We start from the raw sequence: 57671 nt of genomic DNA on the forward strand, positions 1-57671 counted from the left end.
TGATGTCGCTGTAGCGATGGAAAATATTCATGTCACCAAAACGCAAACCGGCTTTCAGCAATGCATCCAGCAATTCACCGCCGGGGAAATTGCCGCCGCGTTGCGCCATGATATTGATGATCAGCACTTCTTCCGGCTCGGTCACCGCTTTGGCCGGCGCAGCCCGCGTTAGCGGATCATTGGGATCTTCAGCCAGAACAGGTTCTTCGCGTTCGTCTTCTTCGTCTTCATAATCGTACTCACGATCATCTTCGTCCTGTTCGTCATCATAACGATCGTCTTCGGCGTCGTAAGGCTCGTCATCTTCATAACGGTCATCGTCTTCTTCGTCGTCGTAACGATCATCATAATCGTCCCGCTCGTCATAGGCTTCTTCTGCGCGAACCGGGGCACGGTTATCGGCGTAAGGTGCCGGTGCAGTTTCCGGCTCGTTAAAAAAGCCTGGTTCAATACGTTCCTGCGGAGCATAACGTTCTTCTTCGCGCTCGTACTCATCGCGGCGGTGACGTACCGGCGCTTGACGGGCAGCCGGTATTTCTTCTTCGTAGGCCGGTTCGCTGTGACGGCCTTTCATTAGTACATCTTCAACTACCGGCTCCATCAAGGTAGGCGGTACATTGTTTTCAGCAAAGCCTCTGGAATTTTTACGTGACTCGCGCGTCGGCACACTCGGGCGAGCAGAGATCACGGGATCGTGAGTGGACACAACGCGCGCACCGCCGTTAGGCAGTTCACTGGTAAAAACTTCGGTACTGGTCGGGGTTTCTTCCCGGCCAGTTTGTTGTTTGTACACTTTACGCGAGACACGAATTTTATCCCGGCGGGATAAATGCATGCGTCTGACGCCATCGGCAAGAATTGCAATAATCAATATTGCCGTGATGACTATTAACCAATCATTCATAAGGGTAATCCGTTTGTGTTATATCGCAGCAAGCTCGGCTGCTTCATCGACGTCTACTGTTACCAAGCGGGAAACACCCGGTTCGTGCATGGTAACCCCCATTAATTGATGTGCCATTTCCATCGCAATTTTGTTGTGCGTAATATAAATAAACTGCACGTGTTCAGACATTTCTTCCACCATTCTTGCATAGCGCCCGACGTTGGCATCATCGAGCGGTGCGTCAACTTCATCCAGCATACAGAAAGGTGCCGGATTAAGACGGAAGATGGAAAATACCAGCGCAATCGCTGTTAATGCTTTTTCACCACCAGACAGCAAATGAATGGTGCTGTTACGCTTGCCGGGCGGCCTGGCCATAATGGTGATGCCGGTATCCAGCATATCCTCGCCAGTCAATTCAAGGTAAGCATGTCCGCCACCAAACACTTTGGGGAACAGCTCCTGCAAACTGCTGTTCACCTGATCAAAGGTTTCCTTAAAGCGTGTACGGGTTTCGCGATCAATACGTTTGATCGCATTTTCCAATGTTTCCAGGGCTTCCATCAAGTCGGCATTTTGCGCGTCGAGATAGTTTTTGCGCTCGGATTCAATCTTGTATTCATCGATAGCCGCAAGGTTGATCAGCCCGAGGCGGGAAATGCGCCCGGCCAACACTTCCAGCTCGCTTTCAATAGCACTGACACTGGCTTCGTCGGAAATATCCGCCAGCAGGATTTCGAGGTTAAACGCTTCGTCTTCCAGCTGTTTTACCACCGTTGCCCGCTTCACTTCAAACATTTGGGCGGCGAGGCGCTCCTGCTCCAGATGCGCGCGCACCGCCTGCACTTCCTGCTCAGCCTTGTTTCGTGCCTGTTCGGATTGACGCAGTTCGTGCTCAACGGTTTCCAGCGCTCTGCGCGCTTCGCCCAGCGACGCCTCAACCGACAAACGTTTGGACAAGGCAGCTTCAAGTTCAAGCTTGTATTCTTCAATCGGATCACGGTTTTCGCCGAGCGACATCAACAGCTGTTCGCGACGCTCCTGCAATCTTGATGCCTGCTCACGCAAACGGCTGATACCAAGACGGATACTATCCAGCTGGGTTTTGACCGATTGGAAACGCATCGCCAACTCATGAGCGCGGTCTTTGTCCTGGCGGGCTTTTTGCCGCGCCTGATCCAGTTTCGAGCGAATATCATCGCGCTGTTGCAGCAAGGCTTCACGACGATCAGTATCCTGCTCCATGGCTTCGATCGCTTCGCTGAGAATCATCCGCGCTTCGGACAGGTGCTCCGCTTCCTGCTCCATTTGCTCGCGCGCTTCGCGAATTTCCGATTCCACACGCTCACGGCGCATGGTCACTTGCTCTACCCTCACCTGCATGGCACTTAATTGCGAATGCGCTTCAGCGTGACGGCGGGATTGTTCTTCCACCTCGCGGCGAGCGGTTTCACGCTGCTGGTTCAGTTGCTTGAGCGTATCACGCCCCTCTTCCAGCTGCTGCCCCAACAGCCCCACCTGTTCTTCTGCTTCGGTAATGGCCGCAGTCAGTTCTTCAAGTTCCTGACGGCGGGCAATAACACCCGAGCTGGCATCGGTATCGCGGGTGACGCGCAACCAGTGCGGGCCGAGCCAGATACCGTCTTTGGTGATAACCGATTCATTGCCTTGCAGCTGCGGGCGTAAAGCCAACGCCGCTTCGAGTGTGTCTACAGCATAGACGCCACTGAGATAACCTGCTGCATCCCAGTCGCCGCTGACAAATTCACTTAACAGCGATGCTTTACCGGTTGCGGCACCACCATGGCGCACCGAGGTATCAAATAAAACCAGTTCGCCCTGGGTCAGACCACCAATCACACTGGCAACGGCATCCAGGCCATCAACGCAAACCGCCTGCAAGGTATTGCCGAGCACCGTTTCTACCGCCTGATCCCAACCGCCTTCAACACGAATGGCTTCTGCCAGACGCTGGTTGTCGGTCAGTTGTTGCTCGGATAACCAACGGGTAACCGCCTTGTTTTTTTCACCCAGTGCGGCCTGTTGCAAGGCTTCGAGAGAGGCATGGCGACCGCGCATGCTTTGCAAACGGCTGCGCTGTTGATCCAGCTCGTTAACCAGACGATTGTTGTCGTCCTGACGGGCTTCAATGTTTTCCGCAAGAATATCCACCTGTTGGCGCTTTTCATCGGCCACCAGATCCAGCTCGGCGAGTTTTTCACTCAGCTGCGCGATTTCTTCATCGGCACCACCGTCGGTGAGGCCTTGTTTTTCATCGCGCAATTTTTCAATACGCTGCAGCAAGCGCTGCTGCACTTGTTCAAGATGCTGAATACGGGATTGCTGAACTTCTGCTTTCTGACGTGGTTCGGCGGCGCGCTGGTTGAAGTTGTCCCACTCATTTTGCCAGCGCTGCATATCTTCTTCAGATGTCAGCAGGATTTCACTGGAATCTTCTTCGGCGGCTTGCACCAGCTCCAGTTCGGGTTCAATTTCCAGCAGCTCGGCTTCCCAGTTTTCTACCTTGAGCACATCCGCTTGCAGATTCTCTTCGGCTTCTTTGGTATCCCGCGAGGTTTGATCCAGATCGGTTTGCAGCTGGCGCGAGCGCTCCTGGGCGTGCTGAATGTTTTGTTCAAGCCGCGCGATGTCCGAGCCGATGGCGTAGTAACGGCCTTGCACTTCGTTAAACTTGTCGCTCAGCTCGGTGTATTCGGTGCGGTATTTTTCAATGCGGGTATCTTTGTTTACCTGCTCGGTAACAAATGATTCCATGCGCAATTCCAGATCGCGAATGGATTCATTTTTGGCTTTGGCTTGCACATCCAGCTCACGAAATTCCAGCGCTTGCAGTTGCGCTTTGAGTTGACGCTCTTCTTTTTTGTATTCGCCGTATTTTTCAGCAGCTTGTGCCTGGCGCTGCAAGCGCGACAATTGACGCTCCAGTTCATCGCGAATATCCGTCAGGCGCTCAAGGTTTTCCATGGTGCGGCGCATACGGCTTTCGGTATCGCGGCGGCGCTCTTTGTATTTGGAGATACCAGCAGCTTCTTCGATATAAATACGCAAATCTTCCGGCTTGGCTTCAATCAGACGGGAGATCATGCCCTGCTCGATAATCGCATAGCTGCGCGGCCCGAGACCGGTTCCCAAAAAGATATCAGTAATATCCCGGCGGCGGCACTTGGTGCCATTGAGGTAGTAATGGTTTTGCGCGTCGCGGGTTACTTTACGTTTGATGGAGATTTCGGTAAAGGCGGCATATTCGCCCAGCAGCGTACCGTCGCTGTTGTCAAACACCAGCTCAATGGAGGCTTGCCCAACCGGTTTGCGGCCGCTGGAGCCGTTAAAAATAACGTCGGTCATGTTTTCGCCGCGAAGATTTTTCGCCGACGACTCCCCCATTACCCAACGCACAGCATCGATAATGTTGGATTTGCCACAACCATTGGGGCCAACCACAGCGCACAAATTGCTGGGGAAGTTGACCGTGGTTGGGTCAACGAATGATTTGAATCCGGCCAGCTTAATGCACTTTAGTCGCATAAGTCCTTACACTCATCTGAGTCTGATCGCCAACGGCTGATCAGCACTGACGCCCCACCTTGGCCAGTTAGCCGGCAGGGCATCGCAATAGCAGAAAATACGGATAGTTATATAGCTGATTCAACCCCTGCTGTCACGATCCTGACACGGAATCAAAGCAAGGTTGTTAGCGGATCACCGATAACAGGCCAGCTATTTGATTTTTCCGGCTTTTTTGGTTTTCGGGCAGAGCCGCTTCAGCGGACTTACAGCGCCTGAAACCAACGAGATAAAGTGGGGAATTCTACACATTTAGCGGCAGGTTTACACCCGCTCCACGCCGATGGCGGCAATGAAACGGGAGTTTTTTTCGAAGGCGGGCGCCAGCTCGGGGTAAAAGTCAAACCGGCGTCACGAAAGGCAGGTTATTCGTCCAGTTTTTGATCAATAACGATACGCAAATCACCCGGAATGTCCGCCAGGTCTATTGGCCCGATACTGCCCTGCCAATCACCCGCGCGCGAAATAGCAGAACCATCCTGGGATATACGCGCAACCAGCTCAATTGGTGTGGACTGTGAGAATGCCTGTGAGAGCGTCGCGGTGGGCGCCATGGACATGGATTCATTCAGAGTGATTTTCGCTGGCAATGACGCCAGGCTGACCCGCTGTATCGCCAGCGGGATTTTTGCGCCCTGCCAGGCACGAGCATAAACAAATACCGTCAGGTCTTTGGCCGCATCCACCTTGTCCGCCACTTCAACACTAACCTCCAGTGTCGGGCCTGTTACTACTGGCGCGTCGGTGGTTGCCGGCGCGCCATCTCGTGCCGCCACCGCCTGACCACTTTTAGCCGCTTCCTGACGGGCACGCTCGATGCCGCCTTCAAGCGCCTTTCGCCCGGGGCTTTGCGGGCCGAGCCCATCGACAGCTCGCTGCCAGAAACCGACCGCTTCACTGTAAGCAGCACGTTCGTAGGCATCAATACCGGCAAGCCCCAGCGCGGTAGTGTTCTCCGGCTCAATGGTGAGCGCAGAACCGGCCAGTGCGGCAATCTCGGGGTTGATACGATTATTGTTTTGCAGAAACAAGGCTTGCGCCAGCTCTGCCATCACCATCCCTGAGGATGCATCCAGCTCGAGAATGGAACGGTAAGCAGTCACTGCTCGCGAAAAGTCATTGGTTTCCATCGCGCTGCGCGCCAGCATAAACCAATATTGCGTGTTATCAGGGCGCTGAGCCAAACGTTGCTCAAGCGCGGTGATCAGCTCACGGGAACGCTCGCGATCCGGCTCGCGTCCCTGCATCAAATCATTCATATCCTGCTGATTTTTTGCCTGCTGCATTTTCTGAATGTCTACATCAATTGCGCTGCCGGTGTGCGTGTAAAAATAAAACGCGCCACCCACCAGCAAAATCGCCGTGGTAAATAAAACCAGCACTGCCGGCGTGGTTTTATTATTGCTGCTGGATTTTTCAAGCCCGGCATCGTCATCCAGCAGTCGGCGCTCGTGCTCCAGCTTGAGTAACGCGTATTCATCTTGCGTTACCCGCCCTTCTGCCAGAGAGGCGCCCAGCTCACGCATGTGCTCTTTGAAAACCTCAACGTTGGTTTGCAAGCGCTCATCTTCTGCAACATGGGCTCTGAACGCAGGCAACGAGCGGCGGCGCAAAACCGGCCAGATGACAAACAACACGACCATGATGGCCAGAAGAATAAAAATCCAGGATTGTGCAGCCATTAACGTGGCTCCTTGGTTTCGGTATCAGTGTCGGAAGTGGCTTCAGGTTGTTGCAGCAAGACAGCAAGGCGCTCCTGCTCTTTGGCAGAAAGCGGTTTGGCAGGCCCTTCTACCAAGGCAACCTGACGACGCTGCCGGACGATAACAATCAAAATGATGATGGCGGCAACCACCAGAAACAACGGGCCAAACCATAAGAGAAATGTTGATGCGGTCAGGCGCGGCTTATACAAAATATATTCGCCGTAACGCTCAACCATAAAATCAACAATTTCCTTGTCCGATCGGCCATCGGTAATCAGCTCGTGCAGCTCGCGGCGCAAATCGGTAGCAATAGGAGAATCGGAACCGGAGAGGTTTTGATTTTGACATTTGGGACAACGCAACTCGTCAATAAAGTTTTGGTAGCGTGCGCGCTGCACGTCGTTGTCGAATTCGTAGACATCAATGGCCGCCTGAGCGGTCAATGCCAGCAATCCTGAGAACAGCAAAATAGCTGCTCGAAAAAAAACGCCAGACATAAGTATCACCCCGAAAAAATGTGCCAGCAGTATATCAAAGCAGATCCTGATGCGGTCGAATCTGTATGATCCGCCTCATTCCAAAAAAATTGCACACTATTTCGCCAAAAGCATTTTTTTATATAAAAACCGAAAATAAATATTGACGTGTCGTTTTGTTTCATTAGAATACGCACCACTTACCGGGCGGTTAGCTCAGTTGGTAGAGCAATGCCCTTACAAGGCATGGGTCACAAGTTCGAGTCTTGTACCGCCCACCACTTTCACTCAAAAAGTAAAAGTGTATCTCTGCGGACCGGTAGTTCAGTTGGTTAGAATGCCGGCCTGTCACGCCGGAGGTCGCGGGTTCGAGCCCCGTCCGGTCCGCCACTTAAGTAGGGCTTACGCCCATAAGAAAGCCCCTGATCGGGGCTTTTTTTATGCCTGTAATTTCTTACCTTCCTATTTTTTACCTTTCTATGGCGGCCACCACAAGGTCACCGCTATAAAACACCTCTCTGCCGCTTGTCACGCATGCTCGCTGCGCTCTTCCTCTTCCTGCGGTGGCTCGCTGTTAATTTTCTTCCACGCGTAGTAGCCCAAATAAGCCACTACCGCGCAACACACCAGTAAAACCACCAGGCTTGAAATAACAGCAATATCGATATACATGACGCTTCTCCTGAAAATTTGTCAGGCTTCAGTCTATCGATGGCATGAAAAGTGTTTTTGACAGGAATCAAGAAATGCTTTTTTGAAAGACCGCTAAACAGGAGATATCAAAAAAATAAGAAACTACCAAGGCTGCATGTCTGCGCGGGACTGCAGCAGGCATAAAACCCTGGTAATTAATATTAGCAGGACGGTGTAATACCGGGGTTCAACACATTGGGCAGCAATGCACCGGTGCCGCGAAGACCGCAATAACCACCCGGATTTTTATGCAAATACTGCTGATGTTCCACCTCGGCATAATAAAACGCGGGCGCAGGTAGAATTTCTGTGGTGATTTCACCAAGACCGGCAGCACTCAGCGCTTGCTGATACTGATCACGGCTGGCGACCGCCTCTGCCTGCTGGGAATCCGAAAAGGTGTAAATGCCCGAGCGGTATTGTGTACCGCGATCATTCCCCTGGCGCATTCCCTGTGTCGGGTCATGGGCTTCCCAGAAAACTTTCAACAGTTGCGTAAAGCTGGTGATGCCCGGATCAAACACCACCAGCACCACTTCGTTATGACCGGTACGGCCTGTGCAAACTTCTTCATACCAGGGGTTCGGCGTAAAGCCGGCAGCATAACCCACGGCGGTGGTGTAAACGCCGGGTTGCTGCCAAAAGCGGCGTTCTGCCCCCCAGAAGCAGCCCAGCCCAAAAAGTACCTGCTGCAGCCCTGCAGGAAACGGCGGCTGCAAGGGAGCATGGTTAACCGCGTGCTGATTATGAATTTTCATCGCTTCGTTACGACCGCGTAGCGCGTTACTCGCGTCCGGCATTACAGATTTGTCGTTGAAAAACATCGTTATCCGCCTCGGTTATCTCTGCTGTGGTACATGGATCAGAACCAGCGTTGAAGGTTCAACCTTTCCCACCAGGTCATTAACAAACGGTCTGCGGCGGACTGCGCCGCGAGGCCAAATTTTTCCTGAATGGATTTTTTGACGGTGAATTCAACTTCATAGATATTTGCCGTTTCGCTAAGCGTCAGCAGATATTCATCACTGGTTTTAATTTCATCAACCAATGCCACTTCCAGCGCGCGCTTGCCGAACCACACTTCGCCGGTGGCCACTTTTTCAATGTCTACCGCCGGACGGTGGCTGCTGACAAACTCCTTGAACAGCTCATGTGTATCTTCAATATCTTCCTTGAATTTCTCTTTGGCCTTGGGCGTATTTTCGCCCAGCATGGTTACCGTGCGCTTGTATTCGCCCGCGGTAAACATCTCATAATCAATGTCATTTTTTTTCAGCAGCTTGTGGAAATTGGGCAGCTGCGCGACCACACCGATTGAACCCAGCACCGCAAAAGGAGCGGCGAGAATTTTGTCGGCTACGCAAGCCATCATATAACCGCCGCTGGCGGCCACTTTATCTACGCAAACGGTCAGAGGAATTTTGCGATCGGTAAAGCGGGCCAATTGGCTGGACGCCAGACCATAGCTGTGCACCATGCCGCCGCCACTTTCTACCTTCACAACCACTTCATCAGCCGGTGTTGCCAGAGTTAATACAGCATTGATTTCCTCGCGCAAGTTATCGCACTCGGAGGCTTTGATATCGCCAACAAAATCCAGCACGAAAACGCGTTTTTTCTGCGCTGCGCCAGCAATATCTTCTGCTTTATCGGCATCGGTTGAAGCAGCCACTTGTTCCTGATTTTGTTTTGCTTTTTTCTTCTGTTCGGCGCGCTCGGCCTTGAGACGTTTTTTCTCTGCTTTGTCATGCAACTTCAGCGCCTCGGGGTCAAGCAAGGCCGCCTGCAATGAATCGCGCATCTCTTCAAATTTTTCGTTGAGATGATTAACTTCAATATGACCTTTATCGGCTTTGCGCCCTCGCCCGCTGGCGGAGACAATCATGATAACAATGGCACCAAAGGCAATGACTACCGTCACTGCTTTGGCAAAAAACAAACCGTAATTCGCTAAAAATTCCAACGGAAACCTCTATCAGTTATTTAAAAAATTATTGCCAACGATTAACCGCCGCTTCTGCGGCAGCATTCAAGGGACGTGCCAGCAAACCGGTGTGCGACAGCGAGACTTCATAAGCGGCTTTATCAGCCAGCGGCAAATAGGTCGCACTACCATAAACAGCATCTACCACCGGCAGCCAATCGGGGTGCTCATTGACCCAGCGCCAGGCATCAACACCGTAAAGGCTGTCGCCCAGTTGATACACGGTTCTCTCTGCAGACAGCTCCTGATCGAGACGGTAATAACGTCCGCTCAAGCGTTCGAGGCGATAGCCAGGATGTGCGCCAAAGCGTGCCAGATAACCCTTGAACTTCACCAGCCGGGCGTCCAGCTGCCATTGATCGCCGCGCAGTTTATAATGCTGCTCGTTGCCTTTGGCATCCACCAGCTTTACCTCGAAGTGCTGCGGTTCAATTTGGGTAAACGTGAGCGTCGCGACATTCTGTTCTTTTAGCGCCTGACTGTACCCGAGCAAATCCCAGGCGATAAGCCCGATAAAAACCGATACCGCCAGTAACGCAATACCAACCGTACCTTTTAGCCAGGCGGCAAACCAGGTATCACGAAACAATAACCGCAGCGCCTTGTAGGCGATGAACAAGGCGGGAACCAATACAATCAGCGCAATAAACGTGTAAAGCATAGGTAAGTCCGTGGGTTATTGGGGTTATTTAAAAGTCAGACAAGGTACCGGCAATAACCCGCACATCAGGTGCGCGCCAGACCTTGTCGCTGCTGAATAAAGTTGGCAATCAGTTGGCCCGATAGCGTAGCGGCGGACGGAATAGCTGGCAAGCCATCATAACGAAACCAATGCGCCTCCATAATTTCCACACCGTCTACCAGAATATCTCCTGACAAGTACTCACCGGTAAAACCCAGCATCAATTGACCGGGGAACGGCCATGGTTGGCTGGCAAAATACTGCACCGCCTGAATTTCGATACCGACTTCTTCACGCACTTCGCGGTGCACGGTATCTTCCGGGCGCTCACCCACCTCCACAAAACCGGCCAGCGCGCTGAACACCGGCCTGCTGGCACGGGCATGACGCGCCAGCAAACATTCATCGCCACGGGTAATGAGAGTGATGATGCAAGGTGACAGCCGGGGGTAAAAAGAAAGGTTGCAGGCATGGCAAACTTTCGCCCGCTCCTGCGGATCGGTTGTGGTGGGGCGACCACAGCGGCCACAAAATTGATGATCGCCGTACCAGCGTGAGATTTGCAAGGCGCGACCGGCCAACAGAAACATCTCTTCCGACACCAGCCCCAACTGGCTGCGCAGGGAATGCCACTCAAAACCCTCCGCCTGCCCTGCTCTGGCAACATCGACCACCCAGCAGGCTTTTTGGTCGAGATAACCGAGAAAATGTTGCTCCAGAACTACCGGCTCACTGGCCGCCAGTTCATGCTGTTCCAGCGGCCGCCAGCCAGCACCGGCCAGGCACAACAGCAGATTATCCAGTACCGGAATAAACAGCGCTTCGCCACTGATAATTAAAGGCTCTACGCCCGCAACAAAGGTCATCAATGCACCGCATAGCCTAATGCTTGCAAACTTTCCTCGGCAATTTGCAACACCGAGGTATCGGCCTGTTTATCGAGTTTGATGCTATCCAGGTAATATTCAAGGCTGATAATGGCATCGGCAAAAGTTTCCAGCAGATGCTGCACCGATGCCGGTTGATCATTCTGCAACAAACATTCGTCAATAAATTGCAAGCAGGCTGCTGCCACCGCGGTAGCGCGTGGCAAGCCGAGCACGAACATACCACCGCGCACTGTATCCAGTGTGCCGACAATGTTACGAATATGGCCTTTGTCAAAATTGGATTCAACAAATGCGGCCAGCGCACGCTTGACCATGGCAAGGCCGGACTCGGCCTCTTCGATAACCAGCATTTCAGCTTCAGCCAGATGGCTGCTGGCGATTACCTCATCGCGGGATGCATTATTGATGGCATGAAGTTTTTCGTCAGACAAGGTGGTTTTGCCCAATCCGGAGATCGCGCACTCTACATATAACAAGGTGTCGGCAAACACCGACAGGTCATCATTGGTAATCACCCGGGTATCTTGCCGCCAGTCGTTCAGGCGGGACATTTCAAGACGCAGCGCGTCTGCTGGCGAGGTTAATCCGATCATGCCGAGAATATCGGCCACTTTTTTCAGAATTTCATCGAGCTCCGGGGTTTCCCGGATCAACTCCGGACCGCCCTGCGCGGCGCGTTCCAGAATATTTTTTACGTTGCGCAGCTCATCGGTTAGCACACCAGCCATGGAGGTCATGGTATTGGCGCTGGGGCCTTGCAGCGATTCCATCTCCCGCACCAGTTCTTTTTCCGAATAACGGGTTACCGGTGCGCCAAAGGTTTTCAGCTCATTGATAACCTCGGGCAGCTCGCTGCGCGACAAAGACAGGATGTACAACATCTCGCGCAGCAGTTCAGACTCTACCGGACGTCCGGCAACCGCCTTGCCTTCAAACTGGAAGCGTTTGATCTCACGATCGATGGTGCTGAATAACAGTTTCCGGCTGCGGCTGATGCGCATGTCCTGATCGCGCACTACCGTGAGGGTAAGCCCCGCCATTTGCCACAGCGTTTGCAAACGAGCGCCTTCGGTGATGCGGGACAATCGCTCCAGTGCCCGGATCATCATCGTCAAAGTGGGTGCAACCCGCGCGCCCTGCAAGAGTTTAAGCAGACCGGTCTGGTACATATGACGCAAGCGTCGCACCAACTCGGGTAATTCGGCGGATTGCAAAACGGCCGAAGGCGAGCCGGAGGGTTCTGGCGATAGCGGCTCGAAACCGTAAAAATGACTTTCCGGCAAGTGCGTTGCACGGCGCGCAATGCGCAGGTCGTTGATCGCAGGAATCAGCAGCATTGCCATGCTGCGAGAGGTTTGTGAGCAGTATTCGAGATAGCGCGGCAGCACAAAAAAGGCAGAGCCCAACAAATCCAGATTGCGCTCATTGGCCTTGTCGGGGTCGGCAGCCATGGCCGATATGTGCTCCAGCAGTTCATCCGCCAGCAGGTCAATACCTTTTAGCTGAATCAGGTTGAGCGTACCGCGAATCTGGCGAATACCGTCCATACAATCCTGCAGCAATTGCTCATTACTGCGGTCATGGGTGTATTGCTCCAGCCGCTGGGCTGATTGTTCAATGGTGGCGACCAGTTCGTCCTGAACCATTTTCAGTGATGCAAGGTTAAGTGTTTCGTTACTACTCACAGAAGCTTCCTGATTTCAGTTGTCATTGACAGGATAGTCTTGTGGCCACAGCAATTGCCATCGCGACGCGCCCTGATCCTTCAGCCCGACTGGCGGGAGATTCGTTGAATTCTAATCGTTCCGGGGGCTCGGTGCTTGTGAAGAATGGCAAAGCCCTGGTTATTATTGTCTACCGCGACGCAATGTCGCGGTAAAACCTGCCGACTAAAGTAGCGCTTTGTAGCCCCCAAAGGCGCTATTGCGGCGTATCCGCCAGCCAAACGCATTGTCCGCCACTGCTTTTTTGAATTTGCGCCAGCTTTTCCTGGTGCGCTTCCAACTCGGCGGCGGTGGCCTGAATAACCGGCAAGCGGGCGCGATTGACATTCAAACGGCGAATACCGGCGCCGGAGTTGTTATCGCCCCCGTCTTTATCCTGATTGCCACCCAGCAATAAACTGGTTTGGCCGCCGGTCATCAGCAGATAAACGTCCGCAAGAATCTCGGCATCGAGTAATGCGCCGTGCAATTCACGCTGCGAGTTGTCCACGCCGTAGCGTTTACACAAAGCATCGAGGTTGTTTTTCTGGCCCGGGTGTTTACCGCGCGCCAGCGCCAGCGTGTCCACCACAGGGCAACGGGTTCTGAGCGAAGCCGCCTGCGGGTTGAGGCGCTTCAATTCGGCATCAATAAAGCCAATGTCGAAGGGCGCGTTGTGAATCACCAGCTCGGCATCGCCGATGAAATTCAAAAAATCATCAACAATACGGGAAAACACCGGCTTGTCTGCCAGCATATTATTGGTGATACCGTGCACTTCTATGGCGCCGGCGTCGATTTCCCGTTCGGGGTTGATGTACTGGTGGTAATGGCGGCCGGTAAGACGGCGGTTAAACAACTCGACGCCGCCGATTTCAATAATCCGGTGGCCCAGAGCCGGTTCAAGACCGGTGGTTTCCGTATCGAGTACGATTTGACGCATGGTTATCGGCCTTTCAATTCATCAATGCCACGGTTGGCAAGATCATCAGCAATCTGGTTTTCGCGGTGGCCACTATGACCCTTTACCCAATGCCATTCAACCTTGTGCCGCTGGTTTTGCTCATCCAGCCGCTGCCATAAATCGGCATTTTTTACCGGCGCCCGCGCTGCCGTACGCCAGCCGTTGCGTTTCCAACCCGCCAGCCATTCGGTAATACCTTTACGCACATATTGGGAGTCGGTCGTCAGCACCACCTCGCAAGACTCTTTGATCGCCGCCAGCCCTTCAATAGCGGCCATCAGTTCCATGCGGTTATTGGTGGTTTCGCGCTCGCCGCCGTAGAGGGATTTTTCGATCTCACCAAAGCGCAGCAAAGCGCCCCAGCCACCCGGCCCAGGGTTTCCGCGACAAGCGCCGTCGGTAAATAACTCAACTTTTTTCAATAGGGAATTCCTGACAATTTCAATAACGCTTGCTGGACGACAAGCCAAACGGATACAGAACGGCTATTGCATAATCAGTCGCGCGGACAGCCGGGTTTAAACATTTGTCGATAAACCGCAGGCAGCATCGATGACTTTTCACAACGGGAAATAATACGAATAACACCCGGGCTTACACCCACCGCGTTGTATTTTTTCCAGGCAGGTTTTAACAGCGGTGTTACCCCGGCGATGTCCTTGCGGGCAACAATTAAATAGTAGCTACCGGTCAACAGGCGCAGCTTTTTACCCCAGCGCTCCAGCCAGTGCAAATGTTTTAGCATACCCGGCGAGTGAACCGGCGGCCGGAAGAAGCCGCTTTCAATAGCTACCGGTTCAAAATCCAGCAGCTTTAACCAGTCGAGTACACGGTCAAGATGTAAGGATTGCCGCTGCCAGATCGACCGTTTGCTGAAGAATTGCATTACCCAGCGCGTCAACCCCATAAAACTGCGCGGGTTAAAGCCAATAATCACCAAATGCCCACGGGGAATAATCAGCCGCGCTGATTCTCGCAGCAGTTGGTGCGGGTTGGGGCTGAAGTCGAGCACATGGTGCAACACCGCAACATCAATGGTGCTATCAGGGAGCGGTAAATGATGGAAATCGGCCTGCGCCGAGGGCTTCTGTGCAACGGCATCGACCAACGGATGAAGGGAAAAACAGTGGGAAATACGGCTGGAAGCGCTGGCACCAAACGCCGGGTCAAGGCCCAGCTCCAGCAAAAAATAGCCGAACAGACATTGCAAGGCTTCGTTCAATTGCTGCTGTTCATCGGCCAGCAACTCTTTACCCAGGGTACCGGAAAACCACTCAATCATCTCCGGGATGGTATCCTCTGCGGGCTTAACAGGGGAATTTTCCGGTAAAAAGCCTTTCCAATGAAACTTGTCTTTATCTGGCATTAATCCAATCCCCGGCGCCGGCTCAGGCTATAAACAAATGGTTTTCCTAATTTCGGTACTTCAGACATGAGTAAAATCTACCGGGTTCCCGCCCTCGATACTAACTATATCTGGATCATTCAACCGGATACGGCACATGATCACGTCTGGATTATTGACCCGGGTGAGTCAGAGCCGGTGTTAAGGCTGCTGGCACAATTGAACCTCAAGCCGGTTGCCCTGCTGATTACCCACCACCATAAGGATCACACCGGCGGCATTGCCGGTATTCTCGATACCTACAATGTACCGGTTTACGGGCCTGAGTCCGAGCGTATCCCGCAAATCACCCATTATTTGCACGATGGAGATAGCTTCCATATTGAGCATCTGGCCGTTGATGTGATGGCCACACCAGGTCATACCCTCGATAGCCACTCTTATCTGGTGCATGCCGATGCAGGCCCCAACTGGCTGTTTTGCGGTGATGCCCTTTTCAGCGGCGGTTGCGGTCGTGTTTTTGAAGGCACGGCGGCGCAAGGGCTGGCAAGCTTGCGACGCCTTACCGTGCTGGATGATAGTACCTTGCTGTATTGCGGGCATGAATATACCCGACAAAATCTTATTTTTGCCCGTCATGTGGAACCGGACAACGAAATGGCAGGTCAACGTCTGGATAATATTGACCGCCAAATCGCCACCGAAGGTGCCAGTCTGCCGTCGAGCATCGGTTTGGAGAAACAGATCAATCCTTATTTAAGGCTGCATTCTGCCACGCTCCAGCGATCAATCGAGCACCATTTTGGTGAGAAAATCAGCGACGAGGTGGCGCTATTTGCACACTTGCGACGTTGGAAAGATCATTTTTAAACCACATTTTGCCGGATTTTTGGTTGACCCGATCCCCGCCAGTCCCTAGAATCCCCTCACCGGGCGTGAGCGTATTCGCCGAAAGGAATCTTATAATCCGAACTAAATCAACGTGATATATGAAAAAATTAATCCTGATTCCAGTTTCTTTATTAAGTGTTGTCCTTGCCAGCGGCTGCGCCATTCAATCTTCCCACCCCGACCCTGTTGACGGTTTTGTTTCTCTTGATGAAGCCATAGCGCCCAAAAAGAAGAAGAAAGCTCCGCTACAGAAAAAAATTGACGAACAGATTGCCCAGGCAACCGATACCACACCGGATATCTGGCAGCGCATCTCAAGCGGTTACGGGTTTCCCAAGGTTGATGATTCACGTTTGCAAAACCATCTGCGATGGTTCAGTAATAATCAGCAGTATATTGACCGATTTACCGAACGCAGCGAACTCTATATTCATTATGTTGTTTCCGAGCTTGAAGCGAACAACATGCCGCTGGAGCTGGCGTTACTGCCCATCATCGAAAGCTCCTACAACCCCTTCGCCTACTCCACCCATCACGCTGCCGGCATCTGGCAATTTGTACCAGGTACCGCAAAAAGTTTTGGCCTGGAAAAGAACAACTGGTATGACGGGCGACGCGATATTGTTGCCTCAACCGATGCCGCTATTCGCTACCTGCAATACCTGAACAACCTGTTCGATGGTGACTGGTTGCTGGCCATTGCGGCCTACAACGCCGGTGAAGGTACTATTCGACGCGCCATTGAAAAAAATGCCTCTGAAGGCAAAGCAACCGACTTCTGGTCTTTGCCATTGCCACCGCAAACCCAGGCTTATGTGCCGCAGCTGGTTGCACTTTCACGAATTATCGCCAAGCCGGAACGCTATGACCTGAAACTGGGCAGCATCCCGGATGACCCCTACTTTGTACCGGTTGATATCAACCGCCAGGTGAATCTGGCACAGCTGGCACGTCTCTCGGAAACCGATGCACAGGAACTGCAACAGCTAAATGCCGGCTACAGCCGCTGGTTAACCAACCCGTCTGGCCCGCATCAAATTCTGGTACCGGTTTCCACCGCCGATTCATTTATCCAGCATATTGAAACCTTGCCCGCCACCAAAAGCGGTTTTTACAAGGAATATAAAGTCGTCAGTGGCGATACGCTGGGCGCTATCGCCAAGCGTTTTGATACCACCGTGGCAGAGCTGACCAAAAACAACCAGCTCGCCTCAAGCCAGTTGCGCATTGGTCAGGTATTGCGTATTGGCCAGGCCGGTGATGTGTCGCAGTCCGAACACCCGGATTCTGAAGAGTTGATGATGGCCTTTGCGCAAGCGCGTCAATCCAACGCCCAGCCAACGCACATCGTAAAAAGTGGTGACAGCCTCTGGAAAATTGCCAGAAGCCACAACATTACCGTTAAACAATTGGAACAGCACAACAAACTGAAGCCTGGTTCTTCGCTGAAACCCGGCCAGCGTTTGCTGGTACCAACCACGTCACTGGCGGCAAGACACCAGCTTCGCCCTACCGATGACCCGGAAAAAATGTCTTATCGGATTCAGTCCGGCGATACCCTTTCCAATATCGCGGCCCGTTTCAAAGTAAGCACTCAGGATATTTTGCAGTGGAATAGCGTGAAAGACGCCAGCTATATCCATCCCGGACAAACCCTGACGCTGATCATGAAAGGCGGCCTTTAAGCCTTACAAAAAAACGGCTACCCCTGAACAAGCGGTAGCCGTTTTTTTTGTTATCCCTTCGCAACAGAAACCGCACAACCACATCCCACCAACCATAGCCAGCCGACTGAACAGCTTTAATCTATCAATTCGATATCCAGACAGGTTAACAACCCCAGGGCTTCCATGCGGGTGAAGCGCGCGGATTTTATGGTGTTGTTAAAAATATCTATGTCGTAGTTTTTAGCCTCGGAAAAATCCGCCTCTTGCAGGTTGGTTTTCATAAACAGGCTATTGGTAAAGTCCGTAAAGCAAAACTGCCCTTTTTCGAAGTTACCGTTTCTGAAATCCACATCGTGGGCTTTGCAGTACTCCAGCGTGAGCTCAATCAAATCCAGCCCGAAAAAACTGCTGTCATTGATAATGCATTCGTTGAACTTCAGTGGCGATATAAAGTTAAAGCGCGGCCAGTCAGCTTTGGTCCAATCCACGCCCACCAGCTTGCTGGCATTAAAAGAAACGTCAGAAAACTTGCTGTAGGGGATTTGCACATTACTGAGGTTGCATGCGGAGAAGCTGCAATCAATAAACTTGCACTTATAAAACCGGGCATCGGTAAAGTTACAGTTTCCAAAAGTACACTCTTCAAAGGTGACCTCGGTAAATGCCTCGCCGGCCACGTCCAAACCGCTAAAGGTTCTGGAAAAATATTCTGCCTGATTTTCAAACGTCATCGCTATGATCGCCGTTATTGAGATGTTTGAGCCTGTTTGCCAGCGCGCTTGATGATCAGGCCATTTGCGGGATCGCGGCCAGCAGGCTGCGGGTATATTCCTGTTGCGGATGGGTGAATACGGCTTCGGTTGACCCCTGCTCTACAATTTCTCCTTTCTGCATTACCACAATGCGGTCGCAGAGGTAGCGCACCACCGACATGTCGTGCGAAATAAACAGCAAGGTCAGCGAATGCTTTTGCGTTAGCTGGAGCAACAGCTCAAGAATCTGGGCGCGAATGGTTACATCCAATGCAGATACCGGCTCATCAGCAACGATCAATTCAGGTTGCAAGGCCAATGCGCGGGCGATGGCAATACGCTGACGCTGACCACCGGAAAACTCATGCGGGTATTTACGAATAAACCGGCGATCCAGCCCTACATCATCCATTAATTGATTCACCCGCGTTGAAATTTCTTTGGCGGGGATTTTCTTTTGCTCGCGCAAAGGTTCAGCCAGCGTATCAAACACTGTCATGCGCGGATTCAAGGATGCATAAGGGTCCTGAAAAATCATTTGAAAACGGTGCCGGGTCCTGTTCAGTTCGCGGCCTTGCAGCTGGCATAAATCCTTGCCTTCGAGTAATACCTCACCGCTATCCGCCTGCAATAATTGCATAATGGTGCGGCCCAATGTGGATTTTCCCGAGCCTGATTCACCCACTATGCCAACGATCTCACCGCGGCCTATTTGCAGTGAGATATTTTCAATACCTTTCAAACGTGGCGCGCGCCGAAACCAGGATGAATGACCGGCTTCATACGTCGTGGTTAAGGCTCTTACATCCAGCAGCGGCACATCGCCCGCGGCAACAGAAAGAGGGTTGGCCTTGCCGGTGGTTAAAATGGAATGGAGCAGTTTTTGTGTGTACGGGTGTTGCGGGCGATGAAATACGTCATCAATGGTTCCACTTTCCACCACATCACCCGCTTGCATCACCAGCACACGGTTGGCAAGGCTCGCTGCCACACCCAAATCATGGGTAATAAAAATAACGGAAAGATTGCGGGAGGCCTGCAAGTTGCGGATCAAAGTGAGAATTTGCGCCTGTACAGTAACGTCCAAGGCGGTAGTGGGTTCGTCGGCAATCAGCAATTCCGGCTCGGTGATCAGCGCCATGGCAATCATCACGCGCTGGCGCATACCGCCGGAGAATTGATGAGGGTAGTCATCAATGCGTTTTTCTGCATCGCGAATACCGACTTCTTCCAGCGCCGCAATCGCACGCTGGCGCGCCTCATTTTTTGATAAGCCCACATGTAACTGCAGCGGTTCCATCAGCTGACGGGAAACACGCAAATAGGGGTTGAGCGAGGTCATCGGGTCTTGAAAAATCATACTGATTTTTCGTCCACGAACTTTTCGCAACTGATGTTCTGACATGGCCAGTAAATCGGCGCCTTGAAAATGCGCACTGCCCTGCTCTATTTTCCCGGGCGGTGTGGGGATCAAACCCAGCAAGCTGTAACAGGAAACGGATTTTCCGGAGCCTGACTCGCCAACAATGGCCAAAATTTCGCCGGCAGCCAGATCAAAGCTGAGATCACGCACCGCCGTTTGATGCCCGTTACGGGTATGAAACGCGACGGTTAGATTCCTGACAGAAAGAATAGTATCAGCAGCCATGAATTAATCCTTCGAGGTGCGGGGGTCAAGCGCATCACGCAAACCGTCACCCAAAAAATTCAGGGAAAAAAGTGTTAAAGACAACACTAACGCAGGAAACAGCAACAACCAGGGATACTCTTCCATGGTTTCGACACCGCTGGAAATGAGAGAACCCCACGAGCTTTGCGGGGGCTGAATGCCCAGCCCCAAAAAGCTTAAAAAGGATTCCAGCAAAATTACACCAGGAATGGTCAGCGTGGTGTACACAATAACCGGCCCCAACACATTGGGAATCAGGTAGCGGTAAATAATTTTCCAGCGGGATAAGCCCATGGAAACCGCAGCCTCTACAAACTCCTGCTGCTTGATGCTTAACACCTGGCCGCGAACAATACGCGCCATCGTCAGCCATTCCACAGCGCCGATGGCCAAAAACAGCAGTAACATACTGCTGCCAAAAATCACCGTAAGCAGAATAATAAAAATAGTAAATGGCAAGGCATACAAGGCATCAACGGTGCGCATCAACAAAGCATCTATCCGTCCGCCAAAAAATCCGGCAATCGCCCCCCACAACACACCAATTAACAAGGCTACCGAGGTGGCGATAAATCCCACCATCAATGAAATGCGGCTGCCGTACATAATGCGCGTGAGCTGATCGCGCCCCAGCACATCGGTGCCCAACCAATGCGCCGCTGAGGGGGGCGATGCGCCCAGATTGAGATTTTGCGCGTCATAGGAGTAAGGAGCAATCCAGGGTGTTAACAACGCCACGATACTCAACAGCAGCAGCATGATAGCCCCGGCCATCGCCATTTTATTTTTGCGCAGACGAATCAGGGCGTCTTTGCCCAGCGAGGTGCCTTGCTCAATAACAGTCGTTGATTGCATAAATTACCCCCGCTCTCTGCTCTGTTGACGCAGTCTGGGGTTGAGCCACACCAGGAGAATATCGGCCAGCAAATTGAACAAAATGATTAATACCGAAAAGAAAATGGTGCAGCCGAGAATAACGGTGTAATCGCGGTTAAAGGCTGCTTGCACATAAAAGCGCCCAAGCCCTGGAATTTGAAAAATGGTTTCAACCACGAAAGAACCGCTCAGCAAACCGGCCAGCGCTGGCCCCAAAAAGGAAATTACCGGCACAATGCCGCCGCGGGAGGCATGCAACGTAATAATACGAAATGTTGAAAGGCCCTTGGCGCGCGCGGTGCGGATGTAATCCTGGGAGAGCACTTCGAGCATGCTGCCCCGGGTGATGCGCGCAATATAGGCAGCGTAGGTAGAACCCAGTGTAATGGCCGGTAAAATTTTGTCGCCGGGGGTATAGCCCCAACCGGAAACCGGAACCCAATCCAGCCAGATACCAAAGCACAAAATCAGCAGCGGGCCCAGCACAAAGTTGGGTAAACAAATGCCGGCCATGGCGGTCGACATGGGCACATAGTCCTGGGCGGTATTGGGGCGAAGCGAGGCGATGACACCGGCGATCAGCCCTATGAACAGGGCAATCAGAATCGCGTAGAAAGATAATTCCAATGTGACAGGAAAACCGTCTGCAATAATTTCATTAACACTGCGACCGGGGAATTTAAAAGAGGGCCCCATGTCGCCTTTTAATAAATTGATCACATAGTCGGTGTATTGTTTCCATGCTGGCGCATCCAGGTTGTACTGGGCATTTAAAGCCCGTAAAACTTCCGGCGGTGCGGTGCGCTCTTCGTCAAACGGGCCGCCGGGGGCGGCCCTGACCATAAAAAAGGTTACGGTAATCACTACCAGAATAACCGGTATTGCTTGCAAACTGCGTCGAATAATAAAAGCTAACATGACACCTACTCGTTATTGGATGCATCCAGATAAACGTGCTTGTATGAGTAGTAATCCATCAGGTTGTTATGCCAGTTTTTCACCGAAGGATGCACCAGACTGTTGGTCGCATAGGTGTAAATCGGGATGGTTGGCACCTCTTCTACCAACAGTGCTTCGGCCTCCTGGAAATACGCCAAGCGCTGTTGCTCATCCACGGTATTGGCAGCGAGTACAATCAATTCATCATAGCGGGCATTGGACCAACCGGTTTTATTATTGCCGCCGTCCGTTACAAATACATCCAGAAAGGTATTGGGATCGTAATAATCGCCTACCCATCCGGAGCGGGCAACCTGGTAATCGCCGGTTCTTAAGGTAGCAAGAAATACTTTCCAATCCTGATTCTGAATATTGACGTTAATGTTAAGCGCCCGCTTCCACATTTGCTGAATCACCACGGCGATCTTCTGATGATCCTCCATGGTGTTGTACATAATGGTGATGGCCGGGAAACCTTCACCATTGGGATAACCCGCCTCGGACAACAAAGCTTTGGCCTGTTCAATATCGTAAGGAATATTGGCGGTTGCCTGGTAGCCATTTTCAAACGGCGGCGTAAAGTGGAATGCAGGAACCTGCCCGCCCTTGGTTACTTTGCTGGTGATCTGCTCACGGTCTATTGAATAGGCAAGTGCTTTACGCACACGCACATCATCCAACGGTGGCTTGGTGGTATTCAGTAAATAATTATAGGTGCCGAGGAATGAAAAGGATCTCAGTGCCGGGTCGTTTTCAGCGTGATACTGCTCAAGCTTGGCCGAGGGAACCGTTTTGGTGATATGCAGTTGGCCTGCCCGGTACATGCGTTCTTCGGTAGTGGATTGCTGAATGGGATAAAAGTGTATTTCATTTAAACGAATATTTTCTGCATCCCAATACAAAGGGTTCTTTTTAACAGAAAATACTTTATTCGGTTGCCATTCTTTAATTACAAACCCGCCATTACCGACAAAGTTTTCCGGACGTGTCCAGCGGGTTCCGCGCTGATCAGCCGCGCCGAATTTTTCAATAGTGGCGCGGTGCACCGGGTACAGGCTGTGATGATCCAACAGTTCAAGAAAGTAAGGAACCGGATGGTTCAGTTCAACCTGCAAGGTGTATTTGTCCAGCGCTTTTACACCCACTTCGGAGAAGTCGGTAATCTCACCGCGATTGAACTGCTCGGCATTGCGGATCACATTCAGCGAGTAAGCATATTGATTGCCCAGTGCCGGTAATAATGCGCGCTGCCAGGACCAGATAAAATCTTCGGCAGTAATTTCATCACCGTTTGACCAGCGGGCGGTGTTGCGGATTTTAAAGGTATAGGTTTTTCCATCTTCCGACATCGTCCAGGATTCTGCCACCGCAGGTTCCGGCTCCAGTGTTTTGCCATTTTTGGTCACCAGACCTTCAAACAATGCATATTGTAAATGCGCCTCCGGCATCCCCGTGGTTACATGAGGATCCACATCTGAAGGTTCATCGCCATTACCCAGATGCAAAATTTGCTGCTCAATACCTGTTTGCACGGCGGTTTGTCGATCACTGGAACAAGCACTGAGCAGTGACATGGCGATAAGCGCAATCAGCGCACCGGGGAACATTTTTTTCATTGTCGTTGTACCTCTCATAAGCATCAGCTTGATGTCAATCGTGATTCAATTCTTCGGCGAAAGCGTCAAAACTGTATTCCCGGCCAAGAAAATCTTTTACCAGATCGGCCGCATCTTTGGAGCCACCCGGCTCCATCACGTAATGGCGATAACGCTGGGCAATGTCAGGATTGCGCAAACCGTGCTCGGCAAACTCGCTGTACATATCTGCGGCAATGACCAGTGACCACATATAGGTATAGTAGATCGCCGAGTAGCCGTGCAAATGACCGAAGCTGGCATAAAAATAGGTATCGTCAACATAGCCGAACGGTGAATAACGGGCTTGCAGTTCGGCGGTGAGTTTGTCGAGATCCAGATTGGCGGGATCCGTGTTATAAACGCCCAGCGACAAAGCGGCGTAGAAAAGTTGATGCTGCGTCCACATGCCTTTACCGAAATCGCGACCGGCAATCATTTTATTTACCAGTGCAGGTGGAATAGTTTCGCCTTTGTCGTTGGTGGCAAAGGTCGCCAGGGTTTCTGTGTCCCACACCCACTCTTCCAGCATTTGCGACGGTGCTTCAACAAAATCCCACTCGGTTCTTATACCGGAAAAGGCCAGCCAGGGTTGGTTGCCGGCAAAAATACCGTGCAATAAATGACCAAATTCATGGAGGAAGGTTTCAACATCGGAGTGTTCCATCAAACCGGAGCTGCCATCGCCGCCCGGGAAGTTACACACCAGCGCGTAGACAGGCAGTTGACGGTCGCGTACACCGTCCTGAAGGGTAAATGCCGCCGCGTGTTTGTATTTGCCATCACGCGGGTGCATATCCAGAAAGAAACGACCAATGACTTTATCTTTATCGACGATTTCATAAGCATTCACAGAGTCGTGCCAAACGCCGGTATTCCAGGGGCGAATGCTGACCTGAAACATATCTTCGGTCAGTTTGAAAATGCCCTGACGAACTTTGTCGTATTGAAAATATTGCCGCACGGCTTGTGAATCAATTTGGTATTTTTCTTTTTTTACCAGATTTTCAAGGTAGGCTTTTTGCCAGTCTTCTACTCGGGTGGCCTGCGGATTAATCTGCTGCATGCGCTCCAGCAATACCTGGTATTCGGCTTTTGCACGCGGCTCTGCCAACTTGAAAACACGGTCAATAAAATCCCTGGCATTGCCCGGATTTTTAATCATTTTATCTTCCGTGATGTAAGCCGCGTAGTTTTCGTAACCCAACAATTGCGCCAGTTCATGACGCTTTTGAATCAGATCCATCAGCACGGCTTTATTATCCGGGTAGGCGCGTTGGCGAAAAATGACATAGAGCTTCTTGCGCAGCTCATCATTTTCAGCGTATTGCGTCATCGGCACATAGTCCGGGTAATCGGTGGTGATGATTAACCGCCCTTCTTCATCGCGCTGACGAGCGGCAATGTAGTCTGCGGGCAAACCGGCCAGCTCAGATTCGGAGCCCACGGTAATTTTGCGCGTGTCTTCGAGGATATTTTTATTAAAGGCCTGCCCGATCAAATTGATTTCTTCGTTCAGCTGACGAATGCGGGTACGCACAGCCTCGCTTTTATCCACGCCCGAACGGCGATAATCCCTGATCATTTTTTCAACAAAACGCTTGTCCAGCGGATTCAGTGCCGATTGGTCGACGGCCACCAGGTGATTGTATAAAGGACGGGAGAGGCTGATATCACTCAGCAAGGTAACAAAATTTTGTTGGCAGGTTCGAGCCACATCGCGAACCTGGGCATTCGGGTTTACGTTGGCATGTAAACTGGCCTGACTGAGACGACCATCCAGAGTGATGTCCAGATCGTTTATTGCATTCAGCAAACCGGAGGCTGCCGGAAACTTCCCCTGCTCCAGTGCTTTAAATTGGTGCTCTGCTTTTTTGAAATCGGTTTCACATGCGGCCAACCAGGCTTGGGCTTGCTGGTCATCCGGTGCGGTCCAATTAAGGGCAGAGGTGGTATCCGGTGAGGGTGTTGCAGGTTGTTGAGAGCAACCGGCCAATAACGCCAGGCAACTACTGGCAAGGCCAGCGAATAGAAAGCGGTAAACGGGAGTCTTTTTCAACCGGCATTTTTTATTCATATGTCCCTCAATAACGAATCGATATATTACAAAAATTCAACCATAACAGACGGTCAGTATTCCAATCTACCAGCTGCACGCAAATTTCGCACCAGCCTCCCCGCAGAGGTGCCAGTATTTGCCGGGAGCTTCACGAAAGTACCGCCTGAAAAGCGCATTTACCATGACATAAAACAACAAGACAGCCCCGTAACACCATACATTTGCACAGAATACTGCTAAGCTTGGCAAACTTTTTAATCAACCGGCCAAAGCCCTTTATCTACTCTACCCGATGAGCGCCTCTCTACTAACCGAACCCCAGCGCGATTGCCTGCAAGAACTCACCAATATCGCCATGGGTCAGGCCGGGGATCGCTTGGCCAGGTTGCTCAATGTATTTGTCAGCCTCTCCATCCCGCATGTTAGCGCTCTCACGCCCACCGATATCGCCATGGCTTTGCAATCACTGAACAGTGAAGACGGCAGCCCGCTGTATGGCGTTTGCCAGGGGTTCATTGGCGGTGGTATTGCCGGCGAAGCTATGTTGATCTTCAACGATACCAACTATGATGATCTGGCCAGCCTGCTCAAATACGACAGCGTGGTGGTGGGCGATGTACGCAATGAATTATTGATGGATACCGCCAATGTTCTCAACGGCGCGTGTTTACGCAGCCTGGCAGAACAACTGGACACACACTTCAGCCTTGGCCCGCCAATGCTGCTAGGCCAACACCGCCGCATCACCGAACTGCTCGAAAACAACAGAATGCAATGGAAGCAGGCCTTGGTTATTGAGATTAACTACACCATTAAAAACCACCAGATTAATTGTGATCTGCTGCTGGTGATAGCTGAGCATGCCATTGACGGTCTTATTGAAAAGCTCAACTACCTGATTGATTAAAAAAGAGCCATTACCCGTTATGACGCCACCCAATGACCTCAACAATCTGATTAATGATGTTCATTGGTTAATGGATATTCTGCAGAATATCGATGCCGGCCTGGTGGTAATGAATCGAAATTATGAAATTGAACTGTGGAACAGCTTTATGCAAAACCACAGCGGTAAAGCCCCGGAAAGCGTTCTCGAACAAACCATCTTCAGTATCTTCCCGGAATTGCCGGAAAGCTGGTTCAAGCGCAAAGCTGAATCTGTCTTTATTTTGCACAATGCAGCATTTACCACCTGGGAACAGCGCCCTTACCTGTTCCGCTTTTCACACTACCGCCCTATCACCGGCACCGCCCCGCACATGTATCAAAACACCACCCTGATTCCGTTAATGGACTCACGTGGCCGGGTGGATCACATTTGCCTGATTGTGTACGACGTAACCGATACCGCCATCAATAAAATGGCGCAGCAACAGGCCAACGAGCAACTGAAAAACCTCAGCCGTATTGACCATCTCAGCGGGTTATTTAACCGGGGTTATTGGGAAAATCGTTTGTTGCAGGAGTTTCAACGCTTTGATCGCTACCAGCTGCCCGCCTCACTGATCATGCTCGACATTGACCATTTCAAACGCATCAATGACACCTACGGCCACACCACCGGTGATGATGTCATTCGCATGGTCAGTAGAAGTATCTGTTTGCAATTGAGGGATGCAGATATTGCCGGCCGGTACGGCGGCGAAGAGTTTGGCATTATTCTTACCGGAACCAAGGCTGAGGGGGCGGCACACTTTGCTGAACGGCTGCGCCTGAATATTGAAAAGCTATCAATGATTCTCGCCAATCAACCGGTGCAATTTACCATCAGTCTGGGGATTTGTGAGCTCAACAACTCGATTGTGAACTACCGGGAATGGCTGGAACGTGCAGATCAGGCGTTATATCAGGCAAAACAAAATGGCAGAAATCGAATTGAGGTACATTCGCCAGAATAAAAAAAATCCACGGAAAAAGTTCGGGGCTTTTTCTGTAGATGGCGATTGGATTAAAAAACAATCCGCTATTTAACCGAATTTTTCCCGCGCCCAGCCCAGTACCATTTCACAGGCAACCTGCTGTAGCGGTAAAACGGCCCGCTTGCTTACCAGCTGACCGCAGTCCCGACAATCTCTCAAATACTCAAGGAGTCGTTCGGGACCCAGCGATGACAAATGAAAACGTCCCTCGCCCAAGGTTACTACGTTTAACGTATCCAGAATCTGATACTCGACCAGTGGATCCAACAGTGCTTGGGGGAGTTCATCAACAGAAATCCGCACCCTCAACACCTTGGTCTCACTTAAATAATTACTCGTCCATTCTTCATGTAAATACGGCATAAGCACATCCCTATATATGGAAGAACCCAATCGGAACCGACCATCCTTATGAACATCTGGCATTCGGATGGGGGAGTGCATTGCTCATCGTTACAGCTTAAGAACCGTCAATATTGTTCAAAATTTGTACCCGACCGACACAGAGTACACGATATTGTTAAATAAATCACAAATGGCACAAATGACAGCTTTTTGTCATAAAAAACGACTAAATTAAATGAAAATCGCGCCTTTTTATTTGTAAATACTCGATTGGAGCAGCTTTCTCTGGCTTTATTTTGAATAAAAATCGACCGAACTGACGCAATTTTTATTGTAAATTATCGAGCGCCCAATCCTTCGCCAGGCGACTGGCTTCTTTAAATGCTTCGGTTGCCTGCGTATGTTTTCCATCCGCAGGTTGCGACTCCAACATCCAGGCGGCATCTGGCGATGCTTTCAACTTCGCTGCCAGCAAATCCTTATCCTGTTGATTTAACGGAATCGTACCTTTGCCCAAAATATCTTCCGGCCCCGCTTCCGGGCGGTAGTAAAAATAGCGAATAACCGGCTCAACCCCCGACCAATCGACGGACAGCGACATAACAACCCCACCCGGCAATTCAACCTCTCCGCGCTCGAACTTAACCAGTTTCATACATCAACCCCGCAGTTTTTGTGGCATCAGGAAAGACTAAAAAAAGATTTCAGGGGAATATATCATCCAGCAAAACGGAAGGCTTCTTCAGCCTTCGATATTCGCGGACAAATGCAGGGCGGGAAACGGCAGAGTACATAAATTATGAGGGCAGTATCGTATACATCCAGCTTGGAAATAATTACAACGTAGCGAAGATTCAACGGGAGTGAACTTCTCAGTCTTTCGGCGGAAACAGCAGATCAATGGTCAGCTCAGAACAGCCAGAGCGCATTAGCGCCCCGTGTATTTTTCGCGCGACCACCAAGGTCGGCAAGACGCTGCCCCCCTCTTTCCAACTTGGAGATGGTCACCTGCCTTACACCCGAAGACGCCTCCAGCTGCTTTTGAGTAAGCCCCGCCTTTTCCCCATAAAACCTCAATCTCATATCAACACCAAATTACCTAGGCAATTTTACAATTAATACCAAGTTGGTATTTTTACCCCAAAAGCAGTCAACATTAAAATGCTAAAGTAGTTTGATTGCTTTACTATCTGAGTAGTATTGTTGCGCTATAGAAAACTTAACTTACGGAGAGCGCCTTCAGTTGGCTCGAAAACGTGCCGGGCTAACTCAAATACAACTGGCTGAAGCCAGCGGAGTTAAACAGGGCACTATTTCAAAAATTGAGCGAGGTGACCAAAACGAATCGGCCTTTGATTCGATTCTTGGCCACCACCTCAATATTAACTCTTATTGGCTCAGCACCGGAAAAGGCGAGCCGGTAGGCGGCAGCCAGCCACAACCTGTAGCAATATCCCAAGCGAACCCCTATTTCACCCCACCTGATGCCATACCAGTAAAGAAGATACCTTTAATCTCTTGGGTTAAAGCTGGCGGATGGTGCGAATCACCGGATAATCACGCGCCCTGCGATGCCGAAGAATGGCTGGATTGCCCGTTTCCCTTTAGCCAACACGCCTTTTGCCTGGCAGTAACACGCGACTCCATGTGGCCAGAGTACAGAGAAGGTGAATACATTTTGGTCGATCCGGGCATAGATGCTTTGCATGGTAACGATGTAGTTGCCCGCCCCCGCCCCCGCCCCCCGACAATAAACATACCTTCAAGCGGCTACAGATAACCCCGGAAGGCACCTACCTGCTCGCCCTTAACCCGGATCATCCCAACAGAAAAATCGAAGCGCCAGAAGGCACCCACATATGCGGAGTTGTCACCGGCTCCTGGATGAACCGCCGGAGAAAGTAAAGGCAGGAGGAATTTTTCGAGATTTACGCGCCGAACAGTGGCAAAAGCGGTAGAAATGTGAACAATATCACAGTTGATCACACCTACCGCAAAACCAATGTAAGGAATGCAAATGAAGCACTTAATTATCGCGCTTATGCTTGTCAGCCTATTCGGCTGCAAAACAAGACCAGATGGCGAATGGGCCAAGCTTGGAGCACACCAACTGCCCGCCTCGGACAAACCCCTGAGCTCTCTAACAGCCCACGCCGGGGATGTAGTGGTCGACTCATGGAAGGTTCAAAATGTACCCACAATTAATATTGAACGGGACATCAACGGCTCCGCAAATTCCTCAAAGAAATTTGCAATAATCCCGGCCGTTAAAGTAAAAACCAACAACCTCCCCGCAACAATCTTCTCCGGCAGAGCAACGCTCGCATCAAGCGACCGTAACTATGACTTGTACATCAGCGACAAACCCGCTGTTATTGTTCACGGCCAGAACGCCCACCACACCAGAGGCGGTATTGCCATTTCAAAATACGGCCGCCCGGCGCAACCATTTATTGTCCCCATTAACCTGAACATCGCGCAATTCATAAGGACGAATGACACGGTAGCCTACACCAACAGCCCTTCAGTTGACGCCTCACTTAAATATCAAGGACTAGGAAAAGCCATTACCTACAAAGGCATGTCAGGCGGGAAAATTGAATTTGCATATCAAGAGTATTTTGGCTCTACGCTGCAAGACATAAATGCCCACGAGTTTTCTTTTGATTATGTTCCGGGCAAAGAATACGGCTATAAGGGCGCAAAATTTATTGTTCACGAAGCCACACCAACCAGTATAAGCATCACGCAAACCGCGCACTTCTAACCAAAACCCCACAAAAAAGCCCGCTACTCAGCGGGCTCAACACAAAAGAAGTTGAACAATGTCACAGCTGATCGGACCTACCGCCAAACTAATGTAAGGAACGCAAATGAAGCACTTAATCATAGTGATTATCGCGCTATTGACACTCACCGGCTCCAATCAGGAAGAAGTAAATACATTAAAGGCTTTACTTCAGGCCGAGCAGCAAAAAAGCGAGAAACTCGAAAAAGAGTTCGACGAACTTAAAAACGGCACAAGCGAAAAAATAATCGCAGAAAAGAAAGCAGCGGAAGAAAAAGCGAAGCTAGCCGAAAGCAAGCGCAAAGAGGCCGATACCGCCAAAGCAATGCAGAACCTTACCACGTCTCACGATAAGGTCAATCAAGTCACATGGTACAAATACAAGTACGCATCCCTGGCAGATACTCGCATAAGTGCTTATATCGGATACCGCGAAGGTCGCAAACCATGGTTAAGACAGGATCTGTTTTACAAATCAGATAGCTGGCTATTCGTTAGAAGTTACATATTTCTTATAGACGGCGAGCGCATCGACATGCCGCCAACAAAATTCGAACGCGACAATGGATCAGGCAAAATATGGGAATGGGAAGACAAAATGGCAACCGAAACGGATATCGCAATATTGAAAAAAATAATCAACTCCAAAGAAACAATAATCCGCTTCAACGGCGACAAGTACTACGACGACCACACTGTCACCTCATCTGAAAAAGCCGGACTGAAAGACGTTCTTACCGGCTACCAAGCCCTGCTTGCAACCCAATAAAAACAGATGATCAGGATGAACAGCTTAAGGAAAAGCTAGCTTAACGAATCACCGAAATATCACTTATCTAAACACCCACCACAAGAAAGCCCGCTGCACGGTGGGCTTAACTTAAAAGGAATTGAAAAATGACCAAACAAATCATATACCCACAAGACAACTACATCGGTGCTTGGGGCGTAACGTTTATAATCGGCAGCATAATAATTTCCCTTCTGTACGCTGGGTTCTACGCAGAAATCCCCCACCCGGAATACACCTACAGAAAGATATTTAACCCTGCCGCATTATGGTTTGCCTTTTGGATACTTTTGACCGGCCTGTTCACAGGATTACTACTGCTCGGCATCAGCAAATGCTTGGGCGAATTGCCTGCAATTAGAATTTTGATGAACGAAGAAGTAGGAAGAACAAACGAACAGCCATCACCTGAAGCACCAACTACAGAAGAAAACACCTACGCCCACCAAGCGCCAGCAGAAACCAAACACCCATAAAACCAAAAGCCTGCTATTTAGCGAGCGGATATCTCAATCGCAAACATTCTTTCTAACCTGATTAGTCAAGGTTATTGTTTTTACTGGCATCTGGATTGGACACCGGAGTATCGATTCCATTGATATTCCGAACATGATAGTTCTCATATTCACCCGCCTTAATCGATTTTACAAATTGAGGCCTGGTCATATCCAAATTCTTGAAATTGTCATGAAACGACTCATTTCTACCGGTTACTGACTCGCTCGTTACTGAAATTCGCCTTCTAGCCATCTCAATGCTCCCAATAAATGGGACCGACTGAGGTTAGCGCCGCCCCTGACAAAGCTCAATGAAATAATTTCCTTTTTTTAAACATCAAATGATGTAGGATAAGCGGAAACACTCTGGAGCATAGACTATGAATTTTTCAGCCCCCCGTTATCGCACACTTCCACCGGAACTTGCCATTGAGAACCTGCTTGGTGTTACGCACCAAGACCTTGAAAACACCATATTTGATTGCTTTGTAGCCTATGTAAGCGCTGGCCCTTTGAAACCAAAAGGCGCTGGTGGGACCCTCGCCTGGATGAACGGAATAGAGACAATACGTCGTCAATTGATTGCCAAAGGCTGGACCCCTGAAAACCTAAACAACCAGCCGCGTGTAGTCTCACCTGATGGCAAGCATTGGACTTCCCAGCCTTTCATAGACAAATCCAAAGCTCATTTTGAGGCGCGTTCAAACGCCTCCGGACTGACGCCACCGAGATGACTATGGCGACGCGTTTGATTGTAGAACATCTCGATATAATCAAACACGTCTGCCCGCGCCATTTCACGGGTTTTATAAATCCTTTTCTTGATGCGTTCCTTTTTCAGGCTGCTAAAAAATGATTCGGCAACGGCATTATCCCAACAATTTCCACGCCGACTCATACTGGGCTCAAGATTGTGGTGCTTGCAAAAGCGCAACCACTCATCACTGCCATACTGTGAGCCTTGGTCAGAGTGTATCAACACCCGTTGTTTAGGACGGCGGCGCCAAACAGCCATCAGCAACGCATCCAGCACAATCTCTTTGGCCAACGAAGGCTTCATTGACCAGCCCACCACCTTGCGTGAAAACAGATCCACTACAACCGCCAAATACAACCAGCCTTGCCAGGTTCTGATATAGGTAATATCCGTCACCCAATAATGATCCGGCTGTTCGACTGTAAATTCCCGGTTGAGCTGATTTGAACTGACCAATGATGGACGCCCAACAATTTTCCCGGGAGCCTTATAGCCGCGAATAGCCTTGATTTGATGGGTTTTCATGATTCTCGCCACGCGGTGCTTACTACAACGCTCACCGATTTCACGTAAATCGAGACAAATGCGTGGTGAGCCATAAATACCGTGACTTGCGTTATAGGAGTCACGAATCAACACCAGTAATCGAGCATCCTCCAGGGATCGATGGGATGAGGATTTATGGAGCCATTGATAAAAACCACTGCGTGCTACTCCAAACAACCGACACATCAGTTGAATGCTAAAGCAGTGCTGATGATCGTTGATATATTGGTACTTCACTCGGGCTGGCTGGCAAAGTACCGCGCGGCCTTTTTTAATATATCGCGCTCTTCTTCCGTACGTTGCAATTGTGATTTGAGTTTAAGAATTTCACGTTTTGCCTCCAGTAACTCCCGCTCCTGAACATCCGATTTATCGGGTGCTGCCGCGTTGACCCATTTGTAAAGGCTGTGTGTAGAAACGCCAAGGCGCTGGGCCACCTCGGCAATGGAATATCCACGTTCGGTGACCTGCTTAACTGCTTCGTCTTTAAATTCCGGGGTATACCGTTGATTACTCATATGACTTCCTCCTATGCTCGTTGTGTAGCTTAGGCGTGTCCACTAGAGTCTGGGAAGTCCATTGTGTAGCTTAGGCGTGTCCACTAGAGTCTGGGAAGTCCACATGCCATCACTGTGATGTACGGCAACCAGGATACCGCAAATCCTCACAAAAAACCCCAAACACGCAATAAAAGAGGCAACCAGACATCCAGAAGCATTGCCTTTAACTCGAACCAAGCTGATCTATTTCCTCTCAGCAGAGAACATTTACAGCAATTTCGTAGTAGAAACGAGAACAAACAAACCCTTTGGGTACTATTATTTTACGTAGATAAAGATACACGCACTGTACAATATGAACTGTCTCGCCCAATTAATATGACCGAAGCCGGAAAGGTTGACGACTGGGAACCACGCTTTATCATGCCGACCTTCCATGTGGATCAACCCAGCTACAATGGACCAGATTTGAGTCCAGACATAGATATACCCGTGACAGAGAGATCATGAAACTATTTAACCCCAATAGGCTAATTCTGGCCAGACAGCGCAGAGGTCTCACCAAAGTAGTGCTAGCAGAGCGCGCTGGCCTAAGTTCGAAGCTGATTACACTTTATGAAAAAAGCATACAAGAGCCTACAGAGGAGAGCCTAAAACTGCTCGCAAACACTCTCGGCTTTCCAGTCAGCTTTTTTTCTGGCGATGACATAGAAGCACCCACGGGAGATAATGCCAGTTTTCGCTCTTTCTCTCGCATGACCGCAAGCCAACGTGATGCTGCGCTCGCCGCTGGCGGCATCGCTTATTTGTTTTCTGACTGGATAGACAAGAACTTCAACTTACCTCTAATTAATGTGCCAGATTGTTCAGGAATGGAACCTGAAGCAGCAGCAATGGTGGTAAGAAACGAATGGTTGCTGGGACAAGCTCCCATTAAAAACCTTGTTCATCTGCTGGAATCCAAGGGCATCCGTGTTTATTCCTTGTCGGAGGAGACCAACCAAGTAAACGCCTTTTCCTGCTGGCGAAGAGGAACCACTCCTTTCGTATTTCTGAACACCCAGAAATCTAACGAAGCCAGCAGATTTGACGCCGCTCACGAGCTTGGCCACTTGGTATTGCATAGGCATGGAGAAAATAAGGGTAAGCAGGTAGAGGCTGAGGCTAATGCCTTTGCATCAGCGCTATTAATGCCTAAGGAGAGTATTTTTGCATACGCGTCCACGTGCAAGACTACCGCAGCGGTAATTAAAACCAAAAAATTTTGGAATGTTTCAGCAATGGCGCTTACCTACCGATTACATAAGGTTGGCCTTTTAAGCGAATGGGTTTACCGAGACATATGTATCGAGCTTTCAACCAAGGGCGCCCGCACCAAAGAGATCGATCCATCCCCCCGAGAAAACTCCCAAATTTTACAAAAAGTACTTACTTTTACCCGAGATAACGGAAAGTCTCTTCAGAAAATTGCCAGTGAGCTCAATCTTAAGAGAAGTGACTTGGTGCCCTACTTATTTGGTCTTGCCCCGGTTGTTGTGGAAAGCAACCAGCTTCACATGCCGTCACCACCCAGAATGGGCAAATTACAACTCGTGAAAAACTAACACCCAAAACTAAAAGCCCGCTTAAGAGCGGGCTTTTGGAGCTTACTGCAACTCACCAACTTTCATAGCCAGATCAACATCGCCAGACTTCGACAACTCTTTCAACTTGCTCATGCCACAACAGACAACAGGAACAATAAACCCGGACTCAATCTTGAAATCATCATTCAGCCTATCCGCCCTATAAACCAAACTGTCTAACAGCAAATAACGCTCAACAGAACCTGATTGAGAAACTTGGTTCAACAAAACCCTCATATCCGGCCTGTTAAATGCAGGCATAGCGGAATTACTTACACATGCCTGCCCATCCAAACGGCCCTTTTGCGGATATATCAACTGATGTATTTGATCCTGATCAATCCGGAACTTAATAGCCCATTTCTCAGAGTTATCCTCGCTGCTATCTTTTTCAATTGACAGAACCTTGCAGGCAACATGCAAACCGTACCCAAGAACGACAAACCACTCAAATTGACCAAGATCCGCGCTTAAATTATCGCGTTCAGCAACAAGCCCTAGGCGACCAAGAGCGAGCGTTACCTCATTCTCATTAATGTCAAATGAACCATGATTTACACATAAAACAAGATGGCGCGTAGCGCAAGGCTCATTATTACAATCATTACCGACTTCCAAACAATCTGGACTCATACTCCAATCCCTTTAAACGCAACCATTCTGCCTGCCAAAGCAGCCCCGCTCGAAGCCAATATATATATTCTCAAAACGCAATGATCAAGACATAAATTATTACAACCCCAACCCACCCACCACCAAAGCAAAAATTTTTAGCGGCTAAAACATTTGCCCCGCCCTTCGCTGGCTGCGCGACCCGCGACCATCTCCCAAAACAAGCCAAATCACCTCATCAAATCTCCACAAATATTCGATATATCGAAACCTCAAACCAAGCAAATACTACCTAGGCATTTGACACAAATACTACCATGACATTAATACCCTTCTAACGCGAATTCCGGAAGGATATAAACATGCAACCACAACTCACCCGCGGCATGGCCGCATTGCTGAACACCGTGTTTGTTGCCGATCTGACAGATGCTCGCCGCAGGGGCGAACACCTACTGGGAAACGTGGGGCCATACGGGTGGCTTTGTGGTGGTGTTCAAAAACGAGGCTCAGGGCTGGGTTAACGAGTTACGCAACCCCGAGCACCTGGTTGTGTTGCCGTAGCAGAAGACGGCACCTGCCACATTGCTGCTGGTGGTAACGCCTACGACGGCGCCACCCATTGGCAAGCCGGAGGTGCCGCATGATTTACCTGCACCCCACCGGCTCCCAAAAACCTTCCACCGTGGCCGCCATTCAACTGGCCACCGGTTATCGCGCCACCCTGGTTAACGGCAAAGCCGTGCTGGTGCGCGCATGAACATCAAACGCACTAACAACGGTTACCAGTTGCATGGCATCGAGGCCACCGGCCTGGCACCCCGCGAAAGCCAGGCATTACTGCTGCCCGCCAATGGTTTGGCGTTTTCAGAAATCGCGCAGCACATGAGCCCCAGCTCGGCTTCCATATCCATGGCTCAGCTCGAGCCGCTTTGGTGGGCAGCACCTTGGTTTTGCGCTTGCCTATAACGCAAACTGATGCTCGCATACCATCGCTGACCAACTTTGAAAAAGACGCCACAACCAACTCCCCGTGCGTAACCGCATGCAGGAATATGCTGTTTGTTGCGGTTAGTCCGAGAGGAGATTAACAACGAAAAGACGGAATTGTCCCGTAGTATCAAATACTTACAGGATAAAATAGGACTTCGAGGGATTGTACGAAAAGCTGGATGGTACCCGAGGCCGGACTTGAACCGGCACGATCTTACGATCGACAGATTTTAAATCTGTTGTGTCTACCGATTTCACCACTCGGGCAGAGTGCTTTTATCCGGGCAGAGGACAAAAGAGGAAAAGTGGAGGCGCGATCCGGAGTCGAACCGGACTAGCTGGATTTGCAATCCAGAGCATAACCGCTTTGCTATCGCGCCGTTCAAGAGGCCGAAATTCTAGCCGAATAAAAATAAAAAACCTAGCGTTTTCTATAACTTATAAAATATTTTTTTACTATTTTACTGCCTGCTGAGCAGGGAAAGCACGATTTGAGTGCTATTTGCTCACACTGTTAACCGAGAGGAACGGCCAGGCAGCGCGCAAGTAAATAATCATAGACCACAAGGTCAGGATCGCAGCACCGGCAAGAGCGATGTATCCCGGGATTAACAGGTAAGGATGATCAATCAGCAACACGATAATCGCGGTCATCTGCAGGGTCGTTTTGATCTTGCCGATGTAGGAAACCGCCACACTGGCCCGCTGCCCCAGCTCGGCCATCCACTCTCTCAGCGCCGAAATTACAATTTCACGCCCCACAATCACCGCAGCAGCAGCAGCGAACCATGCGGAGTGGTGATGCAGGCCCACCAATAGTAGCAACGCAATGGCCACCATCAATTTGTCGGCAACCGGGTCAAGAAAGGCACCAAAGGGCGTGCTTTGGTTGTATTTGCGTGCAACGTATCCATCGGCCCAATCGGTGATGGCGGCCACACTGAAGATCATGGCAGAGGCGAAGTGAGCCCACTGGAATGGCAAATAAAATACAACAACGAAAAGAGGAATAAGAATAATGCGTAATAAGGTGAGCTGATTTGCCAAAGTCATGAAAAACCGGTCCCGATCTGCAGAACAGAATAGTTTCTGTTCTCCTGGAATATAATCAATGCGAAATGATACTACAGCTGCTAATCGTTATGGAAAAAAGCATAGATATCTTCTGCCAAACGCACGCTGATACCATTTACTTTAGCCAGGTCATTCACACTTGCACGGGCAATTTCTTTTAAACCGCCGAAATGTCTTAGCAGCTCGCGACGGCGGGTAGCACCGATACCCGGCAATTCTTCGAGGGTTGAGGTGCGGCGCTTCTTGTCACGCCGCTGTTTATGCCCGGTAATGGCAAACCGGTGCGATTCATCGCGGATATGCTGGATGAGGTGCAGTGCTGGCGAATCACCGGACAAGACAATTTCACGACCGCTGTCTGCGTCAAACAGGGTTTCAAAGCCGGCCTTGCGGGTGGTGCCTTTGGCCACACCGATCATTTTTACACCGGTCACACCCAATTCGTTGAGCACTTCTATCGCTTTTCCGAGCTGACCTTTACCGCCGTCGATAAGAAGGATATCCGGCAGCTTGCCCTCACCTTTTTGCAGGCGTGTGTAGCGGCGCTCCAACGCTTGCGCCATGGCCGCATAATCATCACCACCGGTAATGCCTTCAATATTGAAGCGCCGGTAGTCCGACTTTAACGGGCCATTCAGATCAAAAACCACACAGGATGCTACGGTTAGTTCGCCACCGCTGTGGCTGATGTCAAAACATTCCAAACGCTGCGGCAGCTCTTCAAGCCCGAGCACTTCCTGCAGGGCAAAAAATCTCGCCTGTGAACTTTTTTTGCTGTTGATGTGCGCGGTGAGGTTTTGCTTTGCCGCGGTATCGGCCATTTGCAGCCACTGGGCGCGATGGCCGCGCACTTTTGAGGACACATAAATTTGGCGACCTATGTGGTTTTGCAGCGCGCTCATTAACAGCTCGGCGTCATCAATCTCGTGGCTGACAATGACCTCGCGCGGAATGTCCTTGCCTTCACTGGCGAGATAAAACTGCGGCAAAAATTGCCCCAGCAGTTCAGACTCCGATTCCGCCAATGACGACTGCGGAAAAAAGCTGCGGCTGCCTAAAATTCGCCCTTGACGAATAAATAGAATGTGTACGCAAATTGCAGATGCCTGCATAACAGCGGCAACCACATCAATATCACCGTTGCCCTCTTCCACGACTTGTCGCGTTTGGATTTGGCGCATCGCCGAGATTTGATCGCGCAACTCACCTGCCCGCTCAAAATTCAATTGTTGTGCAGCGGCTTCCATCTGGTTCGCCAGTTCCTGCATCAACGCCTGGTTGTCACCGGTGAGAAACATACGGGTATGCCGCACATCGCTCGCGTATTCGTCGGGCGATATAAAGTCCACGCACGGTGCTGTACAACGTTTGATCTGATATTGCAGACATGGCCGGGAGCGATTATTAAAAACACTGTCTTCGCACTGACGAATTTTGAAGGTTTTTTGCAAAAACGAAAGACTGTCTCTTACCGCACTGACGTTGGGATAAGGGCCGTAGTACTCGCCCCTTTTTTTCCGCGCGCCGCGATGAAAGCTGATGCGGGGAAAATCTTCGCCACTGGAAATAAAGATGTAGGGGTAGGATTTATCGTCACGCAGCAAAATATTGTAGGGCGGACGATTGGCCTTGATGAGATTTTGCTCGAGGATCAGCGCCTCGGTTTCACTGGCCGTGATGGTAACTTCAACGCTGGCAATTTTTGCTACCAGAGCGACCGTTTTCGGACTTAAACCGGTTTTACGAAAATAACTGGAAAGACGGGATTTGAGGTTTTTCGCTTTGCCGACATACAAAATTTTGCCGTCAGCATCGAACATTTGATAAATGCCCGGCTGCTGGCTGGTGTTGGCGAGAAAAGCAGAAGCATCAAAAACAGAAGAACGATCGCTGGTCATGTGAAGAGTAACAATCCAAATAAAACACCTCACCGGCACGGCTGCACCGGTGAGGTGTTTTCAGTTTAACAAGCCCTATACTACGGTATCAGGGTCAAGAAAATTGTGCTTCACTGCCAGCAATGTCAATTCAACGTCGCTGTTAATTCCCAATTTTTCAAAAATGCGGTAACGATAGCTGTTAATCGTTTTCGGGCTTACGTTAAAAGTTGCTGCAATTTCATTCACTTTTTGCCCTTCGGCAATCAGCATGGTGGTTTGCAGTTCGCGCTGGGAAAGACACTCAAACGGTGATTCCTGATGCGCGGCCCCGCTGTAGCGTCGCAAGGCGAGCTGCTGGGCAATGTTGTTGCTCATGTACAAATCACCACGGATGACTTTGTTAATCGCGTTGGTGATTTCAGAAAAATCTGCGCCTTTGGTTACATAACCTACCGCACCGGCTTGCATCAGGCGGGGCGGGTATAAATCATCGTCGCACGCGGTAACGGCAATTACCTTAAGACCGGGGTTTGCCGCCACCAGTTTTTTGGTGGCTTCCAGGCCGCCCATACCGGGCATTTTCACGTCCATAAGAATAACGTCAGGCTTTAACGCCCTGGTCTTGGTGACGGCTTCTTCGCCACTTTTGGCGTCACCCACCACTTCATATCCGGCCACGTCTGCCAGCATGCGCACGATGCCCATCCGCACAAGATCGTGATCGTCAACAACCAGTATCTTTGTCAAACAAAACCCCCAAATCCGTTAGTCAGCGTTAATTATCATTATTGGTCTCTGTGAAAAGGCCCGTGACGCTCGAAGAATTGTAGAGCCAGTGGTGAAAAACTACCACAGTTCGCGAATGGTTAAACCGCTCAATTTGATATGAATCTATAACCGGAAGCCATTACAGAGCATAACGGCGCCATAATATTGTCGCCTCAAACTTTGCTGGCGCCATAGATAACCGGGGTGACGTTTTTATGAGGCGCAAAAAAATCCCGCTACAGGCAGCCGGATAGCAGGATCGTATTTGTTGCCGCAAGACGACCCCGCTACAATACGCCATCTTTATACAGAGTCAGCGCCATGTCTTTCCAAAACGATCGGATTTACGCCAACCCGCTGGGAGAAGTTGCCAAATTCCAGTTTGATGAAACAGTGGTCGCCGTGTTTCCCGATATGATTCAGCGTTCGGTGCCCGGCTACTCCACCATCATTAACATGATTGGCAATCTTGCCGAGCGTTATGTGGTGGATAACAGTACTTGCTATGACCTGGGATGCTCGCTGGGCGCTGCCACGCTGGCGATGCGCCACGGCATCCGCGCCCGGGATTGCAAGATTGTCGGCGTAGATAATTCTGCGGCGATGATTGAACGCTGCCATCAGTTGATCGCTCTGGACGAAGCAAGCACACCGGTAGAATTGCTCTGCAGCGACATTCAAAAAGTGACCTTGCAACAGGCCTCCATGGCCGTGCTGAACTTCACCCTGCAGTTCATCGCCATTGACGACCGGCTGGCGATGCTGAAAAACATTTACGACGGCCTGCTGCCTGGCGGGGTGTTAATTCTCTCGGAAAAAGTGGCCTTTGAAGACCAGCCACATCAGCAGCTGATGATTGACTTGCACCATAACTTCAAACGAGCCAACGGTTACAGCGACCTTGAAATTGCGCAAAAACGTAGCGCGATTGAAAATGTGCTGATTCCGGAAACACTCAACACCCATAAACAACGCCTGCGTGAAGCCGGCTTCCACAGCGTGGATGTCTGGTTTCAATGCTTCAACTTCGCCTCCCTCATTGCCATTAAGCATTAATCGATGATTTCTTATCAGCAACTCTTGAACGACCTCCAGGATGAGCCGGCACTGGCGCCCTGGCTTGAACTCTTACCCACGCAAATTGCCACCGGCCTTAGCATCGAACGCTTCGGCGATTTGCCCGACTGGCTGGAAGCACTGGAATCCATGCCGGTACCCACCGCCACGCAACTGGAATTAAATAGCCGTGTGGCCATTGGCGGCGAGCAGGATTGCGATGAAAGTACCTTGCAAGCCTTGCGCGCATCGCTGGAAAAATTGATTCCCTGGCGCAAAGGCCCCTACTTCGTGCACGGCATTCATATTGATACCGAATGGCGATCCGACTGGAAATGGGATCGGGTATTGCCACACCTGGCACCGCTGGAAAACCGGCTGGTGCTGGATGTGGGCTGCGGCAATGGCTATCACGGCTGGCGTATGCTCGGCGCGGGAGCGCGCCGGGTTATCGGTATCGACCCGTCACCGCGTTTTGTGGTGCAGTTTGAGATGATTCGTCGCCTGACCGGTGATTTTCCGATGACGGTATTACCGGTAGGTATTGAAGCCGTGCCGGAAAACCTGCGCGCATTCGACACGGTGTTTTCCATGGGTGTGTTTTATCACCGCCGCTCCCCGATGGATCATTTACGGGAATTAAAAGAAACGCTTCGCCCGGGCGGACAGCTGGTACTGGAGACGCTGGTGATCGAAGGTAAAACCGGTGACGTGCTGGTGCCGGAAGGTCGCTATGCGAAGATGAATAATGTCTGGTTTCTGCCTAGCCCCGATACCATGATCAGCTGGCTGAAAAAGAATGGTTTTAAAAATCCGCGCGTGGTGGATATTTGCCCCACCACGAACGAAGAGCAGCGCAGCACCGAATGGATGCGCTTTCTGTCACTGCCGGATTTTCTTGACCCGCACAATCCGTCGTTAACCGACGAAGGCCACCCGGCACCGATAAGAGCCGTTTTCCTCGCCGAAGCCTGACGGGTGAAAACGGCATGCAGATTGATTAATCGTCGATATCGTGCAGCGGTGTATCCAGAATAAACTCTGCGTGCACCTGCTGGCACCAGGCATTCAGGCGTTCGGTGGTGAGGTTTTCCTGTTGGTCTTCATCCAGCGCCAGCCCGACGAACAGCTTCTCACCGGGAATTTCTGCCTTGGATGCCTCGAACTCGTAACCTTCGGTTGGCCAATGCCCGACAATAATAGGGCCAGCAGGTAATATCAGGTCGTGCAACATGCCCATGGCATCCAGAAAGTAATCACCATAACCAAACTGATCACCCAGGCCGAACAAAGCAACCGTTTTGCCGGCAAGATCCACAGCAGACATGTCGTCCCAAAACTCTTCCCAGTCGGACTGAATCTGGCCGAAGTCCCAGGTGGGGATGCCGAGAATAATGTGTTCGTAATTGGCAAATTCGAGCTGGGTAACGTCGGCGATATCATGAACGGTCAAAACATCTTCACCAAAGCGCTGCTGAATACGGTAGGCGACACGCTCGGTATTACCTTCGTCACTGCCAAAGAACAGGCCTATTTTGCTCACACACACCTCTAACCGGGTTAAAAAAGAGCGCGAATTTTCCCAACATTAGTGCCATCGCGCAAGAGGATTACCAACCGGGCTGAATATCACCGCCCGCCACTGTGAAATACCCCCTGAAAGCGGCCAATAGTATGTTAAGAAGGGTTAAATAAAACCTTCGCGGCATGACAGCCTCAAGGCGCTGCTGCAAACTAACAAGTCATTGAAAAAGAACAGGATAATCGTTTCTTCCCGCATCAATACAAGGCATTGGTTTACAGTAGAAAAAAGCTGCTGCACACTGCTCGGCTAAAAAGCAGCAATAACAACGGATACCGGTAATCGCCCTGACCACCCGCGTCACCCGCCGTGGTGTGCACTTTTGCCAGGTATCCATCGGCACTGATAGATAAAAAGCGGACATACCATGACCAAATTACTGCTGATTGACGACGATAAAGAGCTGACCCAGCTGATCAATGAATATCTGACAGCCGAAGGGTTTGATGTGGACATGGTGCACGATGGCCAACAAGCGCTGGATATTCCCGACCCGGAAAAGTACGCCGCCATTGTGCTGGATGTGATGCTGCCGGTAAAAAGCGGCTTTGAAGTCCTCAAACAACTGCGCAAAAAATGCCAGACACCGGTGCTGATGTTAACCGCGCGCGGCGACACCATTGATCGGGTGATTGGCCTTGAAATTGGTGCTGATGATTATCTTCCCAAACCTTGCGACCCCCGTGAGCTGGTAGCCCGTATTCGTGCGGTATTGCGCCGTGCAGTTCCCGCCGCCACCGCACAACCTGCGGTAGAACGGCTGACCACTGAAAAACTCAGCCTGCACCTTGGCAGCCGTAGCGTCAGCTGGAATGAAATTGATGTACCGCTGACCGGCACCGAGTTCAGTGTGCTGGAGTTGCTGGTACGCAGTGCTGGCCAGGTTATCAGCAAAGACGACATGACCGAGCAAGCACTGAACCGCAAGCTCACGCCCTACGACCGCAGCATTGATGTTCACGTCAGTAATATTCGCAAAAAACTGACTCAGGCCGGTGCCAGCAAGGACCTTATTATTAACGTGCGCGGCGCAGGCTATATGCTGACCCTCAGTCACGACGCCTGATGTAACCTGATGACGCGACTTTATATCAAGATCTTTGTCACTTTCTGGCTGATCACCGCCTCTATTATTGTGGCAACCAATATTGTTTTTCATTGGATTGACATAGGGCCGGATCGCAATCCGCATATTGACCGCGATGAAGAACCGGCCCGGCGTCTGCTGTTTCAAATGGTGGGTTCGGCGATTAACCGCAACACCGCAGAAATGGTTGAGGAAATGCGCAATATGCCAGCCTGGTCAACGCGCTTTTTTTACGTGGTTGATCGCACCAACCAGGATCTACTCGAACGCCCGCTCCCCCCGGGCGTCAATGTGCTGCTGCCAAAGCTGACCAGTCGCCACCCCTACGATCACATTCAGGACCGCAACCGCAAACTCTTTGGCCGTTACATCACCCTCAACGATGGTAACAGCGTCAAATTTATTACTATATCTACCGGCCACGACGACGAATCCGGCAAGGATGTTTTGTGGGAGCTCTTCATCAATAATATCTGGCCGCTATTGCTGGTCTCTATTCTCATCAGCGGCACGGCCTGCTTTCTTCTTGCGCGGCATTTCACTCGCAGTATTAACACCCTGCAACAGGCCACCCGGCGTATTGCGCGGGGCGACCTCGGTTTTCGGGTAAGCCCGCATTTCAGCGGCCGCCGCGACGAAATCGCCGCATTGGGTCTCGACTTTGACCACATGACCGAGCGCTTGCAACGCGCCATGCAAGAGCAAAAGCGGTTGATAAAAGACGTTTCCCATGAGTTGCGCTCACCACTCGCGCGGCTGCAAGTAGCGCTCGGCCTGGCACAACAACGCAGCAACGGTGATGTTGACAAGGAATTGGCGCGCATCAAGCAAGCCGCCGATTACCTGAATAATGTCATCACCGATATTCTGGCCTTGCCGGTACACGAAAATGGCGATTGGGAGCTGGATGACACGCTGGACATCAAAGCCCTGCTGGAAACACTGATCGAAGGCTATCAATACGAGGCCGACGAAAAACAGGTGTTGCTGGCTTTTGATTGTGCGCTGGAAGAGGCGCTGGTGCCGACCCACGGCAACATGTTGGTAGGCGTGTTTGAAAATATTCTGCGTAACGCCCTGCACTATGCCTCCAACCCAGGCCTCATCCAGGTAGAACTGTCACAAACTGAAGACAAGAAAAGCTACCACATCGCCATTAGCGACAGCGGCCCGGGCGTGGAAACACAGCATATTGATGCCATCTTTGAGCCCTTCTATCGCACCGATGAAGCCAGGGCCAGAGAGAGCGGCGGCTATGGTTTGGGGCTGGCAATTGCCCAGCGCAGTGTAGCCCTGCACAAAGGTCGCATTGGTGCTAAAAACCGCCCGGAAGGCGGCCTCTGCGTTACGGTAGAAATCCCCCGCTTTAATATTCAGGACGAATTCAGCTAATTGTCGAGCGGCAATATTTTGCCGCTCGACCACTTCTTTTTGTCATTTCCTTGACACCTCAAATCACATTATTTTTTCACACCAAGCCAAGCGGCTGATTTATTTGGCTTTTTTATTTATTGTGATAGATGGCACGTTTTTAGCTTTTGTTGCATTAGTAGCATCTCGAGGAAACGCGCTATGCAGGAAATGACTATGGTCATTAATCAGGACATCGGCCATCTGCCCCCTACCCCCGCACTGGAAAAAGTAATTATTTCCGCGGAGCAGCTGGTTGAAGCGCGCCTGAAGCTGGCAATGCAACTCCAGCAATCGCTTGACCCCTTACATCTGTTGGCCAGCTTTTATCGCGGCCTGCAAACGCTTATCGCGGTTGACGGTATCAAGCTGGAACTCTACAACGGCCACCCGGATAACACCTGGCTGCAAGGCCGACATTGCCTGCATTCCTGTTCTTACCGGCTCAACACCGGTAATGAATTGATTGGCGAGATCATTTTCTTCCGCAGCAAACGTTTTGCCGACGCCGAGCTGGATTTGCTGGAGACATTTCTCTGCCTGCTGGTATTTCCGCTGAACAATGCCGTGCAATACCAGAAAGCGGTTCGCATGACGTTGATTGACCCGCTCACCGGGTTGGGCAACCGGCTGGCACTGGATCATTCGCTCAGCCGCGATTTGCGGTTGGCACAACGCTATGAAACACCGCTGTCTATCCTGATGATAGACATCGACCACTTCAAATCCATCAATGATCGCTTTGGCCATCGTTGCGGGGACGAAGTGCTAACCGCCGTCGCGCATTGTTTGCAGCAAGCGTCTCGCAGCTCCGATGCCTGTTATCGTTTTGGCGGAGAAGAATTTACCGTGTTGCTACCCGCAACCAACGTGGAAGGGGCGCTGATCATTGCCGAGCGCATCCGCCTGATGATTGCCGGCTTGCGTATCGTGCGCAAGGAAGGCGTGGTGGCACCTACCATCAGCATCGGTATTGCCTCGGGCGATAATAGCGATGGTGATAACGAAAACGAGTTGCTGGATCGCGCCGACAAGGCGCTCTACCTCGCCAAAGAAGGTGGCCGCAATCGCATTCAGGTGGCCGACGCCGCCTCAATGAATCGATGAAAAAAAACCGGAAAATTTCACCATCACATGATGGGAAATTTTCCGGTTTTATCAGCAAGACACATCCTGCCTTTTTACATCAATACCTTTACAGCTTTGGTTTTGGATTGGTCCGGCCCGATGAAGGTCTGGCTGAACCTGGCTTGCTGTTTGTGGGTTTTCCGTTCGTGGGCTTTCCGTTTGCAGTTTTGGCCGCGCCCGGTTTGCCAGCTGTTGCCGGTTTATTACCTGCCGGCTTGCTGCCCGCCGGTTTGGCATCATCGCTCTTGCGCTTGGGTACTGCCGGACGACGCACATTGGTCGCCGAGCGCAAGCGTTTTTCGTGACGCTGCAACTGCGATTTTTCTTCGCGGGACGGCACCATAACCCGGGTGTGCTTTTCATTTTCAAACCCGGCGGTCATGCACAGGTCGGAAATTTCACGCTCGGTCAACTCCATCCACTGGCCCACGCGAACGTGAGAAGGAATAAAAATATTGGCGTAACGTACGCGCTTCAAACGGCTGACCTTAACGCCTTGCGATTCCCACAAACGTCTTACTTCGCGGTTACGGCCTTCCATCACCACGCAATAAAACCAGCGGTTACGCCCCTCACCTGCACCATCGACGATGTCGGTAAAGCGGGCAACGCCGTCATCCAGCAAAACGCCATCCAGCAGATTGCGTTTCATTTCATCGTCAACCTGGCCTTGAATACGTACCAGATATTCACGGTCAATGACCGAGGACGGATGCATCAGCTTGTTGGCCAATTCACCGTCATTGGTAAACAACAGCAAACCGCTGGTGTTGAAGTCGAGACGACCTACCGAAATCCAACGCTCGCCGTGCAGCGCCGGTAAACCGTCATAAACGGTACGGCGACCTTCCGGGTCAGAGCGGGAACAAATTTCGCCTTCCGGCTTGTTGTACAAAATAACCCGACGACGGGCAACACCGGTCGACTGGAGTACGCGCTGGCCATTAACAAAAATTTTGTCGTCAGGTGTAACACGATCACCCAGCTTGGCAATGCGGTCATTCACCTTGACATGGCCTGCTTCAATTTCACGCTCCATCTCACGACGGGAGCCGAGACCGGCACGGGCCAATACTTTTTGTAACTTTTCATCATTCGTTTCGGGAACCGCTGCACTCTCAGCAAGATCGGTATCCACAGCAACGGGAGATGGCTTTTGAGATCTGCCCGGGCGGGCTGCGCCTGGCTTTTTGGTCGGAGCCTTGTCCGACGTTGTTTTCTTTTGTTTAACCATAATAGGGAGCATACGCCTCACGCGTTGCGATCATGATCCTCCGGCAGCTGACGTTCAGTGTCAGTTGTCGAGTCAGAATCCGATAAAAGGGGTGATTCCGGCAAAGGGGCTTTTTTAATTGTTTCGTAAGCTTCTTCACCGTCCACAAACTCTTCCTGTGCCAGGGTTTCAGCAACCCCTTGATGAAGATCTGCGGTAATCACATTTTCTTCACGGGCTTCATCGGTGTCTTCCGCATCCTGCGAGGTATCGACCGTTGATTCCGTGCTGTCCGTTGTTACATTCAATTCGAGGCTGGCATTAATTTCATCCAGATCCCGAATCTCACTTAATGACGGCAAATCTTCCAGACTTTTCAAATTGAAGTAGTCCAGAAATTGACGGGTTGTTGCGTAGAGAGACGGGCGTCCTGGCACATCACGATGGCCAATTACCTTCACCCAATCCCGCTCCAGCAGGGTTTTCATAATATGAGAACTGACTGCTACACCCCGTATTTCTTCGATATCGCCACGGGTAATAGGTTGGCGATAAGCGATCAGCGACAATGTTTCCAACAGAGCGCGTGAATATTTTTGCGGCTTTTCATCCCACAAGCGATTAACCCAACCGGCCAGATTGTCTCTGACCTGGAAGCGCCAGCCGGAAGCCACTTCTTTCAATTCGTAACCGCGGCCTTCGCACTGCGCCTGAATATCGGTAAGCGCTTGCTGGATGGCATCTTTGGACGGTGCAGTCGCTTCATCAAACAACTCGATGATACGGGCAATCGTCAGCGGCTGAGCGGCGGCCATAATCGCGCCTTCTACGATCTGACGCAGCAATGCGTCATTTATCACCCGGGCGGTGCCGGCAACAGCCGGATCATCCTGCTCCAGAAAACCGTCTTCCGGGCCGATCAGGTTATCGTCAATATCTTCCATCATTGCGTACGTGCTTTAACATGAATGGGGCCGAAGTCTTCACTCTGGACAATTTCTACCAGCGACTCCTTGATTAATTCCATCACGGCGAGAAACGTCACTACGACGCCAAGGCGCCCTTCTTCCAGGGTAAACAGGCTGACAAAAGGCACAAAGGTATTGTGGGCCAGCTTGTCGAGCACCTGCGCCATACGCTCACGGGTGGACAACTTCTCTTTTGATACATGGTGGCTTTCAAACATATCGGCGCGACGCAGCACTTCCGATAACGCCAGCAATAATTCCTGCAACTCCACATCCGGCTCGGGACGGGTCAAGGCGCGATCCGGCGCTACGGCAGACGCCTGAAAGATGTTCCGCGTCATACGAGGCAGCTCATCCAGATCCTCTGCGGCCTGTTTGAAGCGTTCGTATTCCTGCAGGCGGCGAATCAGCGATGCGCGAGGATCATCATCTTCCTCTTCTTCGGCCGAACTGCGCGGTAATAACATGCGGGATTTGATCTCGGCCAGCATGGCTGCCATGACCAGATACTCCGCCGCCAGCTCAAATTGATGCGCTTCCATCAATTCAACATAAGCCATGTACTGCGAGGTAATCTCCGAGACATTGATGTCAAGAATATCAATGTTCTGACGACGGATCAGGTACAGCAGCAAATCCAGCGGCCCTTCAAACGCCTCCAGAAATACTTCCAGGGCGTCTGGCGGAATGTACAAATCCTGCGGTAATTGGGTGTAAGCCTTGCCGTGCACCACGGCAAACGGCATCTCTCCCTGCACCGGATGCTTGCCAGCGGTGCCCGCTAATTCCTCAACAGATGCTACGGGCTGGATACTGACAGGCGCAGTTTCCTCAACGTCATTTCCGCTGGAAGTGTTGTCCTCAGTCATTGAGTTCAAAACGATAACCTGATCATCAGCATGCAAAGTCCCGCAGTATAGCGATTTCCGAGAGCACTAGACAGCAAGCCTTCGGAAAACCCGGGTGAATACTTATCACCCTTGCTCAAATACGGAAAAATCACCCTTGCCCTGACGAATCAGCTCCGGGCTATCGGAGGTAAAATCGACCACCGTGGTAGGTTCTACCCCGCAATAACCGCCGTCGATCACCAGTTCTACCTGATGCTCCAGCAGATCGCGAATTTCATAGGGGTCACTCAATGGCAGCTCATCGCCGGGCAGCAGCAAGCTGCTGGTCATCAGCGGTTCACCCAATTGCTCCAGCAGTGCCAGGGCGATGGGGTTATCCGGCACACGGAGGCCCAATGTTTTTCGCTTGGGGTGCATTAACCGGCGAGGCACTTCAGCGGTTCCTTCGAGAATAAAGGTGTAAGGCCCCGGGGTATGATTTTTGATCATACGAAACACCTGGTTGTTAACCCGGGCGTAGGTTGCCAGCTCTGAAAGGTCACGACACATCAGTGTGAAATTGTGGTGTTTGTCCAACTGACGCATGGCACGGATGCGGTCAAGTGCCATCTTGTCGCCAATATGGCAACCCAATGCGTAGGCGGAATCTGTCGGGTAAACCACCAGGCCACCCTGACGGATAATATCAACCGCCTGGGCAATCAAGCGGGATTGCGGATTTTCCGGATGAATCTGAAAAAATTGTGCCAAAAGCCGACTCCTTGTAGATAAAGCTTCGGTAGAGCTATTGTGCATATTATGCCTCAAAACCCAGTCGTCGCCACACGGGCTGGCACGACTCAGGCAGACTGCCGAAATTTCCCAGCTCCTGCCAGGGTTGATCGGGGGCATGAAAATCACTACCGCATGAGGCCAACAAGCCGTTTGCGGTGGCGATACGTGCCAAATCCTGCGTCAATCTTGCGTCCTGATAACCGCTAACCACTTCCATGGCGTCGCCGCCTGCCGCAGCAAACTCGCCCACCAGGCGACACATTTTGCTGCGGGTAAAATCGTATTTGGCCGGATGAGCCAGCACCGCCACTCCCCCGGCTTCATGAATCCACTCAATAGCCCGGGTCATATCAGGCCACTGGTATTTCACATCAGCAACTTTGCCGGTACCGAGGTATTGTTTGAAGGCACGCTGGATACTGTTTACGGATCCGCGTTTCACCAGATAGCGGGCGAAATGCAAGCGACCGGGTAAAGCGTCACCGGCAATGCGCTGCACCTCGGGAAGTACATTACCCAGCCCGGCCTTTTCCAGTTTAGCGGCAATTGCCACCGCACGATCTGCCCGCACCTGTTGCAGCAGCTGGATGGCTTCCTGCAAGGCGGGAGAATCTGTTGCCACGCCAAGGCCAACCACATGTACGCCAGCGCCTCGCCAGAGGGTGGAAATTTCTATGCCGTTAATGAAGCCGAGACCCAGCTCACATGCCGCTTGCCGAGCGGCGCTTAAACCGGCTATCGTATCGTGATCTGTTACCGCAATAACTGACACGTTTCGCGCTTTGGCTCTCGACATCAGCGCCTCAGGGCTTAAAATACCGTCTGATCGGGTGGTGTGGCTATGCAGATCAAATATCACACAAAGTCTCGAATGGGAAAATCGACAGGGAATGGACTTCAACCGCAGGCTGTTCATGGTCATCCCGGCTTCGGCCGTGGAAAGGCACAGAAAAATTTGCAGAGTAGCCATTATAGGTCAGCATGTCAGGCAGGTCAGCCTGATCATTCGATAGAAACCTTTTCCGTTTAAAAGTACACATTATGCCCGATATACCCGAAAAGACCTTAACTCCTGCACCTGGCCACCTCAATTCTCCCCAACGAGAGACTCCTGTGAAAGCGCCCCCTGCCCGCAAGGAAAGTTTTCTCGCCAATTTACTGTTAAATATCGTCATCCCTGCCGTGATCCTCTCCAAACTCAGCAGTGAACAGTATCTGGGAACCCAGGGCGCTATCGTGGTGGCACTGGCGTTTCCTCTCGGTTACGGCATTCGTGATTATTTTATTACTCGCAAGGTCAACCTGCTTTCTGCACTTGGCTTTATCAGCATTTTGCTGACCGGCGGCATTAGCCTGTTACAACTCGACCCGCAATACATTGCCATCAAGGAAGCCGCGATTCCCGGCCTTATTGGTATTGCGACCTTGATCTCAATAAAAACCCGCTACCCGCTGGTAAAAACCTTCGTTTATAACGGCAAATTGCTGAAGGTAGAAAAAGTATCAGCGGCACTTGCTGAGCGCGGTACAGAAGCCGCCTTTGAAAAAGTACTGCGCAATACCTCTTATATGATTGCCGGTTCTTTTTTTCTGTCTTCGTTTTTAAATTATGTGCTGGCAAAAATTGTTATGGTCAGCCCCGCCGGTACCGAAGCCTTCAATATCGAACTGGGACGCATGACCGCCCTCAGTTATCCGGTCATTGTGGTGCCTGCCATGATTGTGATGATGGGTAGCCTTTTCTATTTATTTCGCAATATCCGCCGCCTGACCAACCTCACCCTCGATGATGTTATTAACGACGGCAGTGAAAACTGAAGTGCTTATCCTCTGATAACCATTTTCCATTAACTTTTTTGAGTGTTGACGAATACGCACGCAGAGCTATTGATCGGGAGTTTATATGTTGTACGCCATAATCAGTGAAGATGTAAATGCAAGCCTGGAATTGCGCAAGCAGACCCGTCCTGCTCATTTGGCACGCTTACAACAATTAAAGGATGATGGCCGCCTGGTGCTCGCTGGCCCGCACCCCGCCATTGATACGCCCAACCCCGGTGATGCCGGTTTTACCGGAAGCCTGGTCGTTGCAGAATTCGATTCCCTCTATGCCGCCCAGCAATGGGCTGATGCCGACCCTTACATTGAAGCCGGCGTTTACGCAAAAGTTCTGGTTAAACCCTTTAATCGCGTGCTGCCCTGACGCACCGCGATTACCAAATCTTTCGTTTACAGCTAACGCACGGCTGTAACTCTTCATAAAAATTTTAGCGGACCTTTGACTGTGAAAAAAAGATTAACCCACCTGCTTCTGAAAACGATTTTGCCCGGTGCACTTTTATTGCCTTTGGCGATGCAAGGTCATACCCAGGAAGCCGAGGCTGAAACCGTAGAAAGCATGCGCTACGTCAGCGACGTTATGTATATCCCGCTGCGCAAAGGGCCTGGCAACGCCCAGGATGTTCTTATCAATGGTCTGGTTAGTGGCACTCCGCTGACTTTTGTGCGCGAAGAAACCGACAGTAATCGCGTTACCTGGTCGCTGGTAAGAACCTCGGAAGGCATACTGGGCTGGGCGAGAAATTCACATTTATTGGCTGAGCCACCCGCTGGCCCGCAGCTGAGCGAACTGCAACAACGTTACGATGCCTTGTCAAAAGAATACGAAAGCCTCAAGCAAAGTTCATCACTGGCTATTGATATCGAAAAAGACAATCAGCGCTTGCATGAAAGCCATCAGGTACTGCAAACCCGCGCTGACTATTTGCAAGCCGAAAATGATCAACTGAAAAATTCCGATCGCTACAACCAGTGGATTTATGGTGGCGGTTTGCTGCTGGCGGGCGTATTACTTTCACTGATTTTACAAGCTTTTGGCAAGCGCAAGCGCCAATCCGAATGGCGTTAGGTTTCAGATTAGGATGATGACCATGAAAAAAATACTGACCGCACTGGCGTTAGCTTCTGCTGCATTTGCAAGCACCCAGGCAATGGCGGAAGACTACCCGCGCGTGGCAATGAAAACAGATCTGGGCACCTATGTGCTTGAGCTGTATCCGGACAAAGCTCCGATTACCGTGGCCAACTTTCTTGAATATGTTGATAGCAAATTTTACGACGGCACCATTTACCACCGGGTTATTCCCGGCTTTGTGGTTCAGGGTGGCGGCCTGAATTTTGACTTCACCGTCAAGGAAACCCGCGACCCGATTGAAAATGAATCGAACAACGGTTTGCGCAATGACTACCAGACTATTTCCATGGCGCGCACCGCTGACCCACACAGTGCCTCGTCGCAGTTTTATATCAACTTGCAGAACAATAATTCACTCAACGCGGCTGGCAGCAAACCTGGTTACACCGTCTTTGGCAAGGTGGTTGAGGGGATGGATATCGTCGAGAAAATTGTCGACGAGCCTCGCGGCATGCACCGCGCTTTTCCTGAAGCGCCAAACTATGCGGTACGTACTTTGAGCGCTACCCGTGTAGACGCAGCTTTCAAGCCGGATAACAAACCGGCAGCCGCCAAGATACCTATGCAAAATAGCAATGTGCGCGATGCGCTGGTGAAGCCATGAGCACAACCGCACTAAGCGTTAACCTGAACAAAATTGCTTTAATTCGCAACTCGCGTCCGGGTAATTTCCCGGATGTGATCGCGCACGGAAAAGTTTGTATTGATGCCGGTGCCGATGGGCTTACGGTACATCCGCGCCCGGACCAGCGCCATATTCGCCCGGCCGACGTTTACGGTTTGTCCGAGCTGGTTAAACAACACCCGGGTATTGAGTTCAATATTGAAGGCAACCCTTTCGCACCTCACGTGGGCGATTTTCCGGGGTTTATCAAACTGGTGGAAGATGTTGTACCCGACCAGTGCACCCTGGTGCCGGATAGCAACGATCAACTTACCTCTGATCAAGGTTTTGACCTGCGCAAGAGCAGTGAAATACTCAAACCGCTGATCCACCGCCTGCAAGACAAAGGCGTTCGTGTCAGTTTGTTTATGGATCCGGAGCCGGAACAAATTGAACTGGCGGCAAAACTCGGGGTGGAGCGCATCGAGCTGTATACCGGGCCTTACGCGGCGGCCTGGGGGCAACCTGAGTTGCTGGAGGCATTGTTTGATCAATACGACAAGGCGGCACGCGTGGCGTCCGGGCTTGGTATCGGCATCAATGCCGGCCACGACCTTAATCTCGATAACCTTGGCCGTTTTCTGACGATTCCTGAAATTCTGGAAGTTTCCATCGGCCATGCGCTCACGGTAGATGCGCTGGCAATCGGTATGGAAAGCGCGGTCAAAGCCTATCGAGCTATTTGCCAGCAATAACCACTCTACCGGCTCATTCCCCTGAGTTATAACAGATCTCTCCCTGGCTGCTAAGCTAAAAAGAGAAATCTGTTAACGAGTGGAGGTTACTATGTCATCTATCCTGGTTCGGGATCATATGCAGGCAGACGCCCAATCCGTACTTTCCAGTTTTAGCGTCAGCGAGGTTATCGAGCATTTGCTGCGTACCCATCTGACCGGTGTGCCGGTGGTAGACGAGCATCAACAGGTCGTTGGTTTTGTGTCCGAGCAGGACTGCATGAAAGAGATGCTGCACGCGGCTTTTTTTGGTTCGGAATCGCCATCGGTAACGCGCATTATGCACACGCCGGTTCTCACCGTTACACCGGACACCAGTATTGTTGAAATTGCCGAAACCATGATGGACCATAAACCGAAAAATTATCCGGTCGTTTATGAAGGCAAGCTTGTAGGCATTATCAACCGCAGGCACATTCTGAACGCATTGATCGACAACGCCCGCCATGGCCATTGTCGTTATTAATTTCCCAATCAAAACCGGCTTATGGCCGGTTTATTAATTGCCAGGACACAATGAGTAAATCCCCTGTTACCGATAGCGCCGCCTATCTGGAAAAAAAACGCTTTTTTAATAATATTCTCACCGTTTACGGAAGAAAACCGGTGCTTGAAGCGCTGGAAGACCCGTCAACCGACATTTACCGTCTGCACCTCGCCAGCAGTAACCGGTCAGCCTCCATTATGGATGACATACGAAAGCTGGCAGAAAAAAAAGGGGCGGAAATTCTTTACCACGACAGAGCCGCTTTATCGCGCATCTCAAAAAATGCCAAGCAGGATCAAGGCGTAGCAGCTGATCTGGTTTGTAAAAAATTTCAAAGCAGTGATGATTTTCTGGCGGATAACCTTGGCAAAAAATTTCGTTTGCTGGCGCTGGACGGCATTACCAACCCGCAAAACCTCGGCATGATTATTCGCTCGGCCTGTGCAGGCAATATTGATGGCATCTTGTTGCCGCAACAGGGCAATGCTCAAATCGATCCGCTCGTTATTAAAGCCAGTGCCGGCACCGTTTTCCGTGCGCCGATCTTGCGTTGCGAAGACCTCGCCAAAACCCTGACACGCTTCATAGATAAAGGCACGCTGGTTTGCGGCTTGTCTTCTCATGCGCCAGCCAACCTGAAAGATTTTTCGCCGGATGCCGCTTGTATTTATGTGTTGGGCAATGAAACGGATGGGGTTTCGGCAAAGGTAAATGCACTGTGTAATACCAGCGTAAAAATCCCCATGAATAACGGTGTAGAGTCTCTCAACGTAGCCGTTACCGCCGCTTTGATTGCCTTTCAGTAATTATTGTTAAAGCTCGCCTGACGGGGCGAGCTTTTTTGCTGGCTATTTTTCAAGTCGAAATTTTGTACTTACACTCGAAATTGATTTACCTTTTTTTCCAGATCCGGCAATAAAGCGCGTTCCTCACCGTATTTAATGCGCTCGTACAAGGCAGTAATCGACGTTACCGAGGCTTTCAGCTCCCGCCGTTGGCCAGCAATACGCAAGGCGAATTGCCCGGAAGTTTCTCCCGCGTTAATCTTCAAGCCGGTATCGGTCTGAATTTTTTTCATAAAGGCCAGATAAAGTACATCAACCTTATCCCGCCGCCGGTTTTGTAAAAAAAGACGCAACTGGAAAGTTGCCAATATCAATAAGGATATCCCGCCAATCAGTGCTCCCATCAACTGCCAATTGATCAGCTCACGCCAGCGTTCAAAAAAATTCTGCTGACTGTCGCGATCATAGTTAAGCACCCAGCGGCTCCACTGGTAATTGAGTGCATCCATTTTCAACCGCAAGTGATTAAAGATGGCAAGATTTCTGGAAAATAAATTACCCAGCAATTGTTGGTCAGCTTCATCCAGCGAAAAATCAATGCCCTGCTCTACCCGCTCAGGTGCGACCGATGCGGTAGGGTCAATCATTACCCAGCCTTTGTCTTCCTGCCAGATTTCCACCCACGCATGGGCATCGCGCTGCCTCACCAGCCAGTAGTTTTCGGTGGCATTGTATTCGCCGCCCAGATAACCGGTAGCCACACGGGCCGGAATATCCGCAGCGCGCATCATTAAAGCAAACGCACTGGCAAAGTGTTCACAAAAACCGGCTTTCGAGCCCCACAGAAAATCATCTACCGGGTGCTCACCCAAAACACCCGGCCTCAAAGTGTAGGTAAACGCTTCGCCAAAATAGGCAAGCACCCGGTTGATATATTGCTGCTCACTCTCGCTTTCCACGCGCCATTGCCTCGCCGCCGCCAGGGTTTGCGGATTATGCGATGCAGGAAAGCTGAGATATTGCTGACGCGAGGAAGGCGACAGCGCCGCCTCGCGGAAGGAATAACGGACATGGGATGTTGCTGAATACTGGATGCGCTGGCTGATGGGGCGACGCCAGCGAAGATTCAGATCCGGATCCAGCGCAGCGCCAGCCGACCAGTCATTAACCGCGCCCAGCACGAACAGCCAGGGCTGCTCTGATGGTTCAAAAATAACCTGGTAACTGACAGACTCACCCTCCGGGACGACCGGTGCAAGATAGGATTGCGCTGAAGACTTGTCCCAACGCAGCCGCGACAGGTCACGCTGCGCCGGCGCCAGTGTCCAACCTTTGCCATCAAAAGCACCAAATACCAGCCCGCGCCAATACATTACCGAAACGTCCGGCGGCGCCCCGTCAAAACCGACGCGAAATGCCGGCGCACTGGAGCGCATCAACTCACCAAAGGAGCCGGGGGACAT

At 50.9% G+C, this 57671-nt stretch carries 59 protein-coding genes and 4 tRNA genes (2 of these 63 cut by a window edge); 27 read left to right on the forward strand and 36 right to left on the reverse strand.

The genetic code is table 11. The features are described 5' to 3' along the window. The 4 genes from zipA to C4F51_RS10055 all read right to left on the reverse strand — a co-directional run. Positions 1-904, reverse strand: partial view of a cell division protein ZipA gene (gene zipA / locus C4F51_RS10040; protein WP_193909456.1) — the 5' portion only. The gene continues 305 nt to the left of window position 1, outside the view; only the first 904 of its 1209 coding nucleotides appear in the window; its start codon is at positions 902-904; its stop codon lies beyond the left edge, outside the window. Positions 905-922: 18 nt separating this feature from the next. Next, positions 923-4432: a chromosome segregation protein SMC gene (gene smc, locus C4F51_RS10045; protein ID WP_193909457.1), complete on the reverse strand. Its 3510-nt coding sequence runs from the start codon at positions 4430-4432 to the stop codon at positions 923-925. A 404-nt stretch (positions 4433-4836) separates the two neighbouring features. Beyond that, positions 4837-6153 carry a c-type cytochrome biogenesis protein CcmI gene (gene ccmI / locus C4F51_RS10050; RefSeq protein ID WP_193909459.1) on the reverse strand — a complete coding sequence of 439 codons (1317 nt, stop codon included), beginning with the start codon at positions 6151-6153 and terminating at the stop codon, positions 4837-4839. Continuing rightward, positions 6153-6674, reverse strand: a complete 522-nt coding sequence (locus C4F51_RS10055) for a cytochrome c-type biogenesis protein (protein WP_193909460.1) — start codon at positions 6672-6674, stop codon at positions 6153-6155. Before C4F51_RS10055 ends, ccmI begins: the two co-directional genes overlap by 1 nt. A 184-nt stretch (positions 6675-6858) precedes the next feature. Between C4F51_RS10055 and C4F51_RS10060 the strand changes: the two genes are divergently transcribed. Beyond that, positions 6859-6934 (forward strand) — tRNA-Val (locus C4F51_RS10060). A 32-nt stretch (positions 6935-6966) separates the two neighbouring features. Then, positions 6967-7043 (forward strand) — tRNA-Asp (locus C4F51_RS10065). A 138-nt stretch (positions 7044-7181) separates the two neighbouring features. Here C4F51_RS10065 and C4F51_RS10070 read toward each other — a convergent pair. The 9 genes from C4F51_RS10070 to C4F51_RS10110 all read right to left on the reverse strand — a co-directional run bounded on the left by C4F51_RS10070 (position 7182) and on the right by C4F51_RS10110 (position 14935). Continuing rightward, positions 7182-7325 carry a hypothetical protein gene (locus C4F51_RS10070; protein ID WP_193909462.1) on the reverse strand — a complete coding sequence of 48 codons (144 nt, stop codon included), beginning with the start codon at positions 7323-7325 and terminating at the stop codon, positions 7182-7184. A 182-nt stretch (positions 7326-7507) separates the two neighbouring features. Further along, a complete protein-coding gene (gene msrA / locus C4F51_RS10075; RefSeq protein ID WP_193909464.1) occupies positions 7508-8170 on the reverse strand; it encodes a peptide-methionine (S)-S-oxide reductase MsrA in 663 nt (220 codons plus the stop codon). A gap of 38 nt (positions 8171-8208) precedes the next feature. Continuing rightward, positions 8209-9309: a protease SohB gene (sohB, locus tag C4F51_RS10080; protein WP_193909466.1), complete on the reverse strand. Its 1101-nt coding sequence runs from the start codon at positions 9307-9309 to the stop codon at positions 8209-8211. Positions 9310-9337: 28 nt separating this feature from the next. Beyond that, entirely contained in the window at positions 9338-9991 is a 654-nt protein-coding gene (locus tag C4F51_RS10085) for a cation/multidrug efflux pump (RefSeq protein ID WP_193909467.1), read from the reverse strand. A 65-nt stretch (positions 9992-10056) separates the two neighbouring features. Continuing rightward, positions 10057-10878, reverse strand: a complete 822-nt coding sequence (gene nudC, locus C4F51_RS10090) for an NAD(+) diphosphatase (RefSeq protein WP_193909468.1) — start codon at positions 10876-10878, stop codon at positions 10057-10059. Further along, on the reverse strand, positions 10878-12587 hold the full coding sequence (locus tag C4F51_RS10095; protein WP_193909469.1) for a pilus assembly protein: 1710 nt from the start codon (positions 12585-12587) through the stop codon (positions 10878-10880). The genes nudC and C4F51_RS10095 overlap by 1 nt, the downstream gene beginning before the upstream one ends. 235 nt (positions 12588-12822) lie before the next feature. After that, positions 12823-13548, reverse strand: a complete 726-nt coding sequence (dnaQ, locus tag C4F51_RS10100; RefSeq protein ID WP_193909470.1) for a DNA polymerase III subunit epsilon — start codon at positions 13546-13548, stop codon at positions 12823-12825. Positions 13549-13550: 2 nt separating this feature from the next. Further along, positions 13551-13991, reverse strand: a complete 441-nt coding sequence (gene rnhA, locus C4F51_RS10105) for a ribonuclease HI (protein ID WP_193909471.1) — start codon at positions 13989-13991, stop codon at positions 13551-13553. Positions 13992-14065: 74 nt separating this feature from the next. After that, on the reverse strand, positions 14066-14935 hold the full coding sequence (locus tag C4F51_RS10110) for a class I SAM-dependent methyltransferase (RefSeq protein WP_193909472.1): 870 nt from the start codon (positions 14933-14935) through the stop codon (positions 14066-14068). A gap of 66 nt (positions 14936-15001) precedes the next feature. Between C4F51_RS10110 and gloB the strand changes: the two genes are divergently transcribed. Both gloB and C4F51_RS10120 read left to right on the forward strand, forming a co-directional pair. Then, entirely contained in the window at positions 15002-15784 is a 783-nt protein-coding gene (gloB, locus tag C4F51_RS10115; protein WP_193909473.1) for a hydroxyacylglutathione hydrolase, read from the forward strand. 119 nt (positions 15785-15903) lie between these two features. Further along, positions 15904-17490: a lytic transglycosylase gene (locus tag C4F51_RS10120; protein ID WP_193909474.1), complete on the forward strand. Its 1587-nt coding sequence runs from the start codon at positions 15904-15906 to the stop codon at positions 17488-17490. Between the two features lie 116 nt (positions 17491-17606). Here the strand turns inward: C4F51_RS10120 and C4F51_RS10125 are convergent, their stop codons facing one another. From C4F51_RS10125 to C4F51_RS10150, 6 genes are read right to left on the reverse strand one after another with little or no spacing between them, the layout of a single operon-like run. Then, positions 17607-18203: a pentapeptide repeat-containing protein gene (locus C4F51_RS10125; protein WP_193909476.1), complete on the reverse strand. Its 597-nt coding sequence runs from the start codon at positions 18201-18203 to the stop codon at positions 17607-17609. 55 nt (positions 18204-18258) lie between these two features. Further along, on the reverse strand, positions 18259-19872 hold the full coding sequence (locus C4F51_RS10130; protein ID WP_193909477.1) for an ABC transporter ATP-binding protein: 1614 nt from the start codon (positions 19870-19872) through the stop codon (positions 18259-18261). A 3-nt stretch (positions 19873-19875) separates the two neighbouring features. Next, positions 19876-20748: an ABC transporter permease gene (locus tag C4F51_RS10135; RefSeq protein WP_193909478.1), complete on the reverse strand. Its 873-nt coding sequence runs from the start codon at positions 20746-20748 to the stop codon at positions 19876-19878. 3 nt (positions 20749-20751) lie between these two features. Next, positions 20752-21687 (reverse strand): ABC transporter permease, encoded by a 936-nt coding sequence (locus C4F51_RS10140; RefSeq protein WP_193909479.1) that lies wholly within the window; start codon positions 21685-21687, stop codon positions 20752-20754. A 5-nt stretch (positions 21688-21692) separates the two neighbouring features. Beyond that, complete coding sequence (locus C4F51_RS10145) at positions 21693-23324, reverse strand: peptide ABC transporter substrate-binding protein (RefSeq protein ID WP_193909480.1); 1632 nt, start codon at positions 23322-23324, stop codon at positions 21693-21695. Positions 23325-23358: 34 nt separating this feature from the next. Next, positions 23359-25419, reverse strand: a complete 2061-nt coding sequence (locus tag C4F51_RS10150; RefSeq protein WP_193909481.1) for a M3 family metallopeptidase — start codon at positions 25417-25419, stop codon at positions 23359-23361. 274 nt (positions 25420-25693) lie between these two features. Here C4F51_RS10150 and C4F51_RS10155 point away from each other — a divergent pair, with 274 nt between their 5' ends. Together C4F51_RS10155 and C4F51_RS10160 are read left to right on the forward strand one after the other, a co-directional pair. Continuing rightward, positions 25694-26308, forward strand: a complete 615-nt coding sequence (locus C4F51_RS10155) for a histidine kinase (protein ID WP_193909482.1) — start codon at positions 25694-25696, stop codon at positions 26306-26308. A gap of 19 nt (positions 26309-26327) precedes the next feature. Next, positions 26328-27299, forward strand: coding sequence for a GGDEF domain-containing protein (locus tag C4F51_RS10160; protein ID WP_193909483.1), 972 nt, complete (start codon positions 26328-26330; stop codon positions 27297-27299). A 69-nt stretch (positions 27300-27368) separates the two neighbouring features. On the opposite strand, the gene C4F51_RS10165 is transcribed toward C4F51_RS10160, so the two are convergent. The 3 genes from C4F51_RS10165 to C4F51_RS18395 form a co-directional block, all read right to left on the reverse strand. After that, positions 27369-27683 (reverse strand): hypothetical protein, encoded by a 315-nt coding sequence (locus C4F51_RS10165; protein WP_193909484.1) that lies wholly within the window; start codon positions 27681-27683, stop codon positions 27369-27371. Between the two features lie 310 nt (positions 27684-27993). Further along, positions 27994-28320: a hypothetical protein gene (locus tag C4F51_RS10170; protein WP_193909486.1), complete on the reverse strand. Its 327-nt coding sequence runs from the start codon at positions 28318-28320 to the stop codon at positions 27994-27996. 254 nt (positions 28321-28574) lie between these two features. Continuing rightward, the gene (locus tag C4F51_RS18395; protein WP_193909488.1) at positions 28575-28748 is read right to left on the reverse strand and encodes a helix-turn-helix domain-containing protein; all 174 of its coding nucleotides are present in this window, start codon (positions 28746-28748) and stop codon (positions 28575-28577) included. A gap of 127 nt (positions 28749-28875) precedes the next feature. On the opposite strand from C4F51_RS18395, the gene C4F51_RS10180 reads away from it, so the two are divergent. From C4F51_RS10180 to C4F51_RS10200, 6 genes are all read left to right on the forward strand, one after another. Beyond that, positions 28876-29445, forward strand: a complete 570-nt coding sequence (locus tag C4F51_RS10180; RefSeq protein ID WP_328701428.1) for a LexA family protein — start codon at positions 28876-28878, stop codon at positions 29443-29445. 17 nt (positions 29446-29462) lie between these two features. Beyond that, entirely contained in the window at positions 29463-29570 is a 108-nt protein-coding gene (locus tag C4F51_RS18400) for a S24/S26 family peptidase (RefSeq protein ID WP_407926933.1), read from the forward strand. A 112-nt stretch (positions 29571-29682) separates the two neighbouring features. Beyond that, entirely contained in the window at positions 29683-30432 is a 750-nt protein-coding gene (locus C4F51_RS10185) for a hypothetical protein (RefSeq protein WP_193909492.1), read from the forward strand. A gap of 106 nt (positions 30433-30538) precedes the next feature. Continuing rightward, positions 30539-31222: a hypothetical protein gene (locus tag C4F51_RS10190; protein WP_193909494.1), complete on the forward strand. Its 684-nt coding sequence runs from the start codon at positions 30539-30541 to the stop codon at positions 31220-31222. A gap of 128 nt (positions 31223-31350) precedes the next feature. Beyond that, positions 31351-31719, forward strand: a complete 369-nt coding sequence (locus tag C4F51_RS10195; protein ID WP_193909496.1) for a hypothetical protein — start codon at positions 31351-31353, stop codon at positions 31717-31719. A gap of 401 nt (positions 31720-32120) precedes the next feature. Then, on the forward strand, positions 32121-32474 hold the full coding sequence (locus tag C4F51_RS10200) for a hypothetical protein (RefSeq protein WP_193909498.1): 354 nt from the start codon (positions 32121-32123) through the stop codon (positions 32472-32474). Here the strand turns inward: C4F51_RS10200 and C4F51_RS10205 are convergent. After that, positions 32426-33561, reverse strand: a protein-coding gene (locus C4F51_RS10205) for an IS3 family transposase (RefSeq protein WP_202987589.1) whose coding sequence is annotated in 2 segments (ribosomal slippage) — positions 32426-33318 and positions 33318-33561 — 1137 coding nt in all. Because the reading frame shifts where the segments join, the coding sequence is not laid out codon by codon here. The two genes, C4F51_RS10200 and C4F51_RS10205, sit on opposite strands and share 49 nt — an antisense overlap. 488 nt (positions 33562-34049) lie before the next feature. On the opposite strand from C4F51_RS10205, the gene C4F51_RS10215 reads away from it, so the two are divergent. Beyond that, the gene (locus tag C4F51_RS10215; RefSeq protein WP_193909500.1) at positions 34050-35147 is read left to right on the forward strand and encodes a helix-turn-helix domain-containing protein; all 1098 of its coding nucleotides are present in this window, start codon (positions 34050-34052) and stop codon (positions 35145-35147) included. A 42-nt stretch (positions 35148-35189) separates the two neighbouring features. Here C4F51_RS10215 and C4F51_RS10220 read toward each other — a convergent pair whose 3' ends face one another. Beyond that, entirely contained in the window at positions 35190-35801 is a 612-nt protein-coding gene (locus C4F51_RS10220) for a hypothetical protein (protein ID WP_193909501.1), read from the reverse strand. A gap of 341 nt (positions 35802-36142) precedes the next feature. Between C4F51_RS10220 and C4F51_RS10225 the strand changes: the two genes are divergently transcribed. Together C4F51_RS10225 and C4F51_RS10230 are read left to right on the forward strand one after the other, a co-directional pair. Beyond that, positions 36143-36304 carry a hypothetical protein gene (locus tag C4F51_RS10225; protein ID WP_193909503.1) on the forward strand — a complete coding sequence of 54 codons (162 nt, stop codon included), beginning with the start codon at positions 36143-36145 and terminating at the stop codon, positions 36302-36304. Positions 36305-36536: 232 nt separating this feature from the next. Continuing rightward, on the forward strand, positions 36537-36749 hold the full coding sequence (locus C4F51_RS10230) for a hypothetical protein (protein ID WP_193909504.1): 213 nt from the start codon (positions 36537-36539) through the stop codon (positions 36747-36749). A gap of 204 nt (positions 36750-36953) precedes the next feature. Here the strand turns inward: C4F51_RS10230 and C4F51_RS10235 are convergent. From C4F51_RS10235 to C4F51_RS10255, 5 genes are all read right to left on the reverse strand, one after another. Next, positions 36954-37040 (reverse strand) — tRNA-Leu (locus tag C4F51_RS10235). A 39-nt stretch (positions 37041-37079) separates the two neighbouring features. Beyond that, positions 37080-37153, reverse strand: a tRNA-Cys gene (locus C4F51_RS10240). A gap of 118 nt (positions 37154-37271) precedes the next feature. After that, positions 37272-37826, reverse strand: coding sequence for a CDP-diacylglycerol--glycerol-3-phosphate 3-phosphatidyltransferase (pgsA, locus tag C4F51_RS10245; protein ID WP_193909506.1), 555 nt, complete (start codon positions 37824-37826; stop codon positions 37272-37274). Between the two features lie 80 nt (positions 37827-37906). After that, positions 37907-39745 carry an excinuclease ABC subunit UvrC gene (gene uvrC, locus C4F51_RS10250; RefSeq protein WP_193909508.1) on the reverse strand — a complete coding sequence of 613 codons (1839 nt, stop codon included), beginning with the start codon at positions 39743-39745 and terminating at the stop codon, positions 37907-37909. Positions 39746-39820: 75 nt separating this feature from the next. Beyond that, complete coding sequence (locus C4F51_RS10255; protein WP_193909510.1) at positions 39821-40474, reverse strand: response regulator; 654 nt, start codon at positions 40472-40474, stop codon at positions 39821-39823. A gap of 342 nt (positions 40475-40816) precedes the next feature. On the opposite strand from C4F51_RS10255, the gene cmoA reads away from it, so the two are divergent. Both cmoA and cmoB read left to right on the forward strand, forming a co-directional pair. Beyond that, positions 40817-41551 carry a carboxy-S-adenosyl-L-methionine synthase CmoA gene (gene cmoA, locus C4F51_RS10260; RefSeq protein ID WP_193909512.1) on the forward strand — a complete coding sequence of 245 codons (735 nt, stop codon included), beginning with the start codon at positions 40817-40819 and terminating at the stop codon, positions 41549-41551. A 3-nt stretch (positions 41552-41554) separates the two neighbouring features. Continuing rightward, entirely contained in the window at positions 41555-42526 is a 972-nt protein-coding gene (cmoB, locus tag C4F51_RS10265) for a tRNA 5-methoxyuridine(34)/uridine 5-oxyacetic acid(34) synthase CmoB (RefSeq protein ID WP_193909514.1), read from the forward strand. 25 nt (positions 42527-42551) lie between these two features. Here the strand turns inward: cmoB and fldB are convergent, their stop codons facing one another. Next, positions 42552-43094, reverse strand: a complete 543-nt coding sequence (gene fldB, locus C4F51_RS10270) for a flavodoxin FldB (protein WP_193909516.1) — start codon at positions 43092-43094, stop codon at positions 42552-42554. A 406-nt stretch (positions 43095-43500) separates the two neighbouring features. Between fldB and C4F51_RS10275 the strand changes: the two genes are divergently transcribed. The 3 genes from C4F51_RS10275 to C4F51_RS10285 all read left to right on the forward strand — a co-directional run bounded on the left by C4F51_RS10275 (position 43501) and on the right by C4F51_RS10285 (position 46737). Next, positions 43501-44199, forward strand: a complete 699-nt coding sequence (locus C4F51_RS10275; protein ID WP_193909518.1) for a response regulator transcription factor — start codon at positions 43501-43503, stop codon at positions 44197-44199. A 9-nt stretch (positions 44200-44208) separates the two neighbouring features. Continuing rightward, entirely contained in the window at positions 44209-45612 is a 1404-nt protein-coding gene (locus tag C4F51_RS10280) for an ATP-binding protein (RefSeq protein ID WP_193909520.1), read from the forward strand. A 180-nt stretch (positions 45613-45792) separates the two neighbouring features. Beyond that, positions 45793-46737, forward strand: a complete 945-nt coding sequence (locus tag C4F51_RS10285) for a GGDEF domain-containing protein (protein ID WP_193909522.1) — start codon at positions 45793-45795, stop codon at positions 46735-46737. 88 nt (positions 46738-46825) lie between these two features. On the opposite strand, the gene rluB is transcribed toward C4F51_RS10285, so the two are convergent. From rluB to C4F51_RS10310, 5 genes are all read right to left on the reverse strand, one after another. After that, positions 46826-47896 (reverse strand): 23S rRNA pseudouridine(2605) synthase RluB, encoded by a 1071-nt coding sequence (gene rluB / locus C4F51_RS10290; protein ID WP_407926919.1) that lies wholly within the window; start codon positions 47894-47896, stop codon positions 46826-46828. Between the two features lie 113 nt (positions 47897-48009). After that, a complete protein-coding gene (scpB, locus tag C4F51_RS10295) occupies positions 48010-48918 on the reverse strand; it encodes an SMC-Scp complex subunit ScpB (protein ID WP_235992318.1) in 909 nt (302 codons plus the stop codon). Then, positions 48915-49808, reverse strand: a complete 894-nt coding sequence (locus C4F51_RS10300; RefSeq protein WP_193912528.1) for a segregation and condensation protein A — start codon at positions 49806-49808, stop codon at positions 48915-48917. Before C4F51_RS10300 ends, scpB begins: the two co-directional genes overlap by 4 nt. A gap of 105 nt (positions 49809-49913) precedes the next feature. Beyond that, on the reverse strand, positions 49914-50540 hold the full coding sequence (locus C4F51_RS10305) for an L-threonylcarbamoyladenylate synthase (protein ID WP_193909524.1): 627 nt from the start codon (positions 50538-50540) through the stop codon (positions 49914-49916). 46 nt (positions 50541-50586) lie between these two features. Continuing rightward, entirely contained in the window at positions 50587-51423 is an 837-nt protein-coding gene (locus tag C4F51_RS10310; RefSeq protein ID WP_328701346.1) for a PHP domain-containing protein, read from the reverse strand. 254 nt (positions 51424-51677) lie between these two features. Here C4F51_RS10310 and C4F51_RS10315 point away from each other — a divergent pair, with 254 nt between their 5' ends. The 7 genes from C4F51_RS10315 to C4F51_RS10345 all read left to right on the forward strand — a co-directional run bounded on the left by C4F51_RS10315 (position 51678) and on the right by C4F51_RS10345 (position 56229). Beyond that, complete coding sequence (locus C4F51_RS10315; RefSeq protein ID WP_193909528.1) at positions 51678-52382, forward strand: VC0807 family protein; 705 nt, start codon at positions 51678-51680, stop codon at positions 52380-52382. A gap of 85 nt (positions 52383-52467) precedes the next feature. Further along, positions 52468-52767, forward strand: a complete 300-nt coding sequence (locus C4F51_RS10320) for a YciI family protein (protein ID WP_193909529.1) — start codon at positions 52468-52470, stop codon at positions 52765-52767. An 81-nt stretch (positions 52768-52848) separates the two neighbouring features. Next, complete coding sequence (locus C4F51_RS10325; protein ID WP_193909531.1) at positions 52849-53472, forward strand: TIGR04211 family SH3 domain-containing protein; 624 nt, start codon at positions 52849-52851, stop codon at positions 53470-53472. Positions 53473-53494: 22 nt separating this feature from the next. Continuing rightward, positions 53495-54142 (forward strand): peptidylprolyl isomerase, encoded by a 648-nt coding sequence (locus tag C4F51_RS10330; protein ID WP_193909533.1) that lies wholly within the window; start codon positions 53495-53497, stop codon positions 54140-54142. Then, positions 54139-54897 (forward strand): pyridoxine 5'-phosphate synthase, encoded by a 759-nt coding sequence (locus C4F51_RS10335; RefSeq protein ID WP_193909534.1) that lies wholly within the window; start codon positions 54139-54141, stop codon positions 54895-54897. The genes C4F51_RS10330 and C4F51_RS10335 overlap by 4 nt, the downstream gene beginning before the upstream one ends. A 91-nt stretch (positions 54898-54988) precedes the next feature. Next, positions 54989-55402 (forward strand): CBS domain-containing protein, encoded by a 414-nt coding sequence (locus C4F51_RS10340; protein WP_193909535.1) that lies wholly within the window; start codon positions 54989-54991, stop codon positions 55400-55402. Between the two features lie 50 nt (positions 55403-55452). Further along, complete coding sequence (locus C4F51_RS10345; protein ID WP_193909536.1) at positions 55453-56229, forward strand: TrmH family RNA methyltransferase; 777 nt, start codon at positions 55453-55455, stop codon at positions 56227-56229. A 68-nt stretch (positions 56230-56297) separates the two neighbouring features. Here the strand turns inward: C4F51_RS10345 and C4F51_RS10350 are convergent, their stop codons facing one another. Next, positions 56298-57671, reverse strand: the 3' portion of a protein-coding gene (locus tag C4F51_RS10350; protein ID WP_193909537.1) for a transglutaminase TgpA family protein. The gene runs 612 nt beyond the window's last position; 1374 of the gene's 1986 nt are visible here — the last part of the coding sequence; the start codon falls outside the window, past its right edge; its stop codon occupies positions 56298-56300.

Origin of the sequence: Cellvibrio polysaccharolyticus, from assembly GCF_015182315.1 — a bacterium.
Lineage (GTDB): Bacteria > Pseudomonadota > Gammaproteobacteria > Pseudomonadales > Cellvibrionaceae > Cellvibrio > Cellvibrio polysaccharolyticus.

Excerpts from the sequence above, each read along its gene's own strand:
- smc (WP_193909457.1), bottom strand. The coding sequence starts at position 4,432 with ATGCGACTAAAGTGCATTAAGCTGGCCGGATTCAAATCATTCGTTGAC.
- ccmI (WP_193909459.1), bottom strand. The coding sequence starts at position 6,153 with ATGGCTGCACAATCCTGGATTTTTATTCTTCTGGCCATCATGGTCGTG.
- C4F51_RS10055 (WP_193909460.1), bottom strand. The coding sequence starts at position 6,674 with ATGTCTGGCGTTTTTTTTCGAGCAGCTATTTTGCTGTTCTCAGGATTG.
- C4F51_RS10070 (WP_193909462.1), bottom strand. The coding sequence starts at position 7,325 with ATGTATATCGATATTGCTGTTATTTCAAGCCTGGTGGTTTTACTGGTG.
- msrA (WP_193909464.1), bottom strand. The coding sequence starts at position 8,170 with ATGTTTTTCAACGACAAATCTGTAATGCCGGACGCGAGTAACGCGCTA.
- C4F51_RS10085 (WP_193909467.1), bottom strand. The coding sequence starts at position 9,991 with ATGCTTTACACGTTTATTGCGCTGATTGTATTGGTTCCCGCCTTGTTC.
- nudC (WP_193909468.1), bottom strand. The coding sequence starts at position 10,878 with ATGACCTTTGTTGCGGGCGTAGAGCCTTTAATTATCAGTGGCGAAGCG.
- dnaQ (WP_193909470.1), bottom strand. The coding sequence starts at position 13,548 with ATGCGTCAAATCGTACTCGATACGGAAACCACCGGTCTTGAACCGGCT.
- C4F51_RS10110 (WP_193909472.1), bottom strand. The coding sequence starts at position 14,935 with ATGCCAGATAAAGACAAGTTTCATTGGAAAGGCTTTTTACCGGAAAAT.
- gloB (WP_193909473.1), top strand. The coding sequence starts at position 15,002 with ATGAGTAAAATCTACCGGGTTCCCGCCCTCGATACTAACTATATCTGG.
- C4F51_RS10120 (WP_193909474.1), top strand. The coding sequence starts at position 15,904 with ATGAAAAAATTAATCCTGATTCCAGTTTCTTTATTAAGTGTTGTCCTT.
- C4F51_RS10125 (WP_193909476.1), bottom strand. The coding sequence starts at position 18,203 with ATGACGTTTGAAAATCAGGCAGAATATTTTTCCAGAACCTTTAGCGGT.
- C4F51_RS10130 (WP_193909477.1), bottom strand. The coding sequence starts at position 19,872 with ATGGCTGCTGATACTATTCTTTCTGTCAGGAATCTAACCGTCGCGTTT.
- C4F51_RS10135 (WP_193909478.1), bottom strand. The coding sequence starts at position 20,748 with ATGCAATCAACGACTGTTATTGAGCAAGGCACCTCGCTGGGCAAAGAC.
- C4F51_RS10140 (WP_193909479.1), bottom strand. The coding sequence starts at position 21,687 with ATGTTAGCTTTTATTATTCGACGCAGTTTGCAAGCAATACCGGTTATT.
- C4F51_RS10145 (WP_193909480.1), bottom strand. The coding sequence starts at position 23,324 with ATGAAAAAAATGTTCCCCGGTGCGCTGATTGCGCTTATCGCCATGTCA.
- C4F51_RS10150 (WP_193909481.1), bottom strand. The coding sequence starts at position 25,419 with ATGAATAAAAAATGCCGGTTGAAAAAGACTCCCGTTTACCGCTTTCTA.
- C4F51_RS10155 (WP_193909482.1), top strand. The coding sequence starts at position 25,694 with ATGAGCGCCTCTCTACTAACCGAACCCCAGCGCGATTGCCTGCAAGAA.
- C4F51_RS10160 (WP_193909483.1), top strand. The coding sequence starts at position 26,328 with ATGACGCCACCCAATGACCTCAACAATCTGATTAATGATGTTCATTGG.
- C4F51_RS10165 (WP_193909484.1), bottom strand. The coding sequence starts at position 27,683 with ATGCCGTATTTACATGAAGAATGGACGAGTAATTATTTAAGTGAGACC.
- C4F51_RS10170 (WP_193909486.1), bottom strand. The coding sequence starts at position 28,320 with ATGAAACTGGTTAAGTTCGAGCGCGGAGAGGTTGAATTGCCGGGTGGG.
- C4F51_RS18395 (WP_193909488.1), bottom strand. The coding sequence starts at position 28,748 with ATGAGATTGAGGTTTTATGGGGAAAAGGCGGGGCTTACTCAAAAGCAG.
- C4F51_RS10185 (WP_193909492.1), top strand. The coding sequence starts at position 29,683 with ATGAAGCACTTAATTATCGCGCTTATGCTTGTCAGCCTATTCGGCTGC.
- C4F51_RS10190 (WP_193909494.1), top strand. The coding sequence starts at position 30,539 with ATGAAGCACTTAATCATAGTGATTATCGCGCTATTGACACTCACCGGC.
- C4F51_RS10195 (WP_193909496.1), top strand. The coding sequence starts at position 31,351 with ATGACCAAACAAATCATATACCCACAAGACAACTACATCGGTGCTTGG.
- C4F51_RS10200 (WP_193909498.1), top strand. The coding sequence starts at position 32,121 with ATGAATTTTTCAGCCCCCCGTTATCGCACACTTCCACCGGAACTTGCC.
- C4F51_RS10215 (WP_193909500.1), top strand. The coding sequence starts at position 34,050 with ATGAAACTATTTAACCCCAATAGGCTAATTCTGGCCAGACAGCGCAGA.
- C4F51_RS10220 (WP_193909501.1), bottom strand. The coding sequence starts at position 35,801 with ATGAGTCCAGATTGTTTGGAAGTCGGTAATGATTGTAATAATGAGCCT.
- C4F51_RS10225 (WP_193909503.1), top strand. The coding sequence starts at position 36,143 with ATGCAACCACAACTCACCCGCGGCATGGCCGCATTGCTGAACACCGTG.
- C4F51_RS10230 (WP_193909504.1), top strand. The coding sequence starts at position 36,537 with ATGAACATCAAACGCACTAACAACGGTTACCAGTTGCATGGCATCGAG.
- pgsA (WP_193909506.1), bottom strand. The coding sequence starts at position 37,826 with ATGACTTTGGCAAATCAGCTCACCTTATTACGCATTATTCTTATTCCT.
- uvrC (WP_193909508.1), bottom strand. The coding sequence starts at position 39,745 with ATGACCAGCGATCGTTCTTCTGTTTTTGATGCTTCTGCTTTTCTCGCC.
- cmoA (WP_193909512.1), top strand. The coding sequence starts at position 40,817 with ATGTCTTTCCAAAACGATCGGATTTACGCCAACCCGCTGGGAGAAGTT.
- cmoB (WP_193909514.1), top strand. The coding sequence starts at position 41,555 with ATGATTTCTTATCAGCAACTCTTGAACGACCTCCAGGATGAGCCGGCA.
- C4F51_RS10275 (WP_193909518.1), top strand. The coding sequence starts at position 43,501 with ATGACCAAATTACTGCTGATTGACGACGATAAAGAGCTGACCCAGCTG.
- C4F51_RS10280 (WP_193909520.1), top strand. The coding sequence starts at position 44,209 with ATGACGCGACTTTATATCAAGATCTTTGTCACTTTCTGGCTGATCACC.
- C4F51_RS10285 (WP_193909522.1), top strand. The coding sequence starts at position 45,793 with ATGCAGGAAATGACTATGGTCATTAATCAGGACATCGGCCATCTGCCC.
- scpB (WP_235992318.1), bottom strand. The coding sequence starts at position 48,918 with ATGATGGAAGATATTGACGATAACCTGATCGGCCCGGAAGACGGTTTT.
- C4F51_RS10300 (WP_193912528.1), bottom strand. The coding sequence starts at position 49,808 with ATGACTGAGGACAACACTTCCAGCGGAAATGACGTTGAGGAAACTGCG.
- C4F51_RS10320 (WP_193909529.1), top strand. The coding sequence starts at position 52,468 with ATGTTGTACGCCATAATCAGTGAAGATGTAAATGCAAGCCTGGAATTG.
- C4F51_RS10330 (WP_193909533.1), top strand. The coding sequence starts at position 53,495 with ATGAAAAAAATACTGACCGCACTGGCGTTAGCTTCTGCTGCATTTGCA.
- C4F51_RS10335 (WP_193909534.1), top strand. The coding sequence starts at position 54,139 with ATGAGCACAACCGCACTAAGCGTTAACCTGAACAAAATTGCTTTAATT.
- C4F51_RS10340 (WP_193909535.1), top strand. The coding sequence starts at position 54,989 with ATGTCATCTATCCTGGTTCGGGATCATATGCAGGCAGACGCCCAATCC.
- C4F51_RS10345 (WP_193909536.1), top strand. The coding sequence starts at position 55,453 with ATGAGTAAATCCCCTGTTACCGATAGCGCCGCCTATCTGGAAAAAAAA.